Genomic DNA, 49,271 nt, shown 5'->3' on the forward strand with positions numbered 1-49,271 from the left:
TAGGTATAGGTTATGGTTTCGGAGCCTATGGTCTGGGTCAGCAGTCTGCCGTGTATATCATAGGTGTAGTTTATGGTTTTTCCGTTTCTGTCTGTTTTTGCAGCCGGTGTTCCATCCGTATTATAGATACTGGTTTCTGTTTTTGCAGGGTTGTAACTGTAATTGCCCGGCGTTCCTGTACGGCCACCCTGGTCGATGCGTTTTGATACTTTGTTGGCTGCATTGTACTCATAGGTTGTTATGTTGCCTTTTGCGTCTTTTTGTGAAAGCAGGTTCCCGTTCAGGTCATACGAATATTCCGTACTTTCATTTTTGGCGTTTGTTACTTTATTCAGCCTGTTGTATTCGTCATATTGGTAGGTGGTCTGGTTGTTTCTTCCGTCTTTCTTCGTTGCTATATTGCCCAATTCATCATAGGTCTGGCTGGTTGTATGGCCTTCAGAATCTGTTGTTGTCAGCAGTCTGTTGTTTTTGTCATAGGTGTATTGTGTGGTTTGGTTTAACGCATCATAGGCTTTTTCCTGTACATTGTTATGGTTGTATTCCAGCTTCTGTATGCTGTGGCTGTATGCGTCTTTTTGTTCTATCAGCCTGTTCAGGCCATCATATGTGCTTGTGGTTGTGTTGCCCCTCCAGTCGGTTTCGGCGGTCTTGTTGCCATTGGCATCATATGTGAATTTGGTTTGGCGGTCCACTCCCGATACCGTCTGCCTTGCTGCTATGAGCTTATTTTGATGGTTGTATATATATTCTTTTTCATTTCCGTTTGCATCTGTGGAATACCTTACGTTTCCGTTTTTATCGTACCTGGAGCCTGTGGTTATTGCTTCTGAGCCGTCCTGTGCCTGCTGTGTATGTGTCAGTATATCTCCCTGATTGTTATATGTATAGGTGTCAACTGCTCCTTTTGTATCCTTCTGTATTTTCAGTCTGCCCATCACATCATATTGGCAGGTTATTTCATTTTGAGGTATTGTTGCATCTCCTGGGTATACTGCTCTTCTTACCTTACCTAATGCATTGTACTGGTATGTTGTCGTGTTTCCAATTGCATCTGTTTCGGTAAGCAGATTGCCCAAATAGTCGTAAGTGCTGGTTTTTAGTACCGTTTCTGCCGCAGTTGAAGTTTTCCTTACTCCTATTTGTGTTATGTTTCCCGCATCGTCATAATAATAGTTTGTAATGACTCCTTTTGCATTTGTTTCGGAGGTTTTATGTCCGAGTGCATCGTAGCTGTATTTTGTTGTAAAACTCAGTCTTCTCTCTTTTGATACGGGATCCAGTACCGTTATCGGTTTGTTTGCCAGATTGTAGGTGTATTCCGTTCCGTAGCCTGTGTTTATCTGTGTATCTATGCCCGTTTTGTCTGTTGCTGCTTCGAAGCCCAGCCCATCCAGTACTTTTACCGGATTTCCGTTGTTATCGTACTTGTATGCCTCCTGTACTATTCTTACCTGCCGGGTTGTCCATTGGTGCGTGTCAGTATCCAGTCTCTTTTCCTCTCCCGCATATGTTTTGGTTTTTATCCTGTCCATCAGGTCATAGGTATATTCCACTCTGTTCATCTGATCGATTGTCTTTGATGAATCATAAGCATTTGGAGCTACTTCGGCTGTTTTCCTTCCCGCCCTGTCATAATAGAAGGCTGTTGTATTATTGGCAGCATCTGTGGTTCGTACCAGTAATCCTCTCTGGTCGTATGTATATGTTGTTATATTTCCATTCGAATCAATTTTCTCAATTGGCTGGCCCTGCCAGTCATATTTTGTTGATGATGATATATTCGTCTGATTGCCGTATTCATCCATGCCCGGCCGGCTTACGCCGGTCTGGTTGTTCATATTGTCATAGGCATATGTGGTTGTAACGTTGTCCGGAGTTGTCATTGTCTCAAGGTTGCCGTTCTGATCATAGGTATAAACCGTTATTACACTGACATCTTCGGTACTGTTGATATCATTGCCTTCAAAGTCCCCTGCTTTTATGTGTTCAGTTTTTTCTGCGACCTTACCCAAGTGATTGTACCGGTAATCTGTTACAATATAGTTTTCAGGATCTGTATATACCTTTTCCTGAATTGCGTTTCCGTCTGCATCGTATTGGTATTCGGTTTTTCTTCCTTCATTATCTGTAACGCTCCTTACCTTGCCGTTTTTATAGTACTCATAGGTTTTTGTTATCTGTTGGGTAGGTTTGCCATCTTTGAGGACCGTATCTTTTCCGGTTATTTCCTGTTTTACTTCTCCGACCTTGCTATAGAACGTACTATTGTACGTAAATCTGGTGCTGCCGCTGACTGTTTCAAAAGGAGTCCATTTTTCAGTCAATCTATTTAAGCCGTCATATTTATAATATGTAACATTCCCTTTTGCATCGGTGGTATAATTTACTGTGCCGTTTGCATTATATGTTGTAGAAATTGTTGTGCCGTCAGGCCTGGTTTCCGATATTTGTCTCCCGGCATAATCAAATACGCTGACAGTGACTGCAACTTCAGTGTCATTCAAATATTTTTTGTGTATCTGCTGAGTTTTCCCTCCTGCCAGAATTTGATAGGTATTTTCTTCAAGCAATACCTGTTCTGCCGTGGGATCTTCCTGGAAATATGTTCTCAGGGGTCTGTTTATCAGATCATATTCATTTGTGTATTTGGCTCCGTTGGGTTTTGTTTCTGTTACAACATTTCCATATATGTCATAGGTGTATGATGTTGTATTATTGTTCGGATCTGTAACCGTTCTGACCTTGCCGTTGTCGAAGTATGTATACCTGTACCCTGCATTCCCGGTATACCGGTGGTTTTGTATGTCGTCTTCCGAAGGATCGTACAATTTTGGAGATATTTCTTTTGTTTTCCGGCCTTCCGAGTCGTAGGTTATTCTGGTAGTTTCTCCTCCATCCGTCACCTGCCTTTCAAGGTTTCCGTTTTTGTCATATACATACCCGGTATTATTTCCATTTGGTGTGGTGGATTTTACAAGCCGGCTTGATGCATCGTACTCGTTAGCACGCGTGTTGTTTTCGGCATCTGTTTCTGTAATGATATTTCCATAGGTATCATATGTGTATATGGTTTTATTCCCCTCAGGATCAGTTACGGATTTTATCAGGCCTTTAGCTTTATAACCTAATGCCGCACCTTCGGAATCGGTGTAATATTCATAAGTAGTAATGGCGAACTTCTCCGTATCGGCAGTTCCATCGGTATACTGGTCGGTCCCGTTCAGCGGCTGCACTTTTTTTGTCAGATTCTTTTTACTGGAATCGTATACATAGAAGGTCATTTTCCCGTTTTCGTCTTTTTGACTTGTAACATTATTTTTTTCGTCATAAGTCATTACCCTGGTACTGGAATCTGGATTTGTAATTTTTGTCACATTGCCGTTGGAATCCCTGTCATACTGAGTTTTATTGCCATTGCGGTCAGTAACGGATTTTTCCTCGGAATATTTGTTTATTCCGTTTTCATCCCTGGTATATTCATATACTGTGGATTTGCCCTCAGCATCGGTTGAATTAATTATGCTGTAGGAACTGTCATATTTTTGTGTTGTCACCCTTCCATTGCTGTCTGTAATGGTTGTAACACAGTTTATATTGTCATATGAGTATGTAAATTCGTTTCCGTTTGCGTCTGTTCTCTTTTCAACCTTGTCCTTGTTCTCTCCGTCATGAATGTAGGTTACAGACTCGATTAATTTATAAAAACTGTCGTTTACCTCAGTCATGAAGCCTTCGGAGTCGTAGGTGTAGCTTGTTGCATTGCCCATTGCATCAGTTACCTTTACCAGCCGGTCGTCAAGGTATTCATATGTTATCGTTCTGTTGCCCGTATTATCTTTTATGCTTTTTATTAATCCATTTTCATATGTTACGGTAAAGTTCCTTCCAGCCTGATCGGTTACCCCCTGCACCCTGCCTTCGGAATCAACGCTTACGGTAACGCTGTTGCCGTTCTTGTCTTGCATTTTAACAAGATGTCCGTTTGAGTCAAAATAGAATATATCCTGCTGCTTTGATGTAAGAATATATGTTCCATCAGGGTTTTGTACCAGTGTGTTGTGGGAATCATTTGCGGCAAAGGTTCCGTCACTGTTCATCTTAAAGGTCTGAACACTTCCGTCGGGCAGTCTGACTTCTCTTGTATCAGTGCTGTAGAGTGAATCTTGAATGCTGCTCTCGTAGCTGAAGGTCCATCCTCTGCCGAATACCGAAGCTTTATCACTTCTGGAGTTGTAGGTTCTGCTGAAATCAATGTCATATCCCGGCGAGTCCATAGTCAGGTCGGTATAGGTACGAGAAAAGTTTCCCGTAGCAGGATTCATACCGCTAAGACCGAAGTATTGCTCGTAGCGGTAGTCCTCTATGAGAATGTTCCAGATTTTATAACTGTTAAATGTATAGCCTGAGTCTATGGGTTTTGTGATTATGAGAATGTTGAATTTATTAGAGGAAGGTTTATCAAAATCAACTGTTTGTATATTATTTCCACTTAGTATTACTTTATGAGTGCCTGAAGCATAAAAATCATTATACCAACCGTTATAATCACGTTGTGTAAAATTCCTCTTAACTTCTATTGTTCCTGCTGTTAGGGTTGAAACACCGCGATATACATATGTCTTTACATAAAAGTCACCTTCTATTAAAATATAATCTTCATTAAATGTCATATATAAATATTGCTGAGTAGTTCCAAATTCCACCGTAAAATTTCCTTTTACGTCAATCCTTCCTTTATTTACAACTAAAACTCCTTTATGATATAAATTGCCTGCAACAATTAACTTCCCACCATTTATATTTACAGAATCATTATCATTGTACATATTAAAATTAACATTACCCAGAACCTCTAATGTTTTGCCATTTAGATTTATATTATTACAAGTTAAGTCTCCTTGAATAACTTCATCTTCCGTGAGTGTCCATTTTGTATATCTTAAATCTAAAGTAGGTAATTTAAATCCATTCGTTATTAGTGTATTTGTACTTAGTTGATTGTTAACCACTGATATTCCTACACCCGGTTTATGTCTTATTTCCAGAATATTAAATCTGTTAGCATCCGGCTTATCAAAATCTATTATCTGTTCTTTATCACCACTTAATACAACTTTATGAGTACCTGAAGCCTTGAAGTCACTATACCAACCGTTATAATCTCTCTGGGTAAAGTTTCCTTTTACCTCCATTGTTCCAGCTTTTAATGATGACAATCCATTGTATACATATGTTTTTACATAAAAATCACCATGAATTTGAATATAGTCCTCATCATAGCTCATTATTAAATATTGACCTGATGTTCCTTCAACGGTATAGTTTCCATTTACTCTTATGTTTCCTTTATTTACATCCACAACTCCGCTGTGATTTAGATTCCCATCCACAATTAAATTTCCACCACTTATATTGACATTTCCGTTTATGGTTATATTGCCTTCTACTTCTAATGTTTTACCATTCAAATTTATATTATTGCAGGTTAAGTCTCCTTCAATGATTTCATTGTCCGTCAATGTCCAATCCGTATATTTCAAATTTATTGTTGGCAATTTGAAACCGTTTGTTATTAATATATTTGTGCTTAATGCATTTATCACCGTAATCGCTACACCAGTTTCATGTCTTATTTCCAGAATATTAAATCTGTTAGCATCCGGCTTATCAAAATCTATTATTTGTTCTTTATCACCACTTAATACAACTTTATGAGTACCTGAAGCTTTGAAGTCATTATACCAACCGTTATAATCTCTTTGAGTAAAATTTCCTTTTACCTCCATTGTTCCAGCTTTTAATGATGACAATCCATTGTATACATATGTTTTTACATAAAAATCACCATGAATTTGAATATAGTCCTCATCATAACTCATATTTAAATACTGACCTCCGCCAGTAACAGTATAGGCTCCTTTTATTTCGACTTTGCCCTTGTTTATAACTATTATTCCACCTGTTTGTATTAAACTTCCATAAATTATAATTGTGTGGCCATTCAGATCCAGCGTCCCCCCGGACAGATATACATCTCCGAAGACCTTGTCTTCGGTTAAGGTCAGATTACTTTTGATATAAGTAGCTGCAATTGTACTCACTGTCAGCGGATTGCTGAGTGCCGATTCATTTCCTGCTTCGTTGTAGGCTTTAATTTTATAAACATATGCCTGCCCATCTGCCAATCCTTTATCAGCGTATGTTACAGCAGATGTTGTTGTTACCAACACATCATCCCTGTATATTTCATATCCTGTAGCTCCCTCCACCGCTTCCCATGACAGATCTATGGATATGGCAGATGGAGTCGCCGTTATATTTACAGGTGTTGAAAGCAAGGTATACTTTTCCACTCCTGTGCTCCATTCACCGCAGCCTCCGGCATTAACGGCTCTTACTTTAATTGAATAAAGTGTATTTGGACTTAGCTCATTAAAGACAAATCTGTTTTGGGTCGTGTTGGTAATATCTCCGTTTATGGAAATATCATAGCTTTCAGCTCCCTCTACAGCATCAAAGCTAACTGTTAAGGTCCTGTCGGTTGCCGCTGCCGAAACATTACCAGGAATATTCAGCTGTAAAGCCGGCGTACTCACCATTAACGTTTCGCTTAAAACCGACTCATTGCCAGTTTCGTTATATGCCTTGATATTGTAAACATAAGTTTTTCCGGCTGTTAATCCCATGTCGGTATATATATTGGCAGCTGTTGCCCCTACCTTTATGTTGTCCCGGTATATTTCATACCTTGTGGCTCCGGCTACGGTTTCCCATGACAGATCTACAGATATGGCAGATGGAGTTGCCACTATGTTTATTGGTGTTGAAAGGAAGGTGGAATCGGTGCTTGTTGTCACTGCTCTATCAGGTTCTGCTTCATTTGTATCTGAGAGTATATCTGTATCAATTATTACAGACGGAGTTTCTTCTTTATTCGAAGCTTCATTAGCTGAAGTTTCCTTATCCGGAGCATCCTTAACTGAGGTATCCTTATCCAAGGCTTCTCTATCCGCCGCTTCCTCCATTGCAGCCTGTAATTTGCCCGATGTTACAATTAACTCGGAACTAAAGCCGGACATGTTTCCATTACGGCTATATGCCTTTACTTTGTATGTACAGGAACTGAACTGCTCCAAAATCATATCTTCATATGCATTGGTATCGGAGCCGCCTATTTCCACACCATTGCGGTATATCCTGTAGCTGTCGGCTCCTGGTGAAGCTTCCCATGTTAACTCTATGGAAGTATTTGATTGATTTGCCCTAAGCCTGGCAGGTGCAGCAAGCAGGGTATACTTATTTACTTCCCTGCTCCATTCACCGGCATAAGCCTTACTGATTGCTCTGACCCTGACAAAATATTGGGTGCCGGATTTAAGGCTGGAATATGTACGGCTTGCTGCCGCAGCCTTGGTAATACTACCATTCAGGGATATATCATAACCTTCCGCTCCTTCAACCGCATCCCAGCTAACTGTCAGACTCCGTTCTCCCGGGATAACCTCAACGTTCCGGGGAATGGCTATTGCTGATGCGGTTGTCTGAACTGCCGGTGCACTTTGCTTCACTGCTTCAATCGCTGAGGCCGGCGGCTCAATTGCCATTTCTTCTGTTCCGGCACCTCCTGCCGGATTTATAGCATTTTGTCCAATATTGTCCGATTGAACGGAATTGCCTGTTTGTCCGGTACTGCCTGATGCACTGCTCCAGTCACCGTTTCCGGCCATTCTGTTCTCACGACTGACATTTTCACGTATAACACCTGAATTTGCACCCTGCATTCCCATTGCTGAAAAATTAAATGTTTGCAGAAGTAAAATAAAAACCAAGAGTACTGCTAAATATTTTTTACAATCCGGCATTTTTCAATCTCCTTTATTCTACCAAAAATACTTATTTTTAACTTCTCAATACAAATTATTATAGGCCTGATTGTAATTTTTGTAAATATTATGCAATATTATGGATACTGAACAAACAACCAGAAACTCCGTTTCCGTAGTTTCTGGTTGTTTAAATGCATCTTAACTTTATTTTACTGGTGCTTTATTTCTATCCTACTGCCGTAATCCGGTATCCTGCCACCTTACCGCCAAGATTGTCTACTTGTACGGTAAAGTCCCGATTTTACCTAAAAGATACTGCTGGAGTATGGCAAAATCAATGGCGTCAACCGAACCGTCAGCATTTGTGTCGGCTGCCTCCACACTTGGTAAAGTACTTGTCTTTCCCAGGAGATAACTTTTCAGCAGAGCACTGTCCAGCGCATCAATAGCATTATCCTTGTTTACATCACCGCATAAAAACGATGGCGTTGCACCCCATATCTTAAAGTTACCGCTTAAATGAAGCATTCCAAGCATATAAAGCATTCCGTCATAATAGCGGTACTGCCCCGAGGGAACAGCAGTATTCCACAATTCATCTACAAAGGGCTTTGCACTCTGTACATCTGAAGATAAAGCTGTAACAGCATTCATGGCTACCAACCCCGGAGAATGGTCGTTGTTAAGCTTCGAACCTGCCAGTGTGTAATTGCTTCCGTGAGTGCTTATACCCTCTTTTTGGAAAAAGCTCTGAATTCTTGGAGCAAATGTTGTGGAGGCCCAGGCATCCTTTTGCCACCAGGCATAATCTACACTGATATTCAAAGCCACCCTCCAGGCGTCATATCTGAAATCGGCATGCCCCGAACTCCAGGAAACATCCTTGGGCGTTCCGTCAAAGTTAGCATAGTCGGGATTCAATCCTGTTGTGGCATGTGTCGACTTCTTGAAGAATTCTCTGCTTGTTGCGGCAATCCTGGTCCAGGTAGTTCTGTCATTCGCATCCTTATCCCATAATGCCCATAATTCATAAAAAGCCGGGAGATGGTAGGAGGGATCGGTAAACGTTGCAGAACCGCCATTAGGGCAGAAAACAACCTGATTCTGTGTTTTATCGAACATATTCACCCCAACACCGTCATCTGCCTGATGCAGCATTGCATCCAGTATGGTCTGCGCTTCTGCTTCATAGTTAAATATCCCGGTTCCGTTGCCCCACCTGCGTGCCGCAAAGAGGAGAGCCATTGCAAAATACTCATCCCCGTCCGACGCAGGTGTTGTATCAATTATGCCGCCATTGTAGTTGCACTGCCAGGAAAAGAAACCCTTATACTGCCCCGAGCTTTGATACATGTGGTTTCTTGCCCATTTCCACAGCATGTCGAACTCCTTCTTTTTATCCATCTGGACACATATCATCATACCGTATGACATACCCTCCGAACGCACATCACTATTTCCGGTATCTCTTATGTAGGCCTCGTCACTTCCCGACTCATAAAATAACCTCTGATTGTTGGTATCCCCCTTGAAGAACTTGTCAAACATGGAATCCAGCTTGTCCTTTACCTGAGTCTCTGTCCTGCCTGTCTCAACAAATACATTCCTGTAACTTCCCGTGCTGTAATAGCCCCCTGTTGCTGCGTTAAGTGAGGTTACGGGTACAGCTGTAAACACGAAAGTCAAAACCAGCAAGTACGCTAAAACCCTTTTCATGTCAAATACCTCCTTAATAAATTAATGAATTTTGTACTGCCTGTCCAATTGTAAATCCTTACTGCTCCCAGGGCAGTTCCGGAAGCTTCAGGAATTATACAATTGAACATTGATACAAAAATTTTTACCAGTTGTCTGTAACAGGTCCGATGTCCAATCCAGATATTTTTATATAAACCGTATTTTCGGCGTTCAGGTGAACCAACTGCAGTCCGTTTACCTGCTTGCCGGAAAAGAAGTTATTGTGCCGAGAAGATACATTCTAAGCAATGCAAAATCCAGTGCATTGACGGCCTCATCTCCATTTACGTCCGCTCTGCTGTATGCCTCCTGATCCAGTTCAATACTCCCCAGCAAATATCTCCTCATAATTGCAAAGTCTATGGCATCAACACTGCTGCTGCCGTCTATGTCACCGGGGATGATACCGGTTACTATGGGTTCTATTCCATACTTGAGACTTCCTTTTACATATGCCGTGATTTTATGGTTTTCACCTGGGTCGCCTGTTATTGAAGAATCATACGAATAGTCATTTGTCTGGTCATAATCCGAATTGCTCTGTATTCTGAAAGGTATTGTTCCGGTGCTTCCGCCGGGTGCAAGTTTTCCGACAGCATTTGTGAAGCCTATTTCACAATACGTGTCGGCACCCGACACCGGGTTGTTTATGCTGAAGAAATTCCCCGTTACCTTCTCAGCTCCGAAAGCAGCATAATCACAGGCAAACGAATTATCCTGGTTGCCGTCGCTTGTAAACCAGTAGCGGACCTTTATGTCGGATAAATTTACGGGAGCAGTTCCCGTATTCATAATGCTTATGGCCGACCTTATGGTATTTTTTGCAGAATCCGGGGTTCCGCACCTGTATAATACCTTGATTGAAGCAGGAGCCGTCCCGGGGTCGTCCGGATCGTCAGGACCGGGTTCCAATTTGGGAGCTTCCTCACCGTATACCAGTACTCCGTTCAAATATACCGGCACATTTGCGGTAACAGCATAGGTTCCGGTAACGTTCATTCTGCTGTAGTCGTTTGAGGAATCCCAGTGAGTGAGATAATTGGAATCCTGCTTTGCTCTGAAGGAAATTTGCAGTTCCCTGTCTCCGTAAATTTTACTTCCGCTCCAATCAAATTCATAGTAATATGTCCCGGCGTCATCCCATTTGAATGGCCCCCTGTATTTTATGGGGTCCTGCTGCAGGGAAATCTGTTCGTCATACTCAACGGCAAATATCACATCATTAATATCCTGGCCGTTTTTTATCAGTTCACTTATATTGAAGAAATATTTCACCGTCATTCCGGTCTCATAATGCGGAGGCTGGCTGGATTCATTGTGCACCCGCAAAACGATCTGCGTACTGTCCCTGGTTTCTCTTTCCACCCGGGCCTCGCAGTAGTAATCGTCCGTTCTTGCTTCCCGGGGCGGGAAATCGGCTATTGGCTCCTGCCCCTGGCCGTAGTATTTGTACAAGCCGGCACAGGCGCCTACAAATGCGGCATTATAGTCAACGGCAACTTCATTGTAGGCATACTCGGTGGTTGAATCTATGTGATAATCGTTTTTATCCGGTCCGCCTGCCAGTGCTCCCCATAATATATGCCTGTGTTCTGCAGGATCATTCATGCTGTTTGTTTTTGAGCCGTGGGCAGCCCTGTGGTGCGGATGATGGGCATAAGGCAGGCCCTTTTCATAGCCGTAGCCGACTATATACGAATATCCCATGGGATTCCTCCCCATAAGGTACTCCATCTGGCTTCTGGCCCACTGGCCGAAATCAGTCCTTTCAGGATGGTTCTTCATATACACGAGTGCACACAGCTGAGCCGCCGTATTGTAGCGGGCAGAGCCCCAGCCGTTTATCATTGTATATCCTGCCGGTGAAGGTATTGCATAATTCCTGTCATTTGGGTCTTTATGCTTTGCTGCGCCTCCCGACAAATACTCGACGTTCCAGCTCGCAATAAAGTCGAACAGCTCATTCTCCGGCAACAGCTGGTTCAGCTTCAGGAATACTCCTGCCCAGACCGCATCCCAGCAGTGGGTCCAGGAATTATACCAGGTATTGGTGTTAAAGGTTTCGGGTATTATCCTTTTCATATAACCTGTGTAATTTCCGGCAGAATCAACCGAATCTATATCCTTTACATAGTCCGCATTTCCGGTGCACTCATACAGCCATACCGCAGCCCAGGCCAGTTCATCCTCATCGTAGTCGGAAATATAATAGCCGTCGCCATTTGCCTTCCCCCTGTATTTCTTTGCAAATTCATACAATGCCTTTGCAACCTCCAGACACTTCTGTGCATATTGAGGGTCTGAATCCCTAAAGTTCAAATACGAGGTGCAAAGTGCCGCAGCAGTGCTGGCACAGACATCACTCCCGGGAGTTTCGGCGGTGGCAAAATCCGCCGGCCTGGTTCTGGCATACTCTTCGGGATACAGCTCCGGCGGTCCCCAGTAGCTGTGGTCGACATCCCCTTCACCCACCATATAGCAAAATGCTATCAGATTTCCATCCTTATCAAGAAAGGAGCAGCGTAAAAATGTATCGGTGAAGTACCTTAAAATCTCAATCATATGCTGCTCTTCCCCTATTGCCTTAAAGGAGTCCCTGAATTCATAAAAGCCCCACCCCAGGGTTCCTGCCGTATAGCTCTGAGGGAGCCCGAACCTGACATGGTCGCCGGCATCGTGGAAGCCGCCGTGTACGTCCACCGTTCCGTCTCCGTCAGGATCAAGAATACTCTTGTACTTTTCAACAAAAGCAGAAGAGAGATTTGTATATTTAAAGGGAATTTTTGCATCTCCCTCATGGCAGGAGCCCCTCCATTCAAGCCTGCCGCCTTTATCATAACCGGCATCGGCACCGCATTTTTCGGCATCATAAAAATAAAGTGATTTTTGCAGCGCTTCGGCAAAATTGAAGTAATTGTAATTCTCCCAGTTCTCAACAGCCGCAGCAGCCGGATCGACCGGGGATTCAGGCAGGGCTTCTGCCGCTGCCGCACTGAATGTGAAAAACTGTACCGTAATAAGGCATAAAACCAAAAAGATTGACAGAGTCCTTCTATAGCTGTCCTTATGTGTCCTGTACATCTTTTTTCCCTCCTTAAGGCAAGATTTTAAATAGGCAGTTTATCGATTTTACCAAGCAGATAAAGTCTCAGATTTGCAAAATCTATTGCATTTATCTCTCCATCCTTATTGACATCGGCATTTCTCAGGTTTATCCCGGTAGGATCGGTATTCAGCAGGTACTTCTTCAACAGGGCAAAGTCAATTGCGTCCACCTGCTTGTCGTCATTCAAATCTCCGTACAAAATTTCCTCCCCACCCGAGGGATCCTTGCCGTATACTTTTACACCGCTTTTGTATACCGGGATATTTTCGGTCTTTTTATATGCATCTGTCAGCCCTGCTGTGGAAAAGTCATTTGAAGAATTCCAGAGAGTACTTTCATAATTGTTAATGGCAAATTGCACATAAGTTCTTGCATACAGCTGCTGACCGGGAAAAGTTACTTCCACATAATATATGTTTTTGTCCTTGTCCCAGGGCTGGATTGCAGATATTTGGGCACCTGCAGGAGAATAATACACTTTGGTAGTGAATTTTGAAGGATTTATGCCTGCCGAAGCATATTCCGACAGGTCCATAAAATATTTGCAGGATAACCCGGTCTCATACTGCGGCGGTGCCGTAACAATATTGTACATGTTAAGGTCCACCGTAACCCCCTGATTATTTGCCTTATATATTTTAGCTTCGGTATAGTACTCGGTCGGCTGGCCCTCAATACCCGGGGTGGCTTCGGGCAGCTGGTTTTCTCCGAAATACCTGGACATTCCTGCCAGTGCGCCCACAAATCCCGCATTATAATCCAATCCGGTTTCCGAATAAACATACTCATTGACATTGTCATGATATTGATCGTTTATGTCCGCTCCCCCCACAAGAGCACCGTATAAAATATGCCTTTCGGGAGTTTCCTTCTTTTCATCGGCAGGAGGCCCTTCAAGCATCCCGCTTGCAGCCCTGTGGTGCGGGTATTTGGGATAATTGTCACCGAAGCCTACCTCATAGGACATATGGTTGGGATTATCCCCGAGAATATAGTCGATTTGTCCCTTTGCAAAGTCAAGACACTTTTTGTCGCCGGTATATTTGTAGTAAACCAGCTGAACCATGCTCTCGGCTGCCGGATACTTGCATACTCCCCAGCTGTCCAGATATTTTAAGCCTCCCGGAGTGGTTTTAATACCATTTTGCCAGTAGTTCAGATGTTCTTCTGCAATTGTTTTATATTTGGGATTGCTTGAAAGTGTCGCAAGCTTTATAAAAACTCCGGTCAGGACATAATCCCAGCACTGGGTCCAGTGGTCGTTGAACATGTTGTCCCCGCCTATGTTCTTCTCCACCATCAGCTTGTCCACATTATCCATATATGTCTTATCGTTTGTGGCCACATAGAGCCAGATTGAACCCCACATAAGTTCATCCAGGTAATCCCTTGGAAGATAATAGCTCTGTCCCTTGCTGTTGCCCCTATAGGTCATGCCGAAGTTATAGAGATCTTTTGCATAAGTAAGGCATTTATCCGCATATACACTGTCCCGGTCCTTGTAGTTCAGATACATGAGAGCAAGGGCGGCAGCAGCATCACCTGCCACATCCGAGCCCGGATTTGACGGTGTTGCAGCGTAATAGGCAGGCCTGTTGTTTGTCTGGAGCTCAGGAGGTCCCCAGTACTGATGATCCACATCCCCGTCACCCACCTGGTAGTAAAATGTGGTCTTATTTGGGAAACATTTCATGAAATAATCGCAAAAATGCTTTAAAATATTCAGCATATACTCATCCTGCCCCTTGGCAATGAAGGTATCTTTGAATTCGTAATAGGCCCAGCCGAGAGTGGATGCCGATGCACACTGAGGCAATCCGAACTTGACATGGTCTCCGCAGTCGTGAAATCCTCCTGTCAGGTCGATTCCTACATCCTTTCCGTCTTCGATATGGCAGGGCCCGCGCCATTTTATCCTGTTGTTTCCCGCATCAGGGCCGCACCAGTTAGCTTCATAAAACAGAATTGATTTGGCAAAGGCATCAACATAGTTGAAGTTTGTTCCGGCTGCCGCAGCAGATTGCGGAACTATGCTCACCATGAAAACAGCAAGCAAAACAAGTACACTTATCCTTTTCATTATTTACCCCCTCCTATAAATAAGTTTAGTCTCCCGAAAACTTCAAATGCTTTCGAGGTGTGGTAATATTCAAAGAATTTATCTAATAACAGCTGCTTTTGAAATTTGTTGAATTAATTTGTAGCAAAACCACAATATTATTATACCAAATATATACAAAAATGTAATATTTTTTTATTAATAAACTTGACTAATCCTGTCCGGGTAAAAATGAGCCTATATTAAAGAAAACTGCTGCATTTTATATATAGATCATTGCCATTGCCATTATTTGGTAAATACAGGAATTAACAAAGCCAACTTCAAGGAATATACTTCTAAATATAAATATTTGCAACTTAGATATATTTGATTTTCAAAGTATATCTAATGCTTATTAAAAAAACAGCAGAGGAGTGACGTAAATATGGATGCATCCCAATTTTTCCCGGATTTTAAAAGAAATTTGGTGGGTCAGTATGAGGAATGTGCAGGATACCGGTTATTGTGTAAAAACCAATCCTTTGACCCGTATAATGATTTGAACTGTGAGGATGACATGAAAAAAGTTCCTTTTGTAACCACAACCCTTTTCAAAAAATCAAACATGCTCTTTAAGGAACTTCTCAGATTAAAGCCGGATGAGATGGATAAGTGGACAGTCTCCAGCAGTACAACCGGCGATCCCAGCATTGTCGGCAGAGTCGAATCCGACATTTCGCAAATAAAAAAATTTGCCGAGTTTCAAAATGATATTTTTCATCCGGACGGAGGTTATGACTGTGTGTTTTACCCCCACCCCCTTGAGATGAATGAGTATGCCAGTCAGCTGATCTCCGGAAAACCCACAGAATCATATATCGGAAATGTGATGGGTATTTTTAAATTCAGCCGGAATACCGACTTTTTATTAAAATTAGTTAATAATGAATTTGTTCTGGATATTGATACCTTTATAGCCTTCCTTATCCGTCATAACAATAAACATGATGATTTAGCCATAAGAGGTTCAACTCTTTTACTCTACAACACCGTAGAAAAGCTGAAAAACGAAATTCCTCCCGTCAAGCTGGGAAGGAATGCAATTGTACATACCGGGGGAGGAGGCTGGGACGGCAAAAAGGGAAATATCACCTCCGAAAAGGAAATTGAGCGTTTCAGATTTGTAGAAGAAATCTCCAGCTTTCTGGGCATCCCTGAAGAAAATTTTCTTGATACATACTCCTTTACCGAAAATAGTGCTCCAATTACCGGACATTATTCAAAAGAGTTCAGGGACTACTATTTCCATGTGCCGGAATGGGCAAGGGTAATTATAAGGGATATAAGGACCCTTGAACCTCTTGATCAAAGGGGAGCAAAGGGCTTTATTCAGGTTTTGAATGCTTACGGCACAAATGCTTACGCCGGAGCATCCGTACTGGTGGATGATATTGCCGAGATTATTTCAACAGAGAGCTGTCCGGATTGCGGACAAAAGTGTATGACCCTTAGTATCACCGGAAGGGTAAAAGGCTCTGAGGCAAAAGGCTGCGGCGCTACATTGAGTGTAAGGAGTGAAGTGGCATGAGAATAGAATACTCAACAGGAAGTAATATTATAAAAAAGAAAATAAACGGACTTGAACTGGAATTGGCTGCTGCTGCCGAAACAGAACTGGCAGAGGAAATAGCACGGCTTAATTCAAATAAGAAAAAGGTCCATGATATCACACTTGAAGAAACCGTCAGCATACTTGATAAATGTGCAAAGCTTTGGCTGGATGGAAATTATATGGCAAAGCATTTGGATATTCTTTCCAGGATAGTAAATCAAAGTCCCGAGCTTGTAAAAATGGAACTTCAAGGCTCGCTTTCCATGCTTCTCAGAGAAAATACCGAAAAGATGATAAAGGAGGAGCTTGGCAGCCTTCATGTCCTGGACAGCTGGGTAAAGACGGGTTACGGCTATGTGCAGAGGCAGCCCAGAGGAACTGTTTTTCACAATATATCGGGCAACGCCTTTGTAGTAATTCCGGTGAGCCTATCAACAGGGCTTCTGACGAAAAACTGCAATATTGTTAAAGTATCGGGAGATGAACCCTACTTTGCATATGCATTTTACAAAAGCCTGTGTGAAATAGACGAAAGTATTGCAGACAGACTGTCGGTCGTATATTTTGACAGCAGCCAGTCCGGTATTTACGAAGCGGTTATTAAAAACTGCAACAGTGTCGTCCATTGGGGCGGGGAACAGTCCGGAAAAAGCATTGCCGAAATATGCGCGGCACATGGTGTTGACCTTATTACACACGGTGCAAAGATAAGTTTTGAAGTGATCGATGAAACGGAAGACATTCAGGAAACAGCCCGTGAGGCAGCGACGGATATCATACTGTGGGAACAAAAGGCCTGCCTGTCACCACGGATCGTTTTTGTCAACAAGGAGCTGGACGGAATAAAATTTTCACAAGCCCTTGCCAGCTCCCTGAACAGTCTGGCCTCTGCTTTCCCAAAAGCGTATCTGTCTCCGTGGAATTCGGTTAAAACCATACAGGACAGGCAGTACTGCATGCTGAAATACGGCTTGAAAAACAAGGTCGAGGTATTTTCTTCATTTAATGCCGATTACACGGTTATATTGAACAGTGATATGCCTGATAAGGAAGATATGGATAAATGCTTTTACAGATTTGTATTTGTCTGCCCATACCAAAATATTTCGGAGGTATACAACTATGTTGAAGGAAACCTCCGGTCATATCTGCAGACAATGGGATATTGCGGGACTAATGAAAATTTCCTTGAAGATATGTCAAGATTGGGAGTGAGTATAATTACACGTCCCGGTAAAATGTCCATGCACTGCCCCGGAACATCTCATGACGGAATCTTCAATTTACAGGAGATGACCTATGCAGTGAGCCGGCAGCTTTAAAAAATCAGTAAAGCAATTAACAGTAAAATAATTATTAAAAAACATTTATATGAAAGCAGGTGTTTTTATGGATTTAAACGGCAGAAAAATCATTTTGACCGGGGCTTCTTCGGGTATCGGAAAGGAAGTATTGAAAGAACTTTCAAAATATAATACCCACGTAATAGCAGTTGCCAGAAATATAGACAATATACCCGGAATAAGCAATAGAATCATACCCTATGCCTGTGACGTTTCAAGCAGGGAAAATGTCGATATGCTGTTTGAGTATGCAGGCAAAACCTTTGGAAAACCCGATATCTTTATTGCAAATGCCGGTTTTGCCTATTGTGAGGAAATATGCGAGGCCGACTGGGAGCATATCGAAAATATATACCGTACCAATGCAGTATCTCCGCTGTATTCGCTGGAAAAAATGAAGGTGTTGAACAGAGGGCGGGAATATTCCGTAATTATCACCTGTTCGGCTGTCAGCAGGGTTGCCCTGCCGGGTTATTCACTGTACTGCTCCACCAAAGCAGCTGTTCATTCCTTTGCAGACGTATATAGATTTGAAAAAAACGACAAAGGGCATCTTTCAATTGTCTATCCCATTGCCACCGCTACCAATTTCTTTAAAACCGCCGGCAATATGGCTCCCGTACCCTGGCCTGTACAGCCGGCCCCAAAAGTGGCCAAAGCGATAGTTAATGGAATTTTAAAAAACAAAAGACTTATTTATCCGTCAAAATCTTTTGCAGTTGGAAATACACTGAACAGGGTTCTCCCATTTATATATTATTTTTATTCCAGAAGTAATGCCGCAAAATTTAAAAGATGGCTTCAAGCAGAGCGGCGGCTTATTAGTTCAAGTCCTCCCAAGTAATATAATAGTCTCAGTTGCAAAAAGCTCTTTTCATATTCTGTCCGGAATACTGAAAAGAGCTTTTTGTATTATAATTGTGTTAATTATCTATAATGTGAAAAAGATACACTTCTCAGCGACTGCTAACCGGAATATAATAATCAAGGATTATATCCCCATTTTCATCAGGCGCAGTAAAGCGCGGACAATTGTACAATTCCATACACCATTTCATTTGGTCGCAGCTGTAACCCTTTTCTTTAACGGCATTTTCAGTTAAGAGATGTGCACAGGAACAGACATCAGCTACGTTTTTACCCCTGACCCATCCGATTGCCGCCTCTGTTTCTTCCAGTTCCCTGCTGCAATAGCCATCCGGAACGGCTGCGCCTTCTTTCATTAACATTCCGGCTATGTAGGAAAAATCACCGTCACCTTTGTCCCAGTCAAGCATTACACCAACGTATGCATCGTCATAAACATAATCAGCCTGCTTTTCAAGCAGTGAGAATATATCGTCGGCAAAACACTTGTCCCAAAAAGCGGGTATCCTGTTGTCTCCCTTCATATGAGCCTCCATGTTATACCTGAGCTCTTTTCCTACCAGCTTAAGTTTTGGTAATCTTGATATTTCGAAATTGACCAGTTCTCCCATTATCCTTCCTCCCGCTTTAATTTTATGGTTCTTGAGCGCATACACTTTTTTACATGCCCTTGAACATATAAAATATATCACAAATAGTTACAATTCTGAAGCATATTGTCATTAAGTTTATTTTTGTACCGATATAATTTCTGGGTTATTTCAGCTCCATAAATTTTTCCCATTCTCCCAATGTAGTAACCTTCTTATCTCTCAACCGCATACGGTAAAAATCAATATATCCCTGCAATATACCATATTCAGAAGATGCTGAACGCTTCATTGCGCCAAAGGTTTGCGGCAAAGCCGGATAGCATGATATAAATTGAAGCTGTTGTGTTTCCAGATCATACTCCCAGTATTCAAGTACTGCAGGAAGGTATTTGCTTGTAAATCTAAAAGAACCTTCCTCCTGGGAGCTGCCCCTGTAGACATATTCAAAACTTATAGAATAGGATAAATGTATCCTGGAATCACCGTCATAATCTGCCGAAGAGGAAAAATATGTATCAGCCTCAGGCTGAACTGATTGAGGAAAGAATAAAGTACTGCCTTCTGCAGGATAATCCCCGGCAACCAATCCATCCGGCTTGTACCATGTTTCATTAAAAATTTGTAATCCGGTGCCATGATTTGCCTCATGTTTGACAACCAACCAGTATTTTGTATTATCGTTGGATTTTTCAACCCTGTATTCCGGTTTAAATCTTTCCTTCAGGTAGACAAAACCGTCAGCTGTCCATTTATCTCCGCTGTTTGAAAGCATAACGTAAATATACAAATGCCCCTTATTTATCTGCAATATTGCAACTGTTTTGTTCCCAATACTGAAACCACTGATTTTAACATCTGAGTAGTTCGAACCGGTATATTCTTCGATGGGTACTTTTGCCATTATTTTATCATAAATACCGTAGGACCGTAAAAGGTTGTCCACCTGCTCATTGTCAATACCCATTTCTCCGCCTTTTTCAAGGTTTTCAAACCGGGTAAAAGGGGATAACACCTCACTTGACTTCGCCGGTGACTGTGAATTTAATGCCTGACCGCCGGTTGAAATGGAATTACAGGAAGTCAAAATAAAAATGACGACAACTAAAAGCAATAATTTTCTTATGATTTTCATTTACTTTCCGCCTTTCATAAAGCATTGAGCAGCCATGCCTGCTTTCAATACTTCTATAAATACCATGTCTCCCGGACTGCTTATTTAATTTTACAGCTTATTTCCATTATATAAGTTACAGAAAAGAAATAATACTTATTCAATAACACATCTCTTACCTTGTATTATGGATTTTATTAAAATATAATTAGACTGAAATATTGGGCAGAGGTAAAATCTAAAATTAATTTTGGGAAAGGCCGCTATGAATGAGCATTATTATGAAAAATTACTTAATATAAGAACATTGGGAGATCAGAAAGTATTTAATGAATCTGTTCACTATCACAGATATGAACCAACCTCCTATCCGGCATTGGAGATATTGTCGCAGCAATATGAATTTACACAGGAAGACAGTGTGGTTGACTTTGGCTGCGGAAAGGGAAGGTTCAACTTTTACGTTAATCACTTTTTCAGCTCCTCTGTTACAGGGATAGAAATGAATAGCTACTTTTATAAGCAGGCTGTTGAAAATAAAAAATTCTACTTCCAGACAAATAAATATAAAAAGGACAATATTGATTTTTTAAACTGTTTTGCCGAAACATATCACATTAAATCAACAGACAATAAATTTTATTTCTTTAATCCTTTTTCAATGCAAATATTTGCAAAAGTAATAAAAAATATTCTGGTTTCTGCCCAAACAAATGAAAGATCAGTAGATATTATACTTTACTATCCGTCTATGGACTATATTTATTTTCTGGATACCACCTCCCCTTTCACACAAAAAAAAGAGATTAAAGTACCTCATATGTGCGATACTGATCCCCGTCACAGGTTTCTGATATATGGGATGTAATATCGCCGGTAATTACATTACTTTCCGATATTCATTATAAGTTATGACCACATACAGAACCTGTGGTAGTCGTTTCACCCAATTTCTCTTTATCTAAAACAATATATTCGTTTCCCAGGCCGTGAGTTTTTACAAAATTGTTCAAGTTTGCCCTATTCAGCATAATATATTTCATATCTTCAAAGGTTAATTGAAGCTGGCCTGCATAATACTCACTCTGTTTTACAAATGTAAATCCGCATTTTTCTATAACTCTTCTGGATTGATTATTAGATGAAAAATGGCCGATGGTCAATGCATCCAGTTTGCATTCATCAAAACAAAACCTGATCACAGCATTTACTGCTTCAGGCATCAAGCCCCTTCCCCAATATGCTTTGGATAAGACATATCCGATTTCTTTAATTTTCAAATGTGCGTACCTGTTCTCTTCATTAGCCCAGGAGTTATGCAGCCCCAAAGAACCGATCACTTTCATATTTTCCTTATTTACTATTGCAAAAACATTTTTTTCCGAGATGAAAGACTGCAATATTTTCCTGGAAACCTCGATTGAATCATGATGTTTCCAACCCGCCATTTCTCCGACACCCTCAACAGACGCATATTCGTAGAAGTCGTTTACATCTGTTTCCCGCCATGCCCGCAAAATCAATCTGTCGGTTTCCAGTTCCGTTTTTGTAACATCAATAGTTAAGTCCATGTCATCACCGCCTGATAAAAAGATAATTTATATTTTTCTATTATACAGAATGGAGCCATAAAATGGAACTCAACTTAAGTACCTATGTAAAATATTTTTCCAATTTATGATATATGTCAGGACCCGGTTCAATACCAATGCTGTCCAAAGCTGAGAGAAAAGCTCCTGCAGCCGGCGGAAGTGCCGGAACTATAAAATAGGCCTTCGGCACTTCTCTGTGCACTGTGGTAGTAAGTTCATCAATAAGCAGAGGATTATCTCCCTTATAAACACTTCCGCCAAGAACGACAGGTACTTCAAGATTTTCCATTCCCAATTTCTTTATTACGCCTAATATCATTTCACCAATAACATGCCCCATATCTATAAGGAGTTTCTGGCACACGCAATCTCTGGCATTAGCAAGCCTGAACACCAACGGCGGTACACTTTTAAGTTCCTCCTCCTTCACAAGCCTCTTCGGATAAAACCTTGTCAGTAAATTTTCCATATTGTCAACACCGAAAAGCGGAGGTATTTCTGTAACCAGGGCTGTACCCCTGCCTGTGCCTTCATGGGCCCTGAAGGCATGGTGAAGAGCCTTCTCGGTTATATGCCCGCCTCCGCCGTAATTTCCCAGTTCATAGCTGAGCGCACTTAAAATTGTCCTTCTCCCGTCAGGGCTGCAGGCTCCGGCATTTGAACCGGTGCCGCAGATGGAAACTGCACCCCAGGTGCCTTTCAGACCGCTCCTCATACCTATCCAGGCATCATTGACAACTTTGAACGTGCCGGCCTGAAAAATATCCCTGCAAAGCTTATTCAAAAACTCAAAATCAGATGGAAGGTCAGCACCGGATAAACCCAGATACACATATTTCATATCCTCAGTTTTAAGCTTTGCCTTTTCCAAGGCTCCTTTATAAACCTCCTTTATAACGGCCTTTGCCTGACTTTTGCCGGCAGTCTGATGATTGGAAGCGCCGAGGGTATAATCTCCAAGGATATTACCCTTGGTATCCCCGACGAGGCACCTTGTTTTAGTGGCGCCTCCGTCAATTCCTGCAACATATGCCATGATTATCGCCCCCTGAAAAAGTTTGGCAGGTATGTTTTGTTTGCTTCAATTATTTCCTCCAGCAGCGCTTGTGCGGTATCGGCGCCATGCACCAGCGGGTGGTTTAAAAGCGCTTTGAAGCCGGCAGCCCTGTCGCCGTTGACAGCAGCTTGAATGGTGTACTTTTCATACTGTTTTACACTTATAACAAGTGAACGGACCGCTTCGGGCAGTTTACCGGCGGCAACAGGACGGGCGCCGGACTTGTTGACAATGCAGTTTGTTTCAATAACCGAGTCCTCCGTCAAATCACTGATCGCTCCATTATTGCGGACATTCAGTACATGGATGCGGCCGTCGTTGGTATGAATGCTCTGTATCAGCGACAATGCCGCCTCCGAATAGAGAGAGCCTCCCCTTTCGGACAGCTGCGGAGGCTTTACATTGAGAGCCGGATCTTTATACAATTCAAATAATTCCTTTTCAACTTCCTTAACCTTGTCTGCCCTGGTCCCCTTCCCATTATTCAGCGACTCCTGTTCTTCCCTGACCATTTCCTTTTCAAAAAAGTAATAATCCAGATACGGCGACGGGATCAGCTTGAGTATGTTTACAACCTCCCTGCTGCCATTTACCGATGGTATGTTTTTCATGACATTTTCCTTGAAAAGAGCTTCTTCAAACAAGGCATCCGTTTTATTCACCCCGTCTACATATACCTTGGTTATCCATGACAGATGGTTTAACCCCACAAACTCGCAATAAAGTCTGTCTGCCGGAACATTCAGCTGTTCGGACAGGTGTCTTTCCATATTTATTGGTACATTGCAGAGACCTATACATCTTATTGACGAATAAGTATTTACAGCTTCGGTAACAATTCCCGATGGATTTGTGAAATTTATGAGCCATGCATCGGGGCATAGCTCTTCCATTTCCTCTGCTATTTCCAGTATTACCGGAACAGTTCTCAGAGCTTTGGCAAATCCGCCGGGTCCTGTTGTTTCCTGCCCCACGGTATTATACCTGAGCGGAATTTTTTCATCTGAGGAACGTGCCTCCAGACCTCCCACACGGAATTGTGTAATAACGTAATCCGCACCGTCCAAAGCTTCTCTTCTGTCCATGGTAGCCGAAATTTTGATATCAAATCCACATTTCCCAACCATTCTTTCAGTCAGCTCTTTTATTATATGTAATTTTTCTTTTCCCCCGGCTATATCCACAAGAACAACTTCTGAAGTGTTCAGTATACTCTGTCTTATAATTATTCCTTCCATCAATTCAGGAGTATAACTGCTTCCTCCTCCTATTATTACTAATTTCAACCCTTTCATGAGATTATTCTCCTTTCCTTTCATGTTTTTAGTTAATGAATATTTTCAGCAGCACTTATACATCTTCTTTTAAACATATTATCATACAATAAACCGCAGTACAATATAAGCGCTTATATTTTTATTTTATAAAAATTAGTAATTGCAATATTTAAAAAGCTATTTTATAATAAATTTAAAAGCGCTTATATTTACTTTAATCTTTGTTTCTTCTCTGCGGCTTCACATTTATACTTTGAGAAAGGACTGATTTTATTGAAATTAAACGAGAACGGACGTCAGCGGTTAAATCTGTACATATTCTTATCCCCCTGGATAATAGGTCTTCTGGTATTTACCCTATATCCCATCATCTCATCCCTTTTTTACAGCTTTACCGATTACAACATAATTGATGCGCCGAGGTTTATTGGAATTAGGAATTATACTGATTTAATGAATGACGACCTGTTTTTCAAATCCATCAAAGTAACACTGTATTATACCTGTTTGAGTGTACCCGTCCAATTGATCCTCTCACTTGCTCTTGCCTTGCTTTTAAATCAGAAGGTACCCTTTATGGGTTTTTTCAGAACATCACTGTACCTGCCCAGCATGGTATCGGGTGTTGTTATGTCTCTTCTCTGGCTGTGGATATTCAATTCCGATTTCGGTCTGTTTAATTATCTTTTATCACTGGCAGGAATTAAAGGACCCATGTGGCTCATGGATGAGAGTTGGGCCATACCAGCCCTGATATTGATGAGCCTGTGGCTGACGGGAAGCGGTATGGTAGTATTTCTGGCGGCGCTCCAGGGTGTCCCGGTCTCCCTGCAGGAGGCAGCAGTGCTGGATGGAGCCGGCAAATGGCAGCAATTGAGAGTTATTACTCTGCCGATGATCTCTCCCATCATATTATTCCAGCTCATAATGGGTATCATAGATTCCTTTCAAACCTTTACCCAGGCTGTGGTAATGACGCGAAACGGAGGTCCCCACTATGCCACTTATTTCTACGTATTCAACCTGTACACCAATGCATTTAAAAATTATAAGATTGGTTACGCCTCGGCACTGGGCTGGCTGCTGCTTGTCACTGTCATGCTTCTCACCTACCTGATTTTCAAGCTTTCTGATAAATATGTATATTACGAGGGGGGGCAAAACTAATGAGTCTACAGAATAAGCTGGTCGGGACACCAAAGAAAAAATCAAATGCGGGCGGGTATATATCTGTTGCAGTTTTGGTAATTGTTACGGTAATAATGCTCTTACCTGTATTCTATATGATATCCACCGCCCTGAAAAGCAATGTGGAAATCCGCAAAGTTCCGCCTACTATTATTCCCTCCCAACTTCATTTTGAAAATTTCGGGCTGATTTTTTCAAAAATCCGGTTCGGGACATATTTCTTCAACAGTATATTTGTTGCAGTTCTTGTATTGACAGGAACACTTCTCTCGTCGTCCCTTGTCTCCTTTGGCTTTGCCAGGTATAAAGCCCGGGAGAAAAACCTCCTGTTTATGCTCCTGTTAAGTACATTGATGCTCCCTTATCCCGCATTGATCATTCCTCAGTACTTATTGTTCAGAAATATCGGCTGGGTGGACAGCTTTCTTCCATTGATTGTCCCTTCGTTCTTTGGCTCGGCATATATGATATTTTTACTTAAGCAGTTTTTCGGTTCACTGCCCAACGATTTATTCGATGCCGCCAAAATCGACGGCTGCAGTGAGTTCAGAACCTGGTGGAATATTGCCCTGCCGCTGTGCAAACCGGCTATGGCCACCGTTTCGATTTTTACATTTTTGTGGACCTGGAATGACTTTATAACCCCTGTTATATACCTTAACACCGACAGCAAATTTACACTGCCCATAGGCATGAGCGGCATGATTTCAGCTTTCCGGCTTATCCCCTGGAATCTGATTATGGTGGGATCAATATACTCTTTGCTGCCCGTTTTTATTTTGTTCTTCATCGCCCAGAAATATTTTGTGGAAGGAATAGTCCTGACCGGGCTCAAATAAGCCTGTCAGCTTATAACGCTCACAGGATAAACTTCTATAAATATAAATGTTAATTAAAGTTTAAGGAGGATTCTCAAATGGTAAAAAGTAAAAAGTTTCTATCAGCTCTCCTGAGTGTTTGCATGTGCTCGACTTTATTGCTCTCTTCGTGCGGAGGCAACAGTCCCGGCAGCAGCGATACCGCCCAGGGAAAAGACGGAGTGTCGGGAAAGGTTACATACCTGACTTTAAATCAGGAGGACAGGGATTACGTGACCAAACTCACTCCTGATTTTAATCAAAAATTCCCTGATGTAAAAATCGAAGTTGTTACGGCTCCATATGATCAATTTGATCAGAAGCTTCAGACAATGATAGCCGGAAATACTCCTCCGGATGTCACTTCACATTTCGGGCAGGCAGGCTTCATGGAATATTACAACAAGGGCATGCTGCTGGATTTGACACCGATGATGGAAGCCGATGAATATGATCCTGTAGCTGTGGGTATACCAAAGGAAATTGCAGATATCTATAAAATCGAGAATAAATACTACGGGCTCCCGCTGAATACATACGTATCGGTACTGGCTTACAACCAGGACCTGTTTGACAGGGCGAATATTCCGTATCCTACCGCCGATTATGAAGACAAAAGCTGGACCTGGGATAAAATGCTTGAATATGCCAAAAAACTTACTGTAAATTCAGACAACATGGAGGCTGCTACATACGGACTTGAATGGTTCTGGGCCGAACCCGACATGAGACCGCTGTATTTCGGAGCAAAGGTTTATTCCGATGATACCTGGACAAACGGAGGAAATCCTTCGGAAGTATACTTCAACTCACCTGAAGTAATTAATGTATACCAGAAGCTTTCAGATCTTGTGTTCAAGGATAGGGTCAGCCCCACCGATTCAATAGTTCAGGGGCTGGGAGGTCAAAGCGGCGAGTCCTTCACCAGCGGAAAGATTGCCATGAAACCCGCAGGTGCCTGGATACTCAGCGGTACCAATGAATTGCCTTTCAAGGTGGGCATTGCTGCAATACCAAATGCCGGAAACGACAAGATCAGAGATGTCCTTTACGTGGATCCCTTATTTATTTTGAAAGGCAGCAAAAATCCAATGGCAGCATATGAATGGATTAAATTCAATCTTGAGCCTGAGATCCAGGAAAAGATGATTGATTTAAGCGGAGGAAATCCTCCTTCAAACATGAAAGCCTTTGAAAAATATTGCAGTTTCTTCCCCAATATTGATCCAAAAGATTTGAAAATGGTTTATGACGGGGGTATCAAATATGGAACCGAATCCTACAACCATCTTGTAAACAACTATTCACAAATTTGGACTATCGTTAAGAATGAAACCGATCCATGCCTGCTTACCGGGAAGTCAACCGCTGCTGACGTTGCTCCTGCAGTTCAGGAAAAGGTTACAAAGCTTTTGAAAGATATGAATTCAAAATAATATTTATTGCATTTTAGAAATTTGTTATAATGGTACAGGTATCCGGTATCTGTACCATTATAACTTAAGGAGAGAACCATGAAGTATAATATATACGATGTTGCCAAAAAGGCAGGAGTATCCATTGTTACAGTTTCAAAGGTCATCAACAATTCACAGACCGTCCGCGAAGGCAACAGGCAAAAAGTACTGCAGGCCATGAAAGAACTTAACTATAACCCAAGTGCTGCCGCAAGGAGTCTGGCCAGCGGAAGAACCGGTGTTATAGGTCTTCTGATAGATAATCTTACAGATTCTTTTTTATCCTCGGCTCTTGGTGCCATAAATGAATACCTGGAGGATAACGGATATTTTCTCGCACTCTCCCTGATAAATGAATCCAAGATAAACAATGACAATATCCCTTTTCTTTTCCAGCAGGACAGGGTTGACGGCTTGCTGATCGTATCTCCGGTATGCGAGGATACGTATATACTGGACTTAAAAGGTAAAAAAATACCTTTTGTGTTAATGGATAATCAGAAATTCCACCCTTCGGTTCCATCGGTAATTGTCAACAACTATAAGGGCGGATATGATGCAACCCGCCATCTGCTTGAGCTTGGGCACAAAAAAATACTGCACATAAGCGGTCCGGGGCTTTATATGTCCAGCAACGACAGGGAAGCCGGCTACAGAGCGGCGATGACTGAAGCAGGATGCGCACCTTACGTTATAAACAGCAGCAATTTCTCAATAGAAAGCGGTTATAAAATAGTAAAACAGCTTATATCGGAAAATAAGCTGTCCGACTTTACCTCAATATTTGCTGCCGACGATTATATTGCCCTGGGAGTGATTGATGCCTTTAAAAATTCAAACATAAAAGTGCCCGGCGATATATCGGTTATAGGCTACGATGATCAGGAACTGGCCGCCTCCTTTCATCCCGGTCTTACTACCATCAGACAGCCTGCCGATGAAATGGGGCGTATAGGCGCAGAAATGCTGCTCAAGATAATAAAAGGCGAAGTTAAAAGATATAATACCATCAAACTTGATCCGGACATTGTAATAAGAGAATCCACTGCTGCTCCCAAACAGTAAGGAAACCATATCAATAAATTTAATAAAAATATGTTTTTGTACAGCATGCGGGGAACCGATAACTCCTACCGGCCCCGTCACTTCAAAAGCATGTCTGTTATTTTTTATTCTGATAGGTTTCAAATTTTTTGAATAATGAAGACAGTTCTTTTCTAAGTAATGCACTGTTGCATATATAATCGATTGCAAATTTTTTTAATAAATCTACAGGAAAATCCTTTTCATTTTCAATAAGATATAATAGTTCCAATTCCAGTTCAGTGTATCCATCACTATTAATATTTTCAATTAACTTTTTATATACTTCCAAAGACTTGATTTCATTTTCTTCCATAACACCTCTAGAATCCCTCGTAATCAGTATATACAAAAGTATATCCGTACTCTCATCACAATAAAGATATTACCATAAATTTCCCCCATGGTCAATTAATGGGTCCTCACTTAGTTGCCGTATACCAGGTACTTACATATTTTTCCAAGGTGTAACCGCAATCCGAATATAATGAACATGCTCTTTTATTTCTGCCGGCCACAGATAATTCCACACTATTATAACCCCTGGACTCAAGGTACTGTTCAATGGTTTTCAGAGCAAGTTTTCCGTAACCCTGACCCTGTCTGGACCTGTTAATTGAAAAAGCTGAAATTTCCGGAATATCACCGTATTGGATTTCAAATGTCCCGTATATCATACCATTTTTTACAAACAGACCGGCATCGGTATTTGGGTCTGCCAGAATTCTATCCACTTCGCCTTCATCTATCAGTACCGAAAGCGGCACGCTTAAAAAAGCTTCATTGTGCAGCTCCATGTAAATTGCAGCACTATCCTGTGTTAAAAGCTGTATATCAAAATAACCAGCTTTATTTTCAGGCACAAAGTCCTTCCTCAAAACAATATAGTCAGTATAGTACTCAAACATATATCTGCCGGTGCAAAAATAATTTCTGTCCAAAGAAACCGCCTTGTCCTTGCAGGTGAAGTATATTTGACCGGCACCCTTCATAGCAGCGGAATCACAGACAGCTTCGGCCGCTGCTTCAAAGCATTCGCCGTTTAAACTGTCACAAATAATATAACAAATTCCCCTGGTCCCTATATCTTTATCGATTATCCTTATCTCTGCTTTCGTGGCATTCTCTCCAGTATAATGAATTGTCCGGAGTATTGATATCCGTCCGATGTGAAAATTATAGCATAATTAATGGTCACTGTAACCAATCAAGCTCCCAGGAAAATGGCCTCAAATTCCTCTCCCTCAACCTTTTCCTTCAAAAGCAGAACCTCTGCCAATCTATTGAGCTTGCCAATATTGGCTTTCAGCAGAGAAAGAGTTTTTTCATAGGCACTGTCAATGATATGTTTTACTTCGCTGTCAATAAGACCTGCAACCTCGTCACTGTAATTGCGTGCCTGTCCTGCATTACCTCCCATAAAAGCATCATCGTTCTCATTTTCAAAAATCATATTGCCCAGCTTACTGCTCATACCGTATTTTGTAACCATATTTCTCGCTATTTGATTAACCCTCTTCAAGTCGCCGGCCGCACCGGTGCTTATCTCATTTAAGGTAATTTCTTCGGCAGCTCTGCCGCCTAAAGCAACTATTATCTCTTCAATGAGCTGGGCTTTGGTATGATAGCTCTTTTCCTCCATTGGCCTGCTGGCTGTATAGCCGCCTGCCGTTCCAGCCGGAATGATTGATACTCTGTCGACATTCTGGCTTGAAGAAACAAGTTTTATTGCCAGTGCATGGCCTGCTTCATGGAAGGCAGTGACCTTTCTGTCGTGCTCGCTCATGACGCGGCTTTTATTCTCAGGGCCCATCATTACTTTGAAGGCGGCTTCCTTTATATCTTCATTCCCGATTTTTCTCTTATTGCTTCTGGCTGCCAGCAGCGCGGCCTCATTGAGCAGATTCTCCAGTTCGGCTCCTGTAAAACCGGGTAACAATTTGGCTATATCACCCAGATTAACATCCTCAGCCAGCGGCTTGCCTTTGGAATGAACCTTTAAAATCTGTTCTCTCCCCTTGATATCCGGCAAGCCGACAACAACTCTCCTGTCGAAACGTCCCGGCCTTAAAAGTGCGGGGTCAAGTATGTCAGGTCTATTGGTGGCAGCCAGTATGATGATCCCGTCATTTATACCGAAACCGTCCATTTCCACCAGCAGCTGATTCAAGGTCTGTTCCCTTTCATCATTTCCTCCGCCCATACCGGCACCTCTATGTCTTCCCACGGCATCTATTTCATCAATGAATATGATACAGGGTGAATTTTTTTTAGCCTGTTCAAACAGGTCGCGGACCCTGGATGCTCCAACACCCACAAACATCTCAACAAAATCCGAACCGCTTATACTGAAAAACGGAACTCCTGCCTCACCCGAAACGGCTTTGGCCAGAAGGGTTTTACCTGTACCCGGAGGCCCTACCAGAAGAACGCCCTTCGGTATTCTCGCCCCCAGTTCTACAAACTTTTCAGGTGCTTTTAAAAACTCAACTATTTCGGCCAGCTCCTGCTTTTCCTCATCAGCTCCTGCCACATGTTCAAAGGTTACCCGCCTCTTGTCGTCAACAGACAGCTTTGCACGGCTCTTGCCAAAAGACATCACCCGGTTGCCTCCTGCACCGCCTCCCTGCTGCCGCCTCATAAAAAAGAACCAAAACAATATGGGTGCTGCTATCAGCACAAGTGTAGGCAGTATTGCCAACCAGACCGGAGTCTGCTGCGGCGGAGCCACACTGTATTTTTCAATCTGCCCGTTGTCCAGGGCATTTGTAAACCTCTCGGATGCCGAAGTGACATCCGGCGGAACAATAACCGTATAGTTTATGGCTTTGCTTTCGCCCAACGGATTTTTAAGCTCTACTGCAGCAGTGCTCATTTGCAGTTCTATAGTCTTCACATTACCTGTTTGGATCTGCTGCAGCAGTTCGGAATAATCCATTTTTGGCGGCTTCTCAGATGGAACAAAAAATGTTATTGCTATTAAAACAACTAAAAAAATTACTATATAAAAACGTAAACCTTTGAAATACTTCAAATAACTCCCCCCTATCCGGTGCCTGCATATATTTTTAAACCAACTGTATTTTCTATTAATTATACCTGTAAAACGGCTTCTCCAAAAGCCTTTTGACCAAATACATGCTCTATTCTGGGCAGGGATATCCCTAAAGTTTCCCTCAGTACATCTTCAGCAGCCTCTACAGGTATGATTGTAAGCTCATTCCTGACCTCTTCCGGTACCTCCTTGAGGTCAACGGCATTATCTTTGGGAATCAAAACCTTTTTAATGCCGGCTCTTTGAGCTCCCAGCAATTTTTCCTTCAGACCGCCGATTGGTAAAACAGCTCCTCTCAAGGTGATTTCTCCAGTCATTGCAATTTTAGAGTCCACTTTAATGCCCGTTACCAGAGAAGCAAGGGCTGTAAACAATGTAATGCCTGCAGACGGGCCATCCTTGGGAACGGCACCTGAGGGAACATGAATGTGTATATCCCTCTCCTTAAAATTGAATGTATTTATTGGCAATCTGGCCTTTAACAAACTTAATGATATTCTGGCCGATTCCTTCATAACATCACCTAATTTACCCGTGAGCGTGACCTGTCCGCTTCCCGTCATATCAGTTGCTTCAATGAAGAGTATTTCTCCTCCGACAGGGGTCCACGCAAGTCCGGTAACAACTCCAGGCGGGTTATCCGACTCGGCTTTTTCATGCCTGGATATCTGCCTTCCCAATACTTCCTCCAACTGCTCCATTTTAATTCTGTATGGCAATTCTGCTTTATTGGAAACTATTTTCTCAGAGGTCACTCTTGCAAGTGCAGCCAATTGTTTTTTCAAGCCCCTGACTCCGGCTTCCAGAGTGTAATCGTTGATTATTTTTTGCAGCACATCATCAGCAATCACCAGCTGCTCCGACGTTAATCCATGCTCTTCAAGAATTGCAGGAATCAAGTGATTTTTCCCGATGTGGAATTTTTCATTAATTGTATAGCTGGATATCTGAATGACTTCCATTCTATCCAGCAGCGGACCCGGAATGCTCTCCAGCGAATTGGCCGTTGCTATAAAGAAAACCTCTGACAGATCATAGGGCAGATCCAAATAATGGTCTGTAAAACTGTTGTTTTGCTCGGGATCAAGCACCTCAAGCAAAGCACTGGCAGGATCTCCGCTGTACCCGCCGGCCATCAGCTTGTCAACTTCATCCAAAACCATAACAGGATTGGTTTCCCCTGCTTTTTTAATGCTTTGGATGATCCTGCCCGGCATAGCTCCCACATAAGTCCTGCGGTGTCCCCTGATCTCAGACTCGTCTCTGATCCCGCCCAAGCTTAAGCGGATATATTTTCTGTCCAGCGCTTCCGCAATACTCTTGCCCAGGCTCGTTTTGCCTGTTCCGGGAGGCCCCACCAGCAGCAGGATGGAACCTTTTTTGTCTTTCTTCAGCTGCATTACGGCCAAATGCTGTATTATCCTATCCTTAACCTTGTCCAGCCCGTAATGCTGTTCATCCAAAATCCGCCTTGCCTCCCCTAAATTGACAGGTGTGGTTTCGCTCTTTTTCCATGGCAGCTGTACCAGCAGATCCAGGTAGTTCCGTATAACATTATACTCCGAACTGTTGGGGCCCTGGGTTTTCAATTTGTCCAATTCTTCAAGGGCGGCATTCTTTATGTCAATTGGCATACCGGCTTCTTCAATTTTACTTAAATAGTCCTTATCCTTTTTAGCCCCCTCTTCCTTTCCTTCATTTAATTCCTCCTGGATTGCTTTTAACTGTTCTCTCAGCACCGACTCCCTGTAATATTTATTTGCCTTTTCAGAAAATCTCTCTGCCATCTGAAACTGAAGTTCAACGGTTTCCTTCAGCTTTACAAGGTAATCCATAAACTTCAGGCTTCTTTCCTTCAAAGACCGGGTTTCCAGCAACTCATACTTTTCTCCGTTTGAAAGAGGCATAAATTGCGAAATATATACAATGAGCGAATTCAGGTCTTTCAGCTCCTCAAACACTCTCAGGTATTGGCCGGCGCCTCCGTACTGCTCCGATCTCGTGTATTTTTCGCTGAATTCCCGGGTAAAGTTCTTAATATAACTTAGCATCTCCTCCCGGCTCTTTTCATTGAGATCAATCTCATCAGGTGAAAAATCGTATTCAGCATAAATACCGCCATATTCAATTCTTATGCCATTGACCTCAACTCTATCCTTAGCTTTGATCTTAATTCGCCAGCCTTTTTCGGTTTGTTCGGCTTCTTCTAATTTAAAGGAAACACCTATCCTGTAAAAATCCTCTTCGCTTAATTGGCTATGTCCAAAGTTTTGTTTTAACGGCAGCGCAATATTTGTATTATCTTCCCGTTTCAAATTTTCAAGTTCTTCCTCATCAAGCGCCGGCAGCCTCAGTATGGAGGTTACACCGGGCAGTATAACCGTATCGGATATAGGAATTACTCTTCCTGATTTACCGTTATTGTCTTGTCCCATCATAATATCATCCTTTCCCGCTATATAAACGAATGTTCATTTAACTATAAATTAAATGATAGCGGGATTTTTTTATGATACTCTCACAAAATTGTCCCGCTTTTTGCCTTATTATTTTAGTAGCACATCCTGTATGATCTCAATCATTTCTTCCAGCAATTCTGCTCTTTCCTTTTCACTTTTGTGGTCATTAAATGCAATGGACTTTACCGGATAGAATATAATTGCTATTAAATTTTCAACCCTGTAATCCTTTATTACATTATTTTTCTTCAGCTCTCCTATGAAATTATTTATATTGCATATGCCCTTTATCTCAGAACAACCGCTGGCTAATGAGGGGCAATTTGAGAACTGTTCCACAAAGTTAAAAATCTCTCTATTCTCCTGAATATAGTTATAATAACTTCTTACAAGTACTTCTATAAGTTGTTTCCCAGCCATCCCACACTGTACTTTATTAAAAATATAATCAAATATTTCTTCAGAGTACTCATGGTAAATATTCTGAAGCATGATTTCCTTGTTATCGAAGTATATATATACCGTTGCCGGCGAAACCCCTGCTTCTTTAGCTATTTTAGAAATAGAAGTACCGTGAAAGCCTTCCTGAAGTATCAATTTGATTACAGCTTCTTTTATACTTTTTGCCTTCTCATCATCTCTTCGTCTCATCTGTTCACCTCAAATATAACGCATAGCCTCGTCATATTTCTATAATAAATGATCATTCATTTATTGTCAATATTTATATTAGAATATAAACAAATCATTGACTTATTTATCAAAGGTGGGTATACTTACCTTGACTTGAAGGATAAAAATCATATAATCAATATAAAAGTTTTCTAGGGTTCCGCAGTTTTACTGGTCCGAGACCAAGAGAAAACTCATAGCTGACAGCTATGCCACGGAAGGATAAAAACCTGGGAGGTATCACGATGATATCTTTCAGGTTTTATTTTTTTAAGGAGGTGAAAACATGGCTTGGCTTTATCTGGTAATTGCAGGGATTTTTGAAATCATTTGGGCAATGGGACTAAAATATTCCCAGGGATTTACAAAGCTATACCCGTCTTTAATTACATTGGGAGGAATGATAATCAGTTTTTATTTATTATCACTTGCGACCAAAACACTCCCAATTGGCACAGCATATGCTGTCTGGACCGGTATTGGAGCTTTGGGCGCCGTTATACTGGGTATATTTCTCTTTCGTGATCCGGTTAGTATCTCACGAATTTTATTTCTTTGCTTAATACTCATTGGTATTTTAGGACTAAAACTTACTTCTGCATGATTATTTAGATATTAAGCATTTCGTCACTGTTTACGGCTAATAATGCATCCTGGAAAAAACAAATGCAGCAAATTTTACCCCGGTACTGAACCTAACCTCTTCCGTTAAGTTCAGTACCGGGGAAACTGCAGATATTATATTTATACTTTATACTCAATATGAAATACCGCTTATTGCCGGTGAGGCCTTTTTCATCTGCCTCATCAAGGCCTACTTTATTTTTCTTCCATATACACGTATAAATCTATAAATCTCACACCCAAGCAATAATGCCCCCATGGTAGTGACCGATATTACATCCTTAAATATAAAATTCCTGAGAAAACCCGGTAAATACGGAACTGTAACAATACTGGTCATCATAAACAATGAAGGTATCCCTATTATGATCAATTCAAATATAAATGTTTTTACAGAACCTTTTGGCCTGCTTCCAAGGAATGCAATGAGAGCGCCTAAAAACAGCCAACTAATCACAGCTATGCTCACAGCTGCTATGAGGTATCCCGTTTCAAACCGATAATATGCCTTCCGGCCAACGTCCTGTGCTATAAAAAGCACAATTATACCAGCTATATAAAATATAATGCCAAATAAACCTGTCCTGATATTCAGCCCTGTTTTTTTCTTCCATATGTCTGAAAGCTTTCCAAGCATTTTACTTTCATTCAGATTCTCCTCTATATCTTTCTCCGGCATAGCGTAATTCATCTGGTTAATTTTCATTTGGCATTTTTGACAGTCTTTAATGTGTGCTTCAATCATTTCTTTGCTTTCATTACTGCAAATACCATCAATATATAAGGGTAATAAATCTTCAATAACATTGCACGATATATCCTTCATGACAAATCCTCCAATCTGCCTGTAATTTTTTGTTTTGCACGGTAATAAGTGACTCTTGCCCAGCTTTCATGCTTTCCAAACAAGTCTGCAATTTGTGCATACGGCAGCTCCGCAAAAACTCTTAATGTGAAAACTTCCTTATATGGTTCGGGCAGAGAGTGCAGCATCCTGTGAATTTTTTCAGAATCAACGCTATCCGCCAATCTATCAGCTAAATCGTCATATACCATTCCTTCGGTATCGCTGTTATAGTCTATTTTTTTATTTTTGTCCAGAATGTTAAAATACAAATTTTTTGCTATCTGGCATAGCCATGTATTTACTTTACAGGTCCCTTTAAAGGAGCTAAAGCTGTCCATAGCCCTTACGAAGGTTTCCTGGGTTATTTCTTCAGCTAATGTCCGGTCTTTGCACAGGGCCAGCATAAACCGATAGACATCCCTGAAATGTAAGGCATATATTTCGTTGAAATTCACACTGATTCTCCCTCCTTTCATATATAAGACAATCGAATTTCAAAAACGTTACATTTTAAACGCTATTTAATTTTACCATTAATGTACATTATTTGTAATAAACATCTTGTAAATAACCGCACAACTAAATAATTACTATATTCATTGTTTAATTTTATGGTATTTATGGTAAATATTTGCAATTTAATGTATAATAAATTGTAAAGCCTGGATTGCTGCTGTCAACTATTTTATGAAGGGGGGTAAAATACTTAAAGACAATAACCTGATATATGATCCTGGTTTCTTGTTATACTGCCAATTCTGAATGTACCAGCCATACCCGTCCGAAAGTAAAAAATAATCTTTCGATCCGGCCGGGTACTCCCGCTTAAAACCCGTACCCTGTAGCAGAACTCAGGGTTAGTTGTAAATTAGATCTTGAGATAAGAGGTTTAATATTATCATTATTTCAATCTGTAAAGAATTTCAGTGCCGAATTCCAATCCGATATTTAATTCTCAATGCAAGTTATTAATCACTCCATTACAAAAACTACATTTACAGAGATTAGTTATGGTGAAACGCCTTATGTACAAGACGTGCAGCAGGACAAGTTTTTAAACAACCTTAAAATTGTGAATATCTTTCTGAAGTCACTTTTTACGGTTGGAATATTTTAATAGGAGATGAAAAAAATGAATTTGAGCGTTAAAAAAACAATCAGCACATTACTGGTTTGCTTAATTGTAATGTCAATGGTATTCACCGTACCGGTATCCCAAGTTTTAGCAGCCAGTGACGTATCAGTGAATTTATCTGCAGAAAAACAAGTGATTCGCGGTTTTGGGGGAATGAACTACCCCGCCTGGCAAGGTTCAGATTTGACGGCAGCCCAAAGAGAAACGGCCTTTGGCAATGGACAGGGGCAGTTAGGATTTTCTATTTTAAGAATCCATGTTGATCCCGATAAAAATACCTGGGCCAATGAATTGGATACAGCAAAAGCAGCCATTAAAAATGGAGCAATAGTTTTTGCTTCGCCCTGGAGCCCTCCAAGTGAAATGGTTCAGACCGTAAATGGCCAAAGACATGTGAAGCCCGATATGTATGCAGCATATGCAAAACATCTTAACGATTTCGTTTCATTCATGAAACAAAATGGCGTGGATCTGTATGCCATTTCTGTCCAGAATGAGCCTGATTATGGAGACGAGTGGACCTGGTGGACCCCACAGGAAATGCTTACCTTTATGAAGAATAATGCCGGCTCAATTAATTGCAGAGTAATAGCGCCTGAGTCCTTCCAATATCTGAAAAATATTTCGGACCCTATTCTGAACGATCCTCAGGCACTGGCAAACCTGGATATACTCGGCGCTCACCTTTACGGTACCCAGGTCAGCAACTTTCCCTATCCCCTTTTCAAACAAAAGGGCGCTGGAAAAGATCTCTGGATGACAGAAGTATACTACCCAAACAGTGAAGCAAACTCCGCAGACCGCTGGCCCGAGGCACTGGATGTTGCTCAGCATATGCACAATGCCATGGTAGAGGCAGATTTCCAGGCATATGTATGGTGGTTTATCCGAAGGCAGTACGGTCCTATGAAAGAGGACGGTACCATGAGCAAGCGCGGTGCTATGATGTCTCATTTCTCCAAATATGTACGTCCTGGCTATGTAAGGGTTGATGCAACAAAAAATCCTAATACAAACGTATACATATCTGCCTATAAAGGTGATAACAAAGTTGTTATTGTTGCCATTAACAAAGGAACCGCCGCAGTAAGCCAAAGATTTGCCCTGCAGAGCGGCTCAGTATCAGGATTATCCACCTGGGTAACAGATAGCAGCAGGAATCTTGCGGCCGGAACTGTTAATGTATCCGGAAGTTCTTTTACAGCTCAGCTTCCAGCCCAAAGTGTTACGACCTTTGTAGGCAACCTGGGAGCTTCGGTGAAAAAGGGCGATTTAAATTCCGATGGATCAATAGATGCCCTGGATTTAACGGTACTGAGAAAACACCTTTTGGGTATCGAGCTTTTGACAAATGAAGCATTGGCTGATTTAGATGCTAACGGAGGAGTCGATGCCCTGGATTTATCGCTGCTCAGACAATATTTGCTGGGTATTATCCCCGGTTTTCCCGGGGAAAGCGGCACATAAATAAATATACTATGCTTTATAAAATGGAATACTTATCGTGATCTTAATATGCTGCCGACCTCCATATAATGCCGGGGCAATCAGTTACCATAAAAATAAAAACTCCCGGACCTGAATCTTTTTTCGCAAGGTTCAGGTCCGGGGAACATCACAAGTATACTGGTTATTAAGATGAAATTTACATAAAAATTATTTACCAAAATCTAATGAGCCATCAAAGCTGTTTCCATCAAAAGTAGTGCCGGTGAAATCAATATCCGGGATAATATTTTTATCAAAATTAAATGTTTTATTATCCTTGAATTTACAATTGGTAAACTTTATTCCACTGGACAAACTAACTGCCAATATATTTGTATCTTTTATAAATGCCTCATTTTCAGATATCTCACATTTATCGTAAACAATATTTGACGAAGAATAAATATTAATTAAATTAGAGCTTTCACATTTCCTGAATATGCTGTTGGTAAATGTAAAATCCTTGCAGTCACTCATTGTCATTGCTCCGTTGGTACACTCCTCAATAATGGAATTATTAAATTTTAAATTCTCAGTATTCATGGCAATAATACCGTAAGTCCCGCAGCCATATAAGATGCTGCTTGAAATATCTATGTCCTTTGATGAATTAAAATTCAACACACCCCCGGCACACTCACCCTTCTCTATGGTATGCCCGGCTTTAATATTTTTTAATGATATTTTATTACAATATATAAATGTGAAAACATCCGCATATCTTGGCTCAACAACTATTTCAGCGGGTTTATCCCCTATACCTTCCAACGTCAGATTATAAATTTCATCCAGTATCAGTTCATTGCCGTCGAACTCTTCTTTCCAATAGATGTTCTTACGTTCACTGTACCCCTGTTTCAAATCAGATAAATTATAAATTCCAGGTTTCAGCTTGATATGCTTGTTTGAGCCAAGTGCGGCAAACAGTTCCTCAACATTGGATACCGTAACTTCCTGTACTTTAATGTCAGTTTTTTTGCCTATGTAGATACTCTTTGTATTACCGTCCCAACTGACATCTTTCCCAAATATTTTACTTATTGCTGCAACAGGTACATATGTAACACCATTTGAAATAAAGGGTTCAATTGTTTCTCCGTTAGCGCCCTTAGGTTGTGAAAGGACTCCATCCACATAAATTTTTATGTTATCATATACAACCGATATCTTATTTTCCATAGGTTCCGCTAAAACAGTTATTCCCAGTGCAGATACCCCTAAAACCGCTGTAAATAGCAATCCTGAAATAAAGCCTTTAAGTTTGTCCTTGTTTATCATTTAAGTTCCTCCAAGTTTAATATTTTATTTATAATACATGCTTTCCCGGATAATTTTTATATTAATATTTTATATTAATAGCCAGATAATTACAATTAGGATAAGACCCCTTATTCAGGCTCATTTGTGAAGCTCGAATTTCCGTCATATTGCAGGTATACAAATACCAAATATACCATATACCTAAATTGTGCCATTAATCCATTTTGGAATCGTGGAACTTTTTAAGCCAATCTTTTTTATTTTTTATTTCGCTTTTTGATAGCCTATATATTTCCTGACTATAATTTTTTAGCAGGCTTCTTTTGTTAAAATCAAAGAGAGTCTCATCACCTTCCGAGTTTTCTTTATCTAACGTAAAACATTCTCCCTGGTTATTCCATGTATAACGCACTCTTCTATTTGCAGAAAATAGAAACGCATCATCCGGATTTTCTAATTCATTCGCATTGCTGTTTGTGAATTTTATTTCATAATTGACATCTATATAAAACCCATCCTGGGAATCTGTTAAGAGGTAAAATGGTTTTATTTCAGACATTGTACCATTTATTGTTATATATGCAAGTTGACTTGATGACCCCCAATCACTTTTTTGTGTAATATATCTTAAATCTTCAGATATACCATTATTTCTTATTCCATACCATACGTCATCAAATTCAATAATGCCTGTACCATAAGCATTAAGTTGCTTAAATACAAGCCATGCCCTTTTTGAATTAACATCTTCTTCTATCCTGAAATTAGGCTCATAATTAAGATTCCTGCCTGGCAAATTAATGTTTCCCATATAAGTTATATTACTTTTGTCCTCTTCAAATACAAGATAACTTAATCCTGCTGCAGGTAATACCATCTCGATTAAACCAATATTCTTTGAAGTATATTGAAGTTTAAAATGATAGAGATGTGCTGAAATTATTCCCTCCCTTTTCTCAGTATCGTCAAGAATGCTATTTTTTACTTCAATGCCATACTCTTTTAAGGTACTATTGACAACCTCTATGGGTTTTTCATTGATTCTATTCACAATATCATTTGTATTAATTTTGTTAACTAATAAATTTAAATTATCAGAATTAGAAGAATGTAATGTGGTGGTTGAAATATCTCCTTTTTGTATTTCTGTTTTTGTAGATTTAATATTAACTCCAACGCCGGTATTTTCAGGCTTATCCAAAATAGTAGAGACCAAAAGGAATAATATAATGAGCAATAAAAAGCATATAATTTTTGCATTTTTCATTTTCCTATTCCTTTCTCATAATATTAAGGGGGTTCGTAATAAAAGTTGATTGCAAACTATATTGGTATTTTACAACTTATTACCAGAATATAAGTTACAAAATTGTAATATTAATCTACAAAGTTCATATCCCGGAAATAAAAAATCCAGAGATACCCATTAAATCGGTATTTCTGGATTTTGTATTTTTCTTAACTCATGTAAATTTCTTATACACATAACTAATATTTCCGAAAAACTTCGTTAGGCAGCTTTATTAACTGCAAATGTAATATAGGCAGTAAACCATTTATATTTTCAACACATTTCTCAACTTCCTGCTTTTGTTCTTCCTGGGATAAGTTGCTGTCAAGCATGGGACTTCTTATATAATTTATAAAGGCATTCTTTTCAATATCAGCCAGTTCTTTAAGCTTTGTTACGATATCCTTTGCCACAGTCAACGGTACACCCAGATCAATAAAGTATTTAACAAATCTGCAGACTGTCATGCTATAGGCCGGAAACATTGTATTACTCTTGTCTGTCGAGATAATTATGCGGAGATCAATCAGTTCGTTTATATTTTCGTCACTAAAACCAATTTCCTTGATTTGCGATATGCTGACCTGGTTTTGATCAACGCCAAATGGCAGCAATTTATTTACAGACTCAAGTATCTGCAAACCAAAACCATTTATTGTATTTGTATCGTAGTTTACCAACCTCTTTATTTGATTCAACGTAAAATCAGCATTCCTCATTTTTTCAATAACCTTTAATTTCTCTATAAATTCTTCATCATAGTAGGCCATATTCTTCGCGGATTTTTGCGGTGCTGGCAAAAGGCCCTCTTTAATATAAAAATTAATTGTGGCCCGAGTCATATTAGTTAATTTTTCAAGTTCCCTCATTGGAATCTTTTTCTTGCGCTCGGATTCATCCTTCATCTTATCACCCCGTCATTGAAAGTATAAATTAAAGCTTTTTACTTGTCAATTTTGTTGACAAAACTATTAAACTTGAATATATTATGTATTAAGTAACACCTTTTACTTTGTGACATATATTACATTAAGCAAGCAATGAATAAAATGGGGGTTATTTTATATGAAGTACAAAGCTGAAATTTTTGATCATTTACAATATTTATATAACACGACAGGCTTTAACGATCACCAGGTACATTGTGTAATCAAATTTGAGAAAAAGGTTGATTCTATTGCTATGAAAAAAGCTGTTGAAATATTGATTAATACTGTACCTATATTATCACGAGTATACAAACACGGCAACAGCAGTCCGTTTTGGGAGGACTCTGGAAAAATACATATATCAGAGTATTTTTATGTTGTGGAAAGTTATAAAGAATTTGAAGCTTTTACTTTTTCCAAAACAGATGAAGAGTTTGGCCCGCAGATTAAAATTTGTTTGCTGCGATCAGAAAGCGATTCACTGTCCATTGTAATTAACCATATGATTACTGATGGTGCGGGAATCAAGCAATGTGCCTATCTTTTATCTGAAATATACTCACGGCTTCTTATAGATCCGGATTATAAGCCCGAATATGTCATTGACAGTGACAGAGGCTTTAAGCATGTCATTTCAGGATTAAGTTTAAAAGATAAAATCAAAATCCTCATATTCAATAAAAAAGATAACAATCAAAGCAGCGACCACAAATTCCCAATGAGTAGAAATAAGAGTATTTCACCTTTTATACTGACTCACGAGGTTTCAACTGAAAGGTATGCACAAATCCGGAATTTTTGTAAAATAAACAAGGTAACCGTAAATGATGTAATGCTTACTGCATATTTTAGAGTTCTGTCAAGAATATTAAAAATCGACGGAGAACTCTTTGGTATACCAATTATGATCGATATGAGAAGACATTTAAAGGATAAAAACTTAAATTCGCTTACTAATCTTTCTTCAACTGTAATTATAAATGCATGTGTTTATCAGGAGGAGAGTTTCTCTCAAACTTTAGAAAAAATAAGTAATGAAATGAAAAATAAAAAAAAGAATTATTTAGGGCTAAATACTTTCTTAAAATTAGACACTTTATTTAGGTTTTGTAAAGGCAGCCTTCCTTATAAAATACTAAAGCATTCATTAAAAAATCCCAATATATGTATGACGAACATTGGAATCATTGACTCAAAAAAGTTAGTATTCGAAGGCTCTCCTATTTCTAATGCTTATATTTGCGGATCAATTAAATACCGTCCACATTTTCAGATGGCTGTAAGCAGTTTTAACAATAGGATGACACTAAGTGTTAATTTGTATGGCAGTCAAGAAGATCGTGATACTATTAGAGAGTTTTTCTCTCTAATAGATGCTGAATTAATAAAACTTTGATGAATTGGCAGAGAATCGACCAATTAAATCAAATTAAATATCAAATTTACAAATACTCAAATACAAACGGCTGAGAGTCCTCCTTAAAACCATATTATAAGGTTAAATCAATATTTTACTCCCTGCAGAACATGTTTCTTTCCGCCACATCCAGGATATTTATTAAGTATAAACCCAGCTTCTATGAGGGCGCTTTTTACATCACTTGCCACAGTAAAAGTGGAACATGTACCTCCCTGTTTTGTCTTTTCTCCAATTGCCATAAGCAACTCAGGCCGCCAAATTGAAGGGTTCTTTTTGGGACTATGCCCATCGAGAAACCAGACATCACAGGATTTCTCCAAGGATTCAACCATTTCAAGTGCTTCTCCTATCCAAAGATTCAGCTCAATCGTTCCAAATGACTTCTGTATTTTCGCTGAATGCCAACCTGCCACGGTGATATCAATACTTCGATATGTTTCCACAAGTGCATCGATCTCCCCACTGACTCGATCTTTAAATCCACTTAGGATATCGAGCATTCTCTCAGGACTCAAAGGGTACAGTTCAACTGAGTTATATTCTATAGAAATATTTTTCAAACCACTTTTTTTAACAAACTCCATAAGCGCAACTACCACACGCCCAGCGCCAAAGCCTGTTTCACCAATGATAAAAGGGGTTCTCGATTCTATCCCCATAGTAATTCTCTCAATTAGATTATTATTCGTAAAATAGATCTGCTGTGCTTCATTCAGCGCATCCACTACATCAAAATAACGATCATCAAACTGTTCATTCACAAGCTTGGATGGTATTAACATAGTTCACATTTTCCTTTTCATTTTATAATTCATATAATTATTTCACATTTTTCAATAACATCTAAGGAATTTATGGTTTTCACTGTAGATTTTGAGCTCTCTTTCAAACTGCTATTATTTTATCCAAAGCAATCTAGTTATTATAGCATTTTTACATTATTATAGCAACTTGTACAAATTATTGAACTCGCCATCTATAATCGTCTCTTATAATATTTTAGATATAAATACGTAATGTTTCGGCTTAGGTATTTTCTTAGAAGAACCTGAAGCATTTATCATGGAAATGAAAGAAGTTAAAGAACTCATTCAAATATTTTCTGATTGTTAAACCTCTCTTGCATCAGAAGTTATACTGGGAAACTCCGATATTACCCTTGAAAATTCACATATTGGAAATGGGAGTGGTTATGTAGACTGAATTATAATTATTTATAGTCTCCTTGACAATTTTTAAAGTGTTTTCTTATTTCTATGGCTGTAAAACTAAATATATATTACCTTTTTTATTTTCTTTTAACGTAACATTTAACCATGATATATTATCTGTTTCAGGAATAAATCCAATAACATTCAAAGTAAACGAATCTCCAGCTTTAAAATCTTTGGCTTCAAATGTATCAACAAACACTGTCTTATCTTTTTTAGGGAGGGTATTAGACTCATCAAATGCAATACTTTGATCATTAATAAAAGTGTATCGATTATTCAATATAGTAACTAAATTCGATTTATTAAACCGAAACGTATTTCCAACTATTTCATAATAACCAGAACAAATTACAGGAGATACTTCTTTATAAACATTAAATGATGAAATCAGCTTGCCATCTTTATCAATTAATAAATCACCTGGAAGATTCCCCAACGTAAAAAGTTTATTTCCATCATAACGGATAAATGTTGGATAATATTCTCCGTCAAAGCCTGAATCCATAATAACAATCTCTTTATATGGGTCATTAATATCAAGATCAACAATCTGAAAATCTTGTGAAGATCGAACGTCGTTTATGAATAGGTTAAGATCATACCCGTTTACTGAAATCGTATTATCACTGTTATTGTGTAAAGCACAGCTTATTTTATCTATTTTCCCATCAGAGTTTAGATCAATCTCGCCTTTTACATTAATAGTATATTCTAAATCATCTTCCGAGCAATCAAGATTTAGGTCACTTATTTCAAATGCATCTTGAATTGGCTTAAAATTATTAAAATCTAAAGTATCTTGTATCTTATTGACTTTTTTCTCTGTTTTCCTTACTAATTCAGTATCTGATGCTTTTCTTTCAACTTTCTTAAAAATGCGTTTCTCATCTTCAACTTCTAATATAATCTCTCCATTAACTATCTTTCCTTTGTATTTTCTCGTGTTGTTATCTGATACTTCTATTATTTGTTTATTTTGCCAAAGCGGATTCTCGTTCATCGGTACATCCTTGCTATATTTATATTTTAGGTTAACAGGTTTGCTAAACATGTCATCTTTAGTCAAATAGATTTCAAATGAAATTTCATTATTTCTGATTATCAAGTTTTTCATATCAGCCACAAAAAATCCAGGATAATATCCTTCTCTAGCCAGATCAAAATCGTCACTTGTACCATAATATCTACCGGTAATCTGACCTTTAACATTTTCGAGGACAAGATAATAATCTTCAATTAAGTCAAGTGCATCATCTTCGTAATCATAACAATATATTCCGACATAATTGTCAATATTAGATTGAACATTATCTTTTGACTCATCAGTATTAAAATTATCTTTAGTGTTTGGTGAAGTTCGTTCTTTATCAATACCAGAAGCTGCTAAAACTGAATCGGTTGTGGATATTGAGTTTTCTTGCGATAGTGTTTCAGTTTTATAATTTGTATTTGAGGCTTTATTGCTACATCCGGCCAATGCCAGAATAAGTATCAGAAATATAGCTACTTTTTTCAAAGCTAGAACTCCTTATAATATATTTTTAGACCATTAACCTATAACTCACAATCATAACTTACTTGATAATAATTCTACCATTTCCAATTTATTCTATCAATGTGCATAAAAAACTCCCGGAGCTGAACCTTTTCATAGAGTCAGCTCTGGAAGGGCGTACAAATACGTAAATATTAAAATGAAAAAAACAATTACTGACGCAGATAAACCTATAAAATATTTTAATAAGAAACATGCCATTAACTTGTCTATCAAGTGCTTATAAAAAAGATATCCTAAAATAACCACGCATTATTAACTAACTAACAAGTAATTTTTGCCCAAATTCGTTGCTTCCAATCCTTCCAAACCAACTTTTCTAGTACCAAAATCCTGCTTATAATTTTCTAGTAATCATCTTGCTCCCTTAATGGAGTTCTAATCCAACTCCAGTGTTTTAATATATCTGCTTCTTTTATGTCATTTTCTTGATAATGGTGCACATGTGGAAATGGTATAGAAATTTTATTTTCATTAAACCCCTTTGATTTTAGATATTCTGCCATCTTTGTTATGTCATCATATATATAAATAATATTATGTCTGTCATATACCATCAGCTGCTTGGTCTTAGTTGATGCTAACCATAAATGGTGCCTTCCATCTGTCTCTAGTAACTTCTTATATCTGTTAACAAATTCAGATATCTCCACATAAGACATTGGATAAGGGCATTGATATCTTCCTTCTTCATTTTCATTTCTAGGCACTACGAGCACATATAAACACCAATATGGCGGTTCAAAACTCTTAAGAATATCCAGCATGAGGTCAATTTGATTTTTTATGGGTGCAACAGTTATCCTTTTATAATTGGGATAGCTTTCAATACACCAGGAATCATTATAAAAAAACTCTTCATCAGAATCTCCGACTACAATACCAAACTTAAATATTTTGCTCATAACTTTTCCTCGTTATATAATGCTTTTCTAAATATATTGATATTCTATCTTAACAGCAAATTAATTACAATCGTAATAAACTTTTGCCAGTTAACCATCACCCCAATAATGAAATAACTTGTTTGCCTGGCAACAAATTTATATAAAACAAACAATATAAGGCTTCCTTATTCAGGCAACCTTATTATATGAAGTATTTTATAGTTCATTCAAATCTAGAATTAAATCAAATTTAACTTGATTTATTCTAGATTTGGAACAATATTTTCTGGTTATTTTTGTTAAACCTCTCTCGTATCAGCACTTACTAAGATTATAATATAAGAAGGTATACTGGGAAACTCCGATATTACCCTTGAAAATTCACATATTGGAAATGGGAGTGGGTATGTAGACTGATTGCTTTTTGTTTCGCATTATCCACATACATAGTATATGGATAATGCGAAACTGATAGAAATAGTTCAACTTCCCATTGTGCTTATTTTATATGCTTTTCAAGTTTGGTAATAACAGTTTTAAATCTCACGTGTTCGCGTACCGGTGTAAAAATTTCTCTTGATACTAAGATTTCTTTTGCACCTAAAGTCGTATTTTTCATATCATCAAAGTCCTTATTTTTCAGGCAGGTTTCGCCTTGAAAAATAATCGACGTATACGTAGATATTTCCGGAAGAACGTCCCATTTTATACTATGTTCCACAAACTTCTCTATACAGTTAAGTGCATTGTCATAATCTTTCAATTTTATATAATCTTCCGAAAGCCAATAATAAACTGCTCGTAACCTTAAATTTTCATAAATATAATCATTGTTTTCGTGTAATATTTCTTCAATACCTATAAGTTTTTAAATAGTTTTACTCTCTTTTCTGCATTATCCTTATATTTCGAGTTGGCAAGATTTTCAATTGCATATTCAAACATATCCGATAACAGCCATATATTTTGAACAATCTGATTTGATCTCGCTTCCTCGTCAAGTATTTCCGGAAGCACCATATCGCGCGAATCACGTGCAAGCGGTAGTTTGTTTGCTGTTTCAATTGCTTTTTATTTTTCACCTATATCTTTATAAGCGCGTGCAAGCACTTGAAGCGAACGAAAACGCAGATTGTCGTCCGTGCAATCAACTAAAATACGTTTGCAAATTGATATGGATTCCCGTAGATTTTTCTGCTTCTCTTCTTCATTAAGGAATACATATGGTTTTTTCGTAAAACATAAAGTTCTTGCAAGACAGTACAATAAATCATAATTATTCGGAAATTCTTGAATGGCGTTTCTGAGCATATCAATTATTGTACCGTTGTACCATTTTATGCTCCTCTATTTTACTCCACTTCCCTTAATATTAATAATAACTACCTCAGGTGGGTTAAATATACGTGGTAAGCGAGGATTAAATGAGACTCCTCTACTTACTATATGTCTTAAAGATTCATGCTTATACATCCCTCCGGCATACTTTGGAAACCAACCTTGATTTGGAGCATATAGGCCATTTAGTATAAATGGAATTCTCACCTGCCCGCCATGTGAATGCCCTGATAATACCAAATCAAAACTAAATTTCTTATATTCTTCAATTAGTTCAGGACGATGAGCCAAAAGTATTTTAAATGCTGTATTATCTTCAAGTTGAATAAAATTATTATTCATTTCCC

General features: G+C 39.6%; 35 protein-coding genes, 2 pseudogenes and 1 riboswitch. Of the genes and pseudogenes, 12 read left to right on the forward strand and 25 right to left on the reverse strand.

Annotated elements, in window-relative coordinates:
- On the reverse strand, positions 1-6,689 hold a 6,689-nt coding region (locus T344_RS29895), incomplete at its 3' end, for a fibronectin type III domain-containing protein (protein ID WP_422784865.1).
- 124 nt (positions 6,690-6,813) lie between these two features.
- Here T344_RS29895 and T344_RS31950 point away from each other — a divergent pair.
- Positions 6,814-7,206 carry a pentapeptide repeat-containing protein gene (locus T344_RS31950; RefSeq protein ID WP_162178042.1) on the forward strand — a complete coding sequence of 131 codons (393 nt, stop codon included), beginning with the start codon at positions 6,814-6,816 and terminating at the stop codon, positions 7,204-7,206.
- Positions 7,207-7,361: 155 nt separating this feature from the next.
- Here the strand turns inward: T344_RS31950 and T344_RS31955 are convergent.
- The 4 genes and pseudogenes from T344_RS31955 to T344_RS0116770 form a co-directional block, all read right to left on the reverse strand.
- Positions 7,362-7,865: pseudogene (locus tag T344_RS31955) on the reverse strand (hypothetical protein); the annotation flags it as partial.
- A 240-nt stretch (positions 7,866-8,105) separates the two neighbouring features.
- Entirely contained in the window at positions 8,106-9,545 is a 1,440-nt protein-coding gene (locus T344_RS0116760) for a glycosyl hydrolase family 8 (RefSeq protein WP_027629668.1), read from the reverse strand.
- A gap of 216 nt (positions 9,546-9,761) precedes the next feature.
- Complete coding sequence (locus tag T344_RS0116765) at positions 9,762-12,647, reverse strand: glycoside hydrolase family 9 protein (RefSeq protein WP_027629669.1); 2,886 nt, start codon at positions 12,645-12,647, stop codon at positions 9,762-9,764.
- Between the two features lie 26 nt (positions 12,648-12,673).
- The gene (locus tag T344_RS0116770; protein ID WP_027629670.1) at positions 12,674-14,752 is read right to left on the reverse strand and encodes a glycoside hydrolase family 9 protein; all 2,079 of its coding nucleotides are present in this window, start codon (positions 14,750-14,752) and stop codon (positions 12,674-12,676) included.
- Positions 14,753-15,158: 406 nt separating this feature from the next.
- On the opposite strand from T344_RS0116770, the gene T344_RS0116775 reads away from it, so the two are divergent.
- The 3 genes from T344_RS0116775 (at position 15,159) to T344_RS0116785 (ending at position 18,512) form a co-directional block, all read left to right on the forward strand.
- The gene (locus T344_RS0116775) at positions 15,159-16,301 is read left to right on the forward strand and encodes a LuxE/PaaK family acyltransferase (RefSeq protein WP_027629671.1); all 1,143 of its coding nucleotides are present in this window, start codon (positions 15,159-15,161) and stop codon (positions 16,299-16,301) included.
- Positions 16,298-17,647 (forward strand): aldehyde dehydrogenase family protein, encoded by a 1,350-nt coding sequence (locus T344_RS0116780; protein WP_027629672.1) that lies wholly within the window; start codon positions 16,298-16,300, stop codon positions 17,645-17,647. The genes T344_RS0116775 and T344_RS0116780 overlap by 4 nt, the downstream gene beginning before the upstream one ends.
- A 67-nt stretch (positions 17,648-17,714) precedes the next feature.
- Complete coding sequence (locus tag T344_RS0116785) at positions 17,715-18,512, forward strand: SDR family NAD(P)-dependent oxidoreductase (RefSeq protein WP_027629673.1); 798 nt, start codon at positions 17,715-17,717, stop codon at positions 18,510-18,512.
- Positions 18,513-18,624: 112 nt separating this feature from the next.
- Here the strand turns inward: T344_RS0116785 and T344_RS0116790 are convergent, their stop codons facing one another.
- Together T344_RS0116790 and T344_RS0116795 are read right to left on the reverse strand one after the other, a co-directional pair.
- Positions 18,625-19,146: a GyrI-like domain-containing protein gene (locus T344_RS0116790; RefSeq protein WP_027629674.1), complete on the reverse strand. Its 522-nt coding sequence runs from the start codon at positions 19,144-19,146 to the stop codon at positions 18,625-18,627.
- Positions 19,147-19,291: 145 nt separating this feature from the next.
- A complete protein-coding gene (locus T344_RS0116795; protein ID WP_027629675.1) occupies positions 19,292-20,260 on the reverse strand; it encodes a hypothetical protein in 969 nt (322 codons plus the stop codon).
- Positions 20,261-20,504: 244 nt separating this feature from the next.
- Here T344_RS0116795 and T344_RS0116800 point away from each other — a divergent pair, with 244 nt between their 5' ends.
- Positions 20,505-21,107 (forward strand): class I SAM-dependent methyltransferase, encoded by a 603-nt coding sequence (locus T344_RS0116800; protein WP_027629676.1) that lies wholly within the window; start codon positions 20,505-20,507, stop codon positions 21,105-21,107.
- A gap of 34 nt (positions 21,108-21,141) precedes the next feature.
- On the opposite strand, the gene T344_RS28520 is transcribed toward T344_RS0116800, so the two are convergent.
- From T344_RS28520 to T344_RS0116815, 3 genes are all read right to left on the reverse strand, one after another.
- On the reverse strand, positions 21,142-21,810 hold the full coding sequence (locus T344_RS28520; protein ID WP_084331262.1) for a GNAT family N-acetyltransferase: 669 nt from the start codon (positions 21,808-21,810) through the stop codon (positions 21,142-21,144).
- 82 nt (positions 21,811-21,892) lie between these two features.
- A complete protein-coding gene (locus tag T344_RS0116810) occupies positions 21,893-22,867 on the reverse strand; it encodes an N-acetylglucosamine kinase (RefSeq protein ID WP_027629677.1) in 975 nt (324 codons plus the stop codon).
- A gap of 2 nt (positions 22,868-22,869) precedes the next feature.
- Positions 22,870-24,183, reverse strand: a complete 1,314-nt coding sequence (locus T344_RS0116815; protein ID WP_027629678.1) for a 6-phospho-beta-glucosidase — start codon at positions 24,181-24,183, stop codon at positions 22,870-22,872.
- A 255-nt stretch (positions 24,184-24,438) separates the two neighbouring features.
- On the opposite strand from T344_RS0116815, the gene T344_RS0116820 reads away from it, so the two are divergent.
- From T344_RS0116820 to T344_RS0116835, 4 genes are all read left to right on the forward strand, one after another.
- Positions 24,439-25,332 carry a carbohydrate ABC transporter permease gene (locus T344_RS0116820; protein WP_027629679.1) on the forward strand — a complete coding sequence of 298 codons (894 nt, stop codon included), beginning with the start codon at positions 24,439-24,441 and terminating at the stop codon, positions 25,330-25,332.
- Complete coding sequence (locus T344_RS0116825; RefSeq protein WP_027629680.1) at positions 25,332-26,192, forward strand: carbohydrate ABC transporter permease; 861 nt, start codon at positions 25,332-25,334, stop codon at positions 26,190-26,192. The genes T344_RS0116820 and T344_RS0116825 overlap by 1 nt, the downstream gene beginning before the upstream one ends.
- Positions 26,193-26,269: 77 nt before the next feature.
- Positions 26,270-27,646, forward strand: coding sequence for an ABC transporter substrate-binding protein (locus tag T344_RS0116830; protein WP_027629681.1), 1,377 nt, complete (start codon positions 26,270-26,272; stop codon positions 27,644-27,646).
- Positions 27,647-27,724: 78 nt separating this feature from the next.
- Positions 27,725-28,732, forward strand: coding sequence for a LacI family DNA-binding transcriptional regulator (locus T344_RS0116835; RefSeq protein ID WP_027629682.1), 1,008 nt, complete (start codon positions 27,725-27,727; stop codon positions 28,730-28,732).
- 97 nt (positions 28,733-28,829) lie between these two features.
- On the opposite strand, the gene T344_RS0116840 is transcribed toward T344_RS0116835, so the two are convergent.
- From T344_RS0116840 to T344_RS0116860, 5 genes are all read right to left on the reverse strand, one after another.
- Positions 28,830-29,066 (reverse strand): hypothetical protein, encoded by a 237-nt coding sequence (locus T344_RS0116840; RefSeq protein ID WP_004626810.1) that lies wholly within the window; start codon positions 29,064-29,066, stop codon positions 28,830-28,832.
- Between the two features lie 106 nt (positions 29,067-29,172).
- On the reverse strand, positions 29,173-29,691 hold the full coding sequence (locus tag T344_RS0116845) for a GNAT family N-acetyltransferase (RefSeq protein ID WP_162178043.1): 519 nt from the start codon (positions 29,689-29,691) through the stop codon (positions 29,173-29,175).
- Positions 29,692-29,957: 266 nt separating this feature from the next.
- Complete coding sequence (gene ftsH, locus T344_RS0116850) at positions 29,958-31,784, reverse strand: ATP-dependent zinc metalloprotease FtsH (protein ID WP_027629684.1); 1,827 nt, start codon at positions 31,782-31,784, stop codon at positions 29,958-29,960.
- 59 nt (positions 31,785-31,843) lie between these two features.
- Positions 31,844-34,243 carry an endopeptidase La gene (gene lon / locus T344_RS0116855; protein ID WP_027629685.1) on the reverse strand — a complete coding sequence of 800 codons (2,400 nt, stop codon included), beginning with the start codon at positions 34,241-34,243 and terminating at the stop codon, positions 31,844-31,846.
- A gap of 108 nt (positions 34,244-34,351) precedes the next feature.
- The gene (locus T344_RS0116860; RefSeq protein ID WP_027629686.1) at positions 34,352-34,915 is read right to left on the reverse strand and encodes a TetR/AcrR family transcriptional regulator; all 564 of its coding nucleotides are present in this window, start codon (positions 34,913-34,915) and stop codon (positions 34,352-34,354) included.
- A 162-nt stretch (positions 34,916-35,077) separates the two neighbouring features.
- Positions 35,078-35,175, forward strand: a riboswitch (guanidine-I (ykkC/yxkD leader).
- A gap of 47 nt (positions 35,176-35,222) precedes the next feature.
- On the opposite strand from T344_RS0116860, the gene sugE reads away from it, so the two are divergent.
- Positions 35,223-35,540, forward strand: a complete 318-nt coding sequence (gene sugE, locus T344_RS0116865; protein WP_004626720.1) for a quaternary ammonium compound efflux SMR transporter SugE — start codon at positions 35,223-35,225, stop codon at positions 35,538-35,540.
- A gap of 210 nt (positions 35,541-35,750) precedes the next feature.
- Here sugE and T344_RS29900 read toward each other — a convergent pair whose 3' ends face one another.
- Entirely contained in the window at positions 35,751-36,386 is a 636-nt protein-coding gene (locus T344_RS29900) for a zf-HC2 domain-containing protein (RefSeq protein ID WP_051571971.1), read from the reverse strand.
- Positions 36,383-36,862: an RNA polymerase sigma factor gene (locus T344_RS0116875; RefSeq protein ID WP_027629687.1), complete on the reverse strand. Its 480-nt coding sequence runs from the start codon at positions 36,860-36,862 to the stop codon at positions 36,383-36,385. The genes T344_RS29900 and T344_RS0116875 overlap by 4 nt, the downstream gene beginning before the upstream one ends.
- Before the next feature lie 677 nt (positions 36,863-37,539).
- Here T344_RS0116875 and xynC point away from each other — a divergent pair.
- Positions 37,540-39,009 (forward strand): glucuronoarabinoxylan endo-1,4-beta-xylanase XynC, encoded by a 1,470-nt coding sequence (gene xynC / locus T344_RS0116880; RefSeq protein WP_027629688.1) that lies wholly within the window; start codon positions 37,540-37,542, stop codon positions 39,007-39,009.
- 189 nt (positions 39,010-39,198) lie between these two features.
- On the opposite strand, the gene T344_RS0116885 is transcribed toward xynC, so the two are convergent.
- The 3 genes from T344_RS0116885 to T344_RS0116895 form a co-directional block, all read right to left on the reverse strand.
- Positions 39,199-40,308, reverse strand: a complete 1,110-nt coding sequence (locus tag T344_RS0116885) for a stalk domain-containing protein (protein WP_027629689.1) — start codon at positions 40,306-40,308, stop codon at positions 39,199-39,201.
- A gap of 196 nt (positions 40,309-40,504) precedes the next feature.
- Entirely contained in the window at positions 40,505-41,557 is a 1,053-nt protein-coding gene (locus T344_RS0116890) for a hypothetical protein (RefSeq protein ID WP_027629690.1), read from the reverse strand.
- A 221-nt stretch (positions 41,558-41,778) separates the two neighbouring features.
- Positions 41,779-42,486, reverse strand: a complete 708-nt coding sequence (locus tag T344_RS0116895; RefSeq protein WP_027629691.1) for a MerR family transcriptional regulator — start codon at positions 42,484-42,486, stop codon at positions 41,779-41,781.
- Positions 42,487-42,646: 160 nt separating this feature from the next.
- Between T344_RS0116895 and T344_RS0116900 the strand changes: the two genes are divergently transcribed.
- A complete protein-coding gene (locus tag T344_RS0116900) occupies positions 42,647-43,906 on the forward strand; it encodes a WS/DGAT domain-containing protein (protein WP_027629692.1) in 1,260 nt (419 codons plus the stop codon).
- A 107-nt stretch (positions 43,907-44,013) separates the two neighbouring features.
- Here the strand turns inward: T344_RS0116900 and mnmC2 are convergent, their stop codons facing one another.
- The 5 genes and pseudogenes from mnmC2 to T344_RS31155 form a co-directional block, all read right to left on the reverse strand.
- Positions 44,014-44,712, reverse strand: a complete 699-nt coding sequence (gene mnmC2, locus T344_RS0116905) for a tRNA (5-methylaminomethyl-2-thiouridine)(34)-methyltransferase MnmC2 (protein WP_027629693.1) — start codon at positions 44,710-44,712, stop codon at positions 44,014-44,016.
- Between the two features lie 472 nt (positions 44,713-45,184).
- Entirely contained in the window at positions 45,185-46,660 is a 1,476-nt protein-coding gene (locus T344_RS0116910) for a hypothetical protein (protein WP_027629694.1), read from the reverse strand.
- 386 nt (positions 46,661-47,046) lie between these two features.
- The gene (locus tag T344_RS0116915) at positions 47,047-47,604 is read right to left on the reverse strand and encodes a hypothetical protein (RefSeq protein ID WP_027629695.1); all 558 of its coding nucleotides are present in this window, start codon (positions 47,602-47,604) and stop codon (positions 47,047-47,049) included.
- Between the two features lie 481 nt (positions 47,605-48,085).
- The gene (locus T344_RS0116920; RefSeq protein ID WP_027629696.1) at positions 48,086-48,349 is read right to left on the reverse strand and encodes a hypothetical protein; all 264 of its coding nucleotides are present in this window, start codon (positions 48,347-48,349) and stop codon (positions 48,086-48,088) included.
- Positions 48,350-48,933: 584 nt separating this feature from the next.
- Positions 48,934-49,271 (reverse strand): annotated as a pseudogene (locus T344_RS31155) (metallophosphoesterase); the annotation flags it as partial.

Origin of the sequence: Ruminiclostridium cellobioparum DSM 1351 = ATCC 15832 (assembly GCF_000621505.1) — a bacterium.
Taxonomy (GTDB): domain Bacteria; phylum Bacillota; class Clostridia; order Acetivibrionales; family DSM-1351; genus Ruminiclostridium; species Ruminiclostridium cellobioparum.

What these genes read in the sequence shown, in the direction of transcription:
- T344_RS31950 (WP_162178042.1), top strand. Translation starts at nt 6,814, where the DNA reads ATGTTTATTGGTGTTGAAAGGAAGGTGGAATCGGTGCTTGTTGTCACT.
- T344_RS0116760 (WP_027629668.1), bottom strand. Translation starts at nt 9,545, where the DNA reads ATGAAAAGGGTTTTAGCGTACTTGCTGGTTTTGACTTTCGTGTTTACA.
- T344_RS0116765 (WP_027629669.1), bottom strand. Translation starts at nt 12,647, where the DNA reads ATGTACAGGACACATAAGGACAGCTATAGAAGGACTCTGTCAATCTTT.
- T344_RS0116770 (WP_027629670.1), bottom strand. Translation starts at nt 14,752, where the DNA reads ATGAAAAGGATAAGTGTACTTGTTTTGCTTGCTGTTTTCATGGTGAGC.
- T344_RS0116775 (WP_027629671.1), top strand. Translation starts at nt 15,159, where the DNA reads ATGGATGCATCCCAATTTTTCCCGGATTTTAAAAGAAATTTGGTGGGT.
- T344_RS0116780 (WP_027629672.1), top strand. Translation starts at nt 16,298, where the DNA reads ATGAGAATAGAATACTCAACAGGAAGTAATATTATAAAAAAGAAAATA.
- T344_RS0116785 (WP_027629673.1), top strand. Translation starts at nt 17,715, where the DNA reads ATGGATTTAAACGGCAGAAAAATCATTTTGACCGGGGCTTCTTCGGGT.
- T344_RS0116790 (WP_027629674.1), bottom strand. Translation starts at nt 19,146, where the DNA reads ATGGGAGAACTGGTCAATTTCGAAATATCAAGATTACCAAAACTTAAG.
- T344_RS0116795 (WP_027629675.1), bottom strand. Translation starts at nt 20,260, where the DNA reads ATGAAAATCATAAGAAAATTATTGCTTTTAGTTGTCGTCATTTTTATT.
- T344_RS0116800 (WP_027629676.1), top strand. Translation starts at nt 20,505, where the DNA reads ATGAATGAGCATTATTATGAAAAATTACTTAATATAAGAACATTGGGA.
- T344_RS28520 (WP_084331262.1), bottom strand. Translation starts at nt 21,810, where the DNA reads ATGGACTTAACTATTGATGTTACAAAAACGGAACTGGAAACCGACAGA.
- T344_RS0116810 (WP_027629677.1), bottom strand. Translation starts at nt 22,867, where the DNA reads ATGGCATATGTTGCAGGAATTGACGGAGGCGCCACTAAAACAAGGTGC.
- T344_RS0116815 (WP_027629678.1), bottom strand. Translation starts at nt 24,183, where the DNA reads ATGAAAGGGTTGAAATTAGTAATAATAGGAGGAGGAAGCAGTTATACT.
- T344_RS0116825 (WP_027629680.1), top strand. Translation starts at nt 25,332, where the DNA reads ATGAGTCTACAGAATAAGCTGGTCGGGACACCAAAGAAAAAATCAAAT.
- T344_RS0116830 (WP_027629681.1), top strand. Translation starts at nt 26,270, where the DNA reads ATGGTAAAAAGTAAAAAGTTTCTATCAGCTCTCCTGAGTGTTTGCATG.
- T344_RS0116835 (WP_027629682.1), top strand. Translation starts at nt 27,725, where the DNA reads ATGAAGTATAATATATACGATGTTGCCAAAAAGGCAGGAGTATCCATT.
- T344_RS0116840 (WP_004626810.1), bottom strand. Translation starts at nt 29,066, where the DNA reads ATGGAAGAAAATGAAATCAAGTCTTTGGAAGTATATAAAAAGTTAATT.
- lon (WP_027629685.1), bottom strand. Translation starts at nt 34,243, where the DNA reads ATGATGGGACAAGACAATAACGGTAAATCAGGAAGAGTAATTCCTATA.
- T344_RS0116860 (WP_027629686.1), bottom strand. Translation starts at nt 34,915, where the DNA reads ATGAGACGAAGAGATGATGAGAAGGCAAAAAGTATAAAAGAAGCTGTA.
- sugE (WP_004626720.1), top strand. Translation starts at nt 35,223, where the DNA reads ATGGCTTGGCTTTATCTGGTAATTGCAGGGATTTTTGAAATCATTTGG.
- T344_RS29900 (WP_051571971.1), bottom strand. Translation starts at nt 36,386, where the DNA reads ATGAAGGATATATCGTGCAATGTTATTGAAGATTTATTACCCTTATAT.
- xynC (WP_027629688.1), top strand. Translation starts at nt 37,540, where the DNA reads ATGAATTTGAGCGTTAAAAAAACAATCAGCACATTACTGGTTTGCTTA.
- T344_RS0116885 (WP_027629689.1), bottom strand. Translation starts at nt 40,308, where the DNA reads ATGATAAACAAGGACAAACTTAAAGGCTTTATTTCAGGATTGCTATTT.
- T344_RS0116890 (WP_027629690.1), bottom strand. Translation starts at nt 41,557, where the DNA reads ATGAAAAATGCAAAAATTATATGCTTTTTATTGCTCATTATATTATTC.
- T344_RS0116895 (WP_027629691.1), bottom strand. Translation starts at nt 42,486, where the DNA reads ATGAAGGATGAATCCGAGCGCAAGAAAAAGATTCCAATGAGGGAACTT.
- T344_RS0116900 (WP_027629692.1), top strand. Translation starts at nt 42,647, where the DNA reads ATGAAGTACAAAGCTGAAATTTTTGATCATTTACAATATTTATATAAC.
- mnmC2 (WP_027629693.1), bottom strand. Translation starts at nt 44,712, where the DNA reads ATGTTAATACCATCCAAGCTTGTGAATGAACAGTTTGATGATCGTTAT.
- T344_RS0116915 (WP_027629695.1), bottom strand. Translation starts at nt 47,604, where the DNA reads ATGAGCAAAATATTTAAGTTTGGTATTGTAGTCGGAGATTCTGATGAA.